Annotated in this window: 53 protein-coding genes and 1 tRNA gene (2 of these 54 running past the window's edge); 34 read left to right on the top strand and 20 right to left on the bottom strand. The window is 60.0% G+C overall.

Annotation, left to right across the window (positions count from 1 at the left end):
• Both lon and DFR37_RS07365 read right to left on the bottom strand, forming a co-directional pair.
• Positions 1-1,463, bottom strand: partial view of an endopeptidase La gene (lon, locus tag DFR37_RS07370; RefSeq protein WP_211317231.1) — the 5' portion only. It extends 874 nt beyond the left edge of the window; the window shows 1,463 of its 2,337 coding nt (coding positions 1-1,463); the start codon lies at positions 1,461-1,463; the stop codon falls past the left edge of the window.
• Positions 1,464-1,581: 118 nt separating this feature from the next.
• Positions 1,582-1,986, bottom strand: coding sequence for an Hsp20/alpha crystallin family protein (locus DFR37_RS07365; RefSeq protein WP_113932588.1), 405 nt, complete (start codon positions 1,984-1,986; stop codon positions 1,582-1,584).
• Between the two features lie 232 nt (positions 1,987-2,218).
• On the opposite strand from DFR37_RS07365, the gene DFR37_RS07360 reads away from it, so the two are divergent.
• Positions 2,219-2,869 (top strand): DsbA family oxidoreductase, encoded by a 651-nt coding sequence (locus tag DFR37_RS07360; protein ID WP_113932587.1) that lies wholly within the window; start codon positions 2,219-2,221, stop codon positions 2,867-2,869.
• A 31-nt stretch (positions 2,870-2,900) separates the two neighbouring features.
• Here DFR37_RS07360 and recJ read toward each other — a convergent pair whose 3' ends face one another.
• Together recJ and DFR37_RS07350 are read right to left on the bottom strand one after the other, a co-directional pair.
• Positions 2,901-4,613 carry a single-stranded-DNA-specific exonuclease RecJ gene (gene recJ / locus DFR37_RS07355; RefSeq protein WP_113932860.1) on the bottom strand — a complete coding sequence of 571 codons (1,713 nt, stop codon included), beginning with the start codon at positions 4,611-4,613 and terminating at the stop codon, positions 2,901-2,903.
• The gene (locus DFR37_RS07350; protein WP_113932586.1) at positions 4,595-5,542 is read right to left on the bottom strand and encodes a hypothetical protein; all 948 of its coding nucleotides are present in this window, start codon (positions 5,540-5,542) and stop codon (positions 4,595-4,597) included. Before DFR37_RS07350 ends, recJ begins: the two co-directional genes overlap by 19 nt.
• Positions 5,543-5,584: 42 nt before the next feature.
• Between DFR37_RS07350 and DFR37_RS07345 the strand changes: the two genes are divergently transcribed.
• From DFR37_RS07345 to DFR37_RS07335, 3 genes are read left to right on the top strand one after another with little or no spacing between them, the layout of a single operon-like run.
• Positions 5,585-6,856, top strand: coding sequence for a lipoprotein-releasing ABC transporter permease subunit (locus DFR37_RS07345; RefSeq protein WP_113932585.1), 1,272 nt, complete (start codon positions 5,585-5,587; stop codon positions 6,854-6,856).
• Positions 6,849-7,547: an ABC transporter ATP-binding protein gene (locus DFR37_RS07340; RefSeq protein WP_113932584.1), complete on the top strand. Its 699-nt coding sequence runs from the start codon at positions 6,849-6,851 to the stop codon at positions 7,545-7,547. Before DFR37_RS07345 ends, DFR37_RS07340 begins: the two co-directional genes overlap by 8 nt.
• A 9-nt stretch (positions 7,548-7,556) precedes the next feature.
• Entirely contained in the window at positions 7,557-8,378 is an 822-nt protein-coding gene (locus DFR37_RS07335) for a TatD family hydrolase (protein ID WP_113932583.1), read from the top strand.
• Here the strand turns inward: DFR37_RS07335 and DFR37_RS07330 are convergent.
• On the bottom strand, positions 8,371-9,615 hold the full coding sequence (locus DFR37_RS07330) for a flavin-dependent oxidoreductase (protein WP_113932582.1): 1,245 nt from the start codon (positions 9,613-9,615) through the stop codon (positions 8,371-8,373). The two genes, DFR37_RS07335 and DFR37_RS07330, sit on opposite strands and share 8 nt — an antisense overlap.
• A 161-nt stretch (positions 9,616-9,776) precedes the next feature.
• Here DFR37_RS07330 and DFR37_RS07325 point away from each other — a divergent pair, with 161 nt between their 5' ends.
• The 6 genes from DFR37_RS07325 to DFR37_RS07300 all read left to right on the top strand — a co-directional run bounded on the left by DFR37_RS07325 (position 9,777) and on the right by DFR37_RS07300 (position 17,828).
• Positions 9,777-12,272, top strand: coding sequence for a DNA internalization-related competence protein ComEC/Rec2 (locus DFR37_RS07325; RefSeq protein WP_113932581.1), 2,496 nt, complete (start codon positions 9,777-9,779; stop codon positions 12,270-12,272).
• Between the two features lie 105 nt (positions 12,273-12,377).
• Positions 12,378-13,610, top strand: coding sequence for a 3-methyl-2-oxobutanoate dehydrogenase (2-methylpropanoyl-transferring) subunit alpha (locus tag DFR37_RS07320; RefSeq protein WP_113932580.1), 1,233 nt, complete (start codon positions 12,378-12,380; stop codon positions 13,608-13,610).
• Positions 13,611-13,612: 2 nt separating this feature from the next.
• Positions 13,613-14,659, top strand: coding sequence for an alpha-ketoacid dehydrogenase subunit beta (locus DFR37_RS07315; RefSeq protein WP_113932579.1), 1,047 nt, complete (start codon positions 13,613-13,615; stop codon positions 14,657-14,659).
• Positions 14,659-15,903, top strand: a complete 1,245-nt coding sequence (locus DFR37_RS07310; RefSeq protein WP_113932578.1) for a dihydrolipoamide acetyltransferase family protein — start codon at positions 14,659-14,661, stop codon at positions 15,901-15,903. Before DFR37_RS07315 ends, DFR37_RS07310 begins: the two co-directional genes overlap by 1 nt.
• A 119-nt stretch (positions 15,904-16,022) precedes the next feature.
• Positions 16,023-16,946, top strand: a complete 924-nt coding sequence (locus DFR37_RS07305; protein ID WP_242341758.1) for an alpha/beta fold hydrolase — start codon at positions 16,023-16,025, stop codon at positions 16,944-16,946.
• 33 nt (positions 16,947-16,979) lie between these two features.
• A complete protein-coding gene (locus DFR37_RS07300; protein ID WP_113932577.1) occupies positions 16,980-17,828 on the top strand; it encodes a 3',5'-nucleoside bisphosphate phosphatase in 849 nt (282 codons plus the stop codon).
• 25 nt (positions 17,829-17,853) lie between these two features.
• Here DFR37_RS07300 and DFR37_RS07295 read toward each other — a convergent pair whose 3' ends face one another.
• A complete protein-coding gene (locus DFR37_RS07295) occupies positions 17,854-18,648 on the bottom strand; it encodes a BPSS1780 family membrane protein (protein ID WP_113932576.1) in 795 nt (264 codons plus the stop codon).
• A gap of 137 nt (positions 18,649-18,785) precedes the next feature.
• On the bottom strand, positions 18,786-19,754 hold the full coding sequence (locus DFR37_RS07290; RefSeq protein WP_113932575.1) for a homoserine kinase: 969 nt from the start codon (positions 19,752-19,754) through the stop codon (positions 18,786-18,788).
• 369 nt (positions 19,755-20,123) lie between these two features.
• Here DFR37_RS07290 and dusA point away from each other — a divergent pair, with 369 nt between their 5' ends.
• On the top strand, positions 20,124-21,137 hold the full coding sequence (gene dusA, locus DFR37_RS07285; RefSeq protein ID WP_276330271.1) for a tRNA dihydrouridine(20/20a) synthase DusA: 1,014 nt from the start codon (positions 20,124-20,126) through the stop codon (positions 21,135-21,137).
• Positions 21,138-21,251: 114 nt separating this feature from the next.
• Here dusA and DFR37_RS07280 read toward each other — a convergent pair whose 3' ends face one another.
• Together DFR37_RS07280 and DFR37_RS07275 are read right to left on the bottom strand one after the other, a co-directional pair.
• Positions 21,252-21,722, bottom strand: coding sequence for a CBS domain-containing protein (locus DFR37_RS07280; protein ID WP_113932574.1), 471 nt, complete (start codon positions 21,720-21,722; stop codon positions 21,252-21,254).
• A complete protein-coding gene (locus DFR37_RS07275) occupies positions 21,716-23,089 on the bottom strand; it encodes a YihY family inner membrane protein (protein WP_113932573.1) in 1,374 nt (457 codons plus the stop codon). Before DFR37_RS07275 ends, DFR37_RS07280 begins: the two co-directional genes overlap by 7 nt.
• An 84-nt stretch (positions 23,090-23,173) precedes the next feature.
• Between DFR37_RS07275 and DFR37_RS07270 the strand changes: the two genes are divergently transcribed.
• From DFR37_RS07270 to DFR37_RS07210, 13 genes are all read left to right on the top strand, one after another.
• Entirely contained in the window at positions 23,174-23,563 is a 390-nt protein-coding gene (locus DFR37_RS07270) for a DUF2069 domain-containing protein (protein WP_113932572.1), read from the top strand.
• Entirely contained in the window at positions 23,560-25,020 is a 1,461-nt protein-coding gene (locus DFR37_RS07265; RefSeq protein WP_113932571.1) for a protein adenylyltransferase SelO, read from the top strand. Before DFR37_RS07270 ends, DFR37_RS07265 begins: the two co-directional genes overlap by 4 nt.
• A 133-nt stretch (positions 25,021-25,153) precedes the next feature.
• Complete coding sequence (aroC, locus tag DFR37_RS07260; protein WP_113932570.1) at positions 25,154-26,218, top strand: chorismate synthase; 1,065 nt, start codon at positions 25,154-25,156, stop codon at positions 26,216-26,218.
• Between the two features lie 35 nt (positions 26,219-26,253).
• Positions 26,254-27,084 carry a M48 family metallopeptidase gene (locus DFR37_RS07255; protein ID WP_242341778.1) on the top strand — a complete coding sequence of 277 codons (831 nt, stop codon included), beginning with the start codon at positions 26,254-26,256 and terminating at the stop codon, positions 27,082-27,084.
• Positions 27,085-27,228: 144 nt separating this feature from the next.
• Positions 27,229-28,632 (top strand): 3-isopropylmalate dehydratase large subunit, encoded by a 1,404-nt coding sequence (gene leuC, locus DFR37_RS07250; protein ID WP_113932568.1) that lies wholly within the window; start codon positions 27,229-27,231, stop codon positions 28,630-28,632.
• Between the two features lie 9 nt (positions 28,633-28,641).
• On the top strand, positions 28,642-29,292 hold the full coding sequence (leuD, locus tag DFR37_RS07245) for a 3-isopropylmalate dehydratase small subunit (RefSeq protein WP_113932567.1): 651 nt from the start codon (positions 28,642-28,644) through the stop codon (positions 29,290-29,292).
• A 109-nt stretch (positions 29,293-29,401) separates the two neighbouring features.
• A complete protein-coding gene (gene leuB, locus DFR37_RS07240) occupies positions 29,402-30,478 on the top strand; it encodes a 3-isopropylmalate dehydrogenase (RefSeq protein ID WP_113932566.1) in 1,077 nt (358 codons plus the stop codon).
• Between the two features lie 43 nt (positions 30,479-30,521).
• Positions 30,522-31,652: an aspartate-semialdehyde dehydrogenase gene (gene asd / locus DFR37_RS07235; RefSeq protein WP_113932565.1), complete on the top strand. Its 1,131-nt coding sequence runs from the start codon at positions 30,522-30,524 to the stop codon at positions 31,650-31,652.
• A 56-nt stretch (positions 31,653-31,708) separates the two neighbouring features.
• On the top strand, positions 31,709-33,250 hold the full coding sequence (locus DFR37_RS07230) for a type IV pilus assembly protein FimV (protein WP_170139850.1): 1,542 nt from the start codon (positions 31,709-31,711) through the stop codon (positions 33,248-33,250).
• 6 nt (positions 33,251-33,256) lie between these two features.
• Positions 33,257-34,075 (top strand): tRNA pseudouridine(38-40) synthase TruA, encoded by an 819-nt coding sequence (gene truA / locus DFR37_RS07225; protein WP_113932563.1) that lies wholly within the window; start codon positions 33,257-33,259, stop codon positions 34,073-34,075.
• 94 nt (positions 34,076-34,169) lie between these two features.
• Entirely contained in the window at positions 34,170-34,796 is a 627-nt protein-coding gene (locus DFR37_RS07220; RefSeq protein WP_113932562.1) for a TRAP transporter small permease subunit, read from the top strand.
• A gap of 2 nt (positions 34,797-34,798) precedes the next feature.
• Positions 34,799-36,478: a TRAP transporter large permease gene (locus DFR37_RS07215; protein ID WP_113932561.1), complete on the top strand. Its 1,680-nt coding sequence runs from the start codon at positions 34,799-34,801 to the stop codon at positions 36,476-36,478.
• A gap of 7 nt (positions 36,479-36,485) precedes the next feature.
• Positions 36,486-37,139, top strand: a complete 654-nt coding sequence (locus tag DFR37_RS07210) for a phosphoribosylanthranilate isomerase (RefSeq protein WP_113932560.1) — start codon at positions 36,486-36,488, stop codon at positions 37,137-37,139.
• Positions 37,140-37,259: 120 nt separating this feature from the next.
• Here DFR37_RS07210 and DFR37_RS07205 read toward each other — a convergent pair whose 3' ends face one another.
• A complete protein-coding gene (locus DFR37_RS07205) occupies positions 37,260-39,158 on the bottom strand; it encodes a bifunctional metallophosphatase/5'-nucleotidase (RefSeq protein ID WP_113932559.1) in 1,899 nt (632 codons plus the stop codon).
• Between the two features lie 223 nt (positions 39,159-39,381).
• Between DFR37_RS07205 and DFR37_RS07200 the strand changes: the two genes are divergently transcribed.
• Both DFR37_RS07200 and DFR37_RS07195 read left to right on the top strand, forming a co-directional pair.
• Entirely contained in the window at positions 39,382-40,512 is a 1,131-nt protein-coding gene (locus DFR37_RS07200; protein ID WP_113932558.1) for a glycosyltransferase family 4 protein, read from the top strand.
• Between the two features lie 42 nt (positions 40,513-40,554).
• Positions 40,555-40,631: transfer RNA gene (locus DFR37_RS07195), tRNA-Val, on the top strand.
• A gap of 106 nt (positions 40,632-40,737) precedes the next feature.
• On the opposite strand, the gene DFR37_RS07190 is transcribed toward DFR37_RS07195, so the two are convergent.
• From DFR37_RS07190 to DFR37_RS07170, 5 genes are all read right to left on the bottom strand, one after another.
• Complete coding sequence (locus tag DFR37_RS07190) at positions 40,738-41,541, bottom strand: outer membrane protein (protein ID WP_113932557.1); 804 nt, start codon at positions 41,539-41,541, stop codon at positions 40,738-40,740.
• 120 nt (positions 41,542-41,661) lie between these two features.
• The gene (locus tag DFR37_RS07185) at positions 41,662-42,519 is read right to left on the bottom strand and encodes an ABC transporter permease (RefSeq protein ID WP_113932556.1); all 858 of its coding nucleotides are present in this window, start codon (positions 42,517-42,519) and stop codon (positions 41,662-41,664) included.
• Positions 42,520-42,524: 5 nt separating this feature from the next.
• Positions 42,525-43,769, bottom strand: coding sequence for an ABC transporter permease (locus DFR37_RS07180; RefSeq protein ID WP_113932555.1), 1,245 nt, complete (start codon positions 43,767-43,769; stop codon positions 42,525-42,527).
• Entirely contained in the window at positions 43,770-44,921 is a 1,152-nt protein-coding gene (locus tag DFR37_RS07175) for an ABC transporter substrate-binding protein (RefSeq protein ID WP_242341759.1), read from the bottom strand.
• On the bottom strand, positions 44,918-46,042 hold the full coding sequence (locus DFR37_RS07170) for an ABC transporter ATP-binding protein (RefSeq protein WP_113932553.1): 1,125 nt from the start codon (positions 46,040-46,042) through the stop codon (positions 44,918-44,920). The genes DFR37_RS07175 and DFR37_RS07170 overlap by 4 nt, the downstream gene beginning before the upstream one ends.
• A gap of 346 nt (positions 46,043-46,388) precedes the next feature.
• On the opposite strand from DFR37_RS07170, the gene thrS reads away from it, so the two are divergent.
• From thrS to ptsP, 6 genes are all read left to right on the top strand, one after another.
• A complete protein-coding gene (thrS, locus tag DFR37_RS07160) occupies positions 46,389-48,326 on the top strand; it encodes a threonine--tRNA ligase (RefSeq protein ID WP_113932551.1) in 1,938 nt (645 codons plus the stop codon).
• 17 nt (positions 48,327-48,343) lie between these two features.
• The gene (gene infC / locus DFR37_RS07155) at positions 48,344-48,913 is read left to right on the top strand and encodes a translation initiation factor IF-3 (RefSeq protein WP_242341780.1); all 570 of its coding nucleotides are present in this window, start codon (positions 48,344-48,346) and stop codon (positions 48,911-48,913) included.
• A gap of 77 nt (positions 48,914-48,990) precedes the next feature.
• Positions 48,991-49,950: a glutathione synthase gene (gene gshB / locus DFR37_RS07150; protein ID WP_113932549.1), complete on the top strand. Its 960-nt coding sequence runs from the start codon at positions 48,991-48,993 to the stop codon at positions 49,948-49,950.
• Complete coding sequence (locus tag DFR37_RS07145; protein ID WP_113932548.1) at positions 49,951-50,373, top strand: PTS sugar transporter subunit IIA; 423 nt, start codon at positions 49,951-49,953, stop codon at positions 50,371-50,373.
• A 38-nt stretch (positions 50,374-50,411) separates the two neighbouring features.
• The gene (locus tag DFR37_RS07140; protein WP_113932547.1) at positions 50,412-50,684 is read left to right on the top strand and encodes an HPr family phosphocarrier protein; all 273 of its coding nucleotides are present in this window, start codon (positions 50,412-50,414) and stop codon (positions 50,682-50,684) included.
• Positions 50,685-50,768: 84 nt separating this feature from the next.
• Positions 50,769-52,475, top strand: a complete 1,707-nt coding sequence (gene ptsP / locus DFR37_RS07135) for a phosphoenolpyruvate--protein phosphotransferase (protein ID WP_113932857.1) — start codon at positions 50,769-50,771, stop codon at positions 52,473-52,475.
• A 109-nt stretch (positions 52,476-52,584) separates the two neighbouring features.
• Here the strand turns inward: ptsP and DFR37_RS07130 are convergent, their stop codons facing one another.
• Positions 52,585-53,811, bottom strand: a complete 1,227-nt coding sequence (locus tag DFR37_RS07130) for an ammonium transporter (RefSeq protein WP_113932546.1) — start codon at positions 53,809-53,811, stop codon at positions 52,585-52,587.
• A gap of 17 nt (positions 53,812-53,828) precedes the next feature.
• The gene (locus tag DFR37_RS07125; protein ID WP_113932545.1) at positions 53,829-54,167 is read right to left on the bottom strand and encodes a P-II family nitrogen regulator; all 339 of its coding nucleotides are present in this window, start codon (positions 54,165-54,167) and stop codon (positions 53,829-53,831) included.
• A 510-nt stretch (positions 54,168-54,677) separates the two neighbouring features.
• On the opposite strand from DFR37_RS07125, the gene DFR37_RS07120 reads away from it, so the two are divergent.
• Positions 54,678-55,031 carry a hypothetical protein gene (locus DFR37_RS07120; protein ID WP_113932544.1) on the top strand — a complete coding sequence of 118 codons (354 nt, stop codon included), beginning with the start codon at positions 54,678-54,680 and terminating at the stop codon, positions 55,029-55,031.
• A 124-nt stretch (positions 55,032-55,155) separates the two neighbouring features.
• Positions 55,156-55,416: an accessory factor UbiK family protein gene (locus DFR37_RS07115; RefSeq protein ID WP_113932543.1), complete on the top strand. Its 261-nt coding sequence runs from the start codon at positions 55,156-55,158 to the stop codon at positions 55,414-55,416.
• Between the two features lie 26 nt (positions 55,417-55,442).
• Here DFR37_RS07115 and DFR37_RS07110 read toward each other — a convergent pair whose 3' ends face one another.
• The 3 genes in view from DFR37_RS07110 to DFR37_RS07100 are tightly spaced (at most 40 nt apart) and all read right to left on the bottom strand, a layout consistent with a single transcriptional unit that may run on beyond the window.
• Positions 55,443-55,787 (bottom strand): hypothetical protein, encoded by a 345-nt coding sequence (locus tag DFR37_RS07110; RefSeq protein ID WP_113932542.1) that lies wholly within the window; start codon positions 55,785-55,787, stop codon positions 55,443-55,445.
• Entirely contained in the window at positions 55,784-56,686 is a 903-nt protein-coding gene (locus tag DFR37_RS07105) for an IclR family transcriptional regulator (RefSeq protein WP_113932541.1), read from the bottom strand. Before DFR37_RS07105 ends, DFR37_RS07110 begins: the two co-directional genes overlap by 4 nt.
• A 40-nt stretch (positions 56,687-56,726) precedes the next feature.
• Positions 56,727-56,987 carry the final stretch of a fumarylacetoacetate hydrolase family protein gene (locus tag DFR37_RS07100; RefSeq protein ID WP_113932540.1) on the bottom strand. It continues 648 nt past the right edge of the window, so only the last 261 of its 909 coding nucleotides appear in the window; the start codon falls outside the window, past its right edge; its stop codon occupies positions 56,727-56,729.

Raw genomic sequence — 56,987 nt, 5'->3', positions numbered from 1 at the left:
TGGATGATTTCCATGCGGTCGCGCAAGGGGCTGGGAATCGTATCGAGTACGTTCGCGGTGGTAATGAAAAACACCTGCGACAAGTCGAAGGGCACGGCCAGGTAGTTGTCGCGGAAAGCGTGGTTTTGTTCGGGGTCGAGTACTTCAAGCAAGGCGGCGGAAGGGTCGCCCTGGATGCCGTTGCCCAGCTTGTCGACTTCGTCGAGCATCAGGACGCAGTTGTTTGAGCCGGCCTTGTGTATGGCCTGAATGATATTGCCGGGCAGGGCGCCGATATAGGTGCGCCGGTGGCCGCGGATCTCGGCTTCGTCGTGAACGCCGCCCAGCCCCAGCCGGCCGAACTTGCGACCGGTGGCTTTGGCAATGCTTTGGCCCAGGGATGTCTTGCCTACGCCCGGAGGGCCCACGAAGCACAGGATGGGGCTTTTCCCTTGGGGATTAAGCTTGCGCACGGCCAGGTACTCCAGGATGCGCCGTTTGATTTTCTGCAGACCATAGTGGTCTTTATCGAGGATCTCGCGCGCTTGCGCGATATCGATGCGGTCGTCGCTGTGCACCGACCAGGGCAGTTCGGTGAGCCAGTCCAGGTAGGTGCGCAGCATGGAGTATTCGCCCGATGCATCGGACATATGCTGGAGCCGCCGCAATTCTTTGCGGGCCGTGGCGGCGACTTCGTCGGGCATATTGGCCTTGGCGATGTTGTTTTCGATCTCCTCGATCTCGGCGGTGTTGCCTTCGGTTTCGCCCAGTTGCTTCTGTATGGTTTTCAGTTGCTCGCGCAGCAGGACTTCGCGTTGCCGGTCTTCGAAACGCTCTTTGGTTTCCTGGTCGATGTCGTGGCTGATGCGCAGGACCTCGATGAAATGCACCAGAAAGCCCAGCACTTTATCAAGGCGTTTAAGCAGATCGAAGGTTTCGAGGATGTCTTGTTTTTCGGTCGGCTTGATGTCCATGAAGCCGGCGACAAAGTCGGCAAGGATCGATGGCGAAGTGATGTTTTGCGCCGTGCCCGCCAGTTCGGCCGGGGCTTGCGGCAGCAGTTGCAGGATGTCGCCCGTGCGCGCCTTGAGCTGCAGCATGCGGGCGTCGATTTCGGGGCTTTCGGTTTGCGGCTCGTCGAACAGCTTTACGCGGGCAACTAGGTAGGGATAGTCCTTCAGGAATTCTTCAACGCGAAACCTCTGCTCGCCCTGGCACACGACATGGTGCGCGCCATCGGCGGTAGTGACGTAGCGCAGGATGCTGGCGGCTGTGCCGACCCTGTACAAAGCGTCGCCGTCGGGGTCTTCTTTGTCTGATTCGCGTTGCAGCAGCACGCCGATCCGGCGGCCCGCCCGGGCCGCTTCTTGCGCTGCGCGCACCGAATTTTCGCGCCCGATGCTGATCGGCACGACCAGTTGCGGAAACAGCACCAGGTTGCGCACCGGAATGATAATCAAAGCATCATCGGGAAGGTCGGGCATTGCAGGAGCCTGGGCCTCGTCATGTCCCGCTTTGGCCGGTACATTGGCCGGGGCTTTGAGTGTATCGGCAGATTCAGTTTCTTTGCTTTGCATGGCAGAACCTCGTGTTGGCCAAGTGTTATGCCAGTTTGAGCAAACTGAGCACCAGGCATCCGTGCGCGAGCGTGGATTCGCGGATCTGAAATTGTCCGGCGGGAAGCTCTATGCGCCGTTCGAATCGTCCGTAGGGGATTTCAATGCGCCGGATATGGGCCATGGCGGGCGCCGGCATGGGGCGTTCGCCCACGACGCCCAGGTAGCCGTTTTCGATGACGACCTTGACTTGGTCGGGCGCAACGCCAGGCAGTGCGACCAGCACGGTAAGCTGGCTGTCTGTTTCGAAGATATCGGCGGGGGGTTCCCAGGTGGGGCCGCGCGCGGGGCCTTGGGCCAGCCGGAAGAATTGCCGGTGCAGGCGGTCGGCTTGCTCGAGCATGGTGACTGCTTCGGCCCACATGGTGCTGGCCGGCTTGCGATATGTCATGGATTGCATCCTTGTCATTGGGCGCGAGCGCGGCGGCGCGGATTGGAGGTGCCGGTGCTGCAAAAGAATGGCGGTACCGCATGCATATTGCCCGCGTCGTTTCTCGCCTTACAGGATTAATATTAGAAGCAAAAGAGATCCGTTGCAATCGAGGCGCGGCATTCGTATACTTTGCCCCGTAGGTCTTCGCGGCACAGCTTTGTGCATTGCTCCGTCCTGTTAAAGGTGTTTCATGACCGCCCAGCTAAAAATCGATTTCGTATCCGACGTTTCTTGCCCATGGTGCGCTATCGGCTTTGGCTCGCTGGAAAGCGCATTGGATCGGCTCAAGGACGAAGTGCGGGTTGATTTGCACTTCCAGCCCTTCGAACTGAATCCGCAAATGCCCTCCGAAGGTCAGGAAATCATCGAGCATCTGGCCGAGAAATACGGCTCTACCCCAGACCAGATCGCGCAAACGCAAGCAGCCATTCGCGCGCGCGGCGAGGGCGTGGGATTTAAATTCGGCGCGCGCCATCGTATTTACAATACTTTCGACGCCCACCGCCTGTTGCACTGGGCCGAGCTCGAGGGCCGCCAGGTGGAATTAAAGCGCGCTTTGCTGCAGGCCTACCATGGCAATGGCGAAGACCCCAGCTCGCACCAGGTGCTGGTGCGTCTGGCCGTCGAAGCCGGCCTGGACGCCGCGCTGGCCCAGGAAATTCTCTCGTCCGGCGCCTACGCCACCGAGGTGCGCGAGCGCGAACAGTATTATCTGAATCACGGCATCAATTCGGTGCCGGCCATCATCATCAACGGCAAGCACCTTATACAGGGCGGCCAGCCGCCCGAAGTGTTCGAGCAGGCCTTGCGCCAAATTGCCGGGCAAGGCCCTGAAGAATAAGCCTCTTGGGGGGCTGCGCCAAGCCGCGTCTTTATTGTTCGGCCTGGCCCGCGTATTCGATAATAAGCTGGGCTGAAACCCGGCCGTTCCATACATTGCGATCCAGCCGGTAAGCCGCGTCGATATATTCAGGCAGCATCTGCGCATGGTTGAACCATATAGCGTCGAAGCGCTGGTGGCCCCGCTCCAGGCTAAGCTTCAGGTGCTTGTCCTTCAGCATGCGCTGCTGGCGAACGAAAAAGGTATCGCGAAAAATCGGCGCCGGAAAGCCGGCGCCCCACACTTGCTGTTGCAGCAGTTCGGCAACTTCGGCATTGGCGTAGCCGCTTTCAAGGCCGCCGTCGGTTTCGATGACAGGGTCGAAGCTGGACTGTCCGCTTAGCTCCTGGACCGCGGCGTCGAAGCTTTCGATGAACTGCGCGTAAGCGTCTTCCCTGAGGGTAAGGCCCGCCGCCATGGCGTGGCCGCCGAACTTGAGAATAATGCCGGGATTGCGTTTGGAAACCAGATCCAGCACATCGCGCAGATGCACGTCGGGAATGGAGCGGCCCGACCCGCGCAGTTCGCCGGTAGCCGAACGGGCAAAAGCCAGGGTTGGGCGCCAGTAGGTTTCTTTCAGGCGCGAGGCGACCAGGCCCACCACGCCCTGGTGCCAGTCGGGGTGGTAGACGCACACCGAGGCCTTGATGACGGGGTCGCTTTGGTCGATGGAGGCCAGGGCTTCCTCGCGCATGGTGGTTTCAATGCCTCGGCGCTGCTGATTCATCTCGTCCAACTGGCGGGCCAGTTGCAGCGCCAGGATATCGTCGTCGGTGATCAGGCAGTTGATGCCCAGGCTCATGTCGGCCAGGCGGCCGGCCGCATTGATGCGCGGGCCCAGGGCGAAACCCAGGTCGAAGGCGCTGGCCTCGCGCGGTTCGCGCGCGGCCACCGCAAACAAGGCGCGCAGGCCCGCTTGCATCCGGCCCGAGCGCATTTTTTGCAGGCCCTGGGTAACCAGCAGACGGTTGTTGGCATCCAGCTTGACGACGTCCGCCACGGTGCCCAGCGCCACCAGGTCGGCCAGGTTGTCCAGGCGAGGTCCGCCGTCGGGTGTAAAGACGCCGCGCCGGCGCAGTTCGGCGCGCAGCGCCAGCATCAGGTAAAAGATGACGCCGACGCCAGCCAGGTTCTTGGATGGAAATCCGCAGCCGGGCTGGTTGGGATTGACGATGGCCAGCGCGGCGGGCAGGGTGTCGCCCGGCAGGTGGTGGTCGGTAACCACGACCTGCATGCCGGCGTCCATGGCAGCCTGGACGCCGTCGACGCTGGCTATTCCGTTATCGACGGTAATCAGGATGTCGGGTTTGCCGGCGGCGTGCGCCGCAGCCAGCTTGACGACCTCGGGAGACAGCCCGTAGCCCGTTTCAAAGCGATTGGGCACCAGGAAGTCGACATCGGCGCCCATGGCCCGCAGCGCCCGTATGCCGACTGCACAGGCTGTTGCACCGTCGCAATCGTAATCGGCGATGATAAGCAGGCGCTTGCGTGCGCCGATGGCGTCGGCCAGTACGGCAGCCGCCTGTTCGCCCTGGGTAAGCTGGCCGGGGGGAATCAGCGCCGACCATTTAAGCTGGGTCTCGGTGGCCTGTTTGACGCCGCGCGCAGCCCAGAGTCGCGCCAATAGCGGGTGGATGCCCGCAACTTCCAGAGCGCGGGCGGCTTCAGGGTACGAGGGACGGGTACTTAGCTTTGGGACGACCACCAGGTTCTCCATGCTTGATTGCGTTGCGGCAAAAGCCGGCTTAACAGGCTTTTCGGACGAGGCGCGATTTCGGCTTTGCGGTCGCGCCCCAGAAGGACTATTTTGGGCGCGGGAGATGTCCCGGCCAAAGGCTTGAAAACGGTTTGCTCCAGTTCGGCAAGGGCGGCTATCCAGCCGCCCCAATCCTGCGCAAGACTGGGCGCCAGCAGGTGTTCATGAATTTGCGCCGGTGCGGCGGCCGCGCTGCCCAGCTGGTCGGGACTGGCGCCGCCGAACAGCCATAGACTGTTGACCGGCACCAGTCCGGCAGCATAGCGTTCGGCGTTAACCGGATGGTCGTACCACAGCATCTGCAATTCATTAAGCAGGCGGCGCCACGGACGGGATTGCAAGTCCTGGGGCCACCATTCGTTGACCGATGTGATGCTGACCAGCGCCGGGCTGGCGCAGCGCGGCGCAAAATCGGACGGCAAATAAATGCGCCAGCGTGCCGTACTGTCGGGTTGCAACGCAAAGCCGGTGCCTTCGAATAGCGCTTGTGCCGATTCAAACAGGGCGGCGTTGTGCTGTGGGCTTATATCCAGCTCTTTGGCGGGCAGCAATACCGCGCCATCGCGCGAGGGCGAGACATGTACGAGCTCGGCCAGCCAGACGGGCCGGTCACGTTGCGTAACGTTATTTGCGTTATTTGCCCATAAGGGGCCCAAACCTGCGCTAAGATTCTGTCCATCGCGTTTGGTGTAGTCTCTGGACTGCAACAGCCATTGCTCCAGTGGCGTGCATCCCGCGGCCGCGGGATCGGCGGCATGCACGGAGGCATGGCCTTGCTGTAGCCAGCGTGCCAGTGTTGGTGCCGTTTCCAGAACATGGGGAAGTAGCGCGGATGCTGCGTTTGGGTCGGGCAGCGCGCCGGGTAGTACGATTTGCATACTTTGATTGTAGTGTTAATGTGAAACGGTGGCTTAACAATAATGTCTTATGAATTCTGGATAGGGGCGCGCTATGCGGGCCTGGCGCGCGGCCGGGGCCTACGCTTACGCCGCGACCGCTTTGTGTCGTTCATTGCGGCGACCTCCATGGCCGGCATCGCCCTGGGCGTGGCCGCGCTTATCGTGGTGCTGTCGGTCATGAACGGTTTTCAGACTCAGGTGCGCGACCGCATGCTTTCGGTGCTGCCGCATATCGAACTCTATGTACCGCGCGCTGCCCCCGAGCAAGTCTTGCAGCATTGGCAGCAATTGGCCCAGGACGCCGAAAAGAACCCCGAGGTCAAGGGCGCGGCGCCCTTTGTGGCGGCGCAGGCCATGCTGGCGCGCGGCGACGCCCTCAGCGGAGCGCAAATCCGGGGCATCGATGCAAAGCTTGAACATGCGGTTTCGGACATCAACCAGCAAATGACGGAAGGCCGGCTCGATGCCTTGACGGCCGGCGGCTTCGGCATCGTGCTGGGTAATCAACTGGCCGGCACCCTGGGCGTGAGCGTGGGCGACACGCTGATGGTACTGGCTCCGCAAGGGTCGATTTCGCCCGCCGGATTCACGCCGCGGATGCGCCAGTTCACGGTTGTCGGCATTTTTTCCTCTGGCTATTACGAATACGACGCTTCCCTGGCTTTTGTGAATTACGAGGACGCGGCCAAAGTGTTTCGCGATGGCGGCACCAGCGGGGTGCGGCTGCGTATCGCCGACATGCAAAAAGCGCCCGTCGTTGCAAGCGAACTGAGGACCACCATGCCGCCGTATGTGCGTGCCAGCGACTGGACGCAAAGCAATCGAACATGGTTTGCCGCCGTCCAGACCGAAAAGCGCATGATGTTTCTCATTCTTGCCTTGATCGTCGCGGTGGCGGCCTTCAATCTTCTGTCGTCGTTGGTCATGGCGGTCAAGGACAAGCAGTCCGACATCGCCATCTTGCGCACGCTGGGCTCGACACCCGCAGAGATAGCACGCATCTTTCTGGTGCAAGGCTCGCTGATAGGCGTGGTGGGTACTCTGCTTGGGGTGGGCCTGGGCATGCTGCTGGCCTATAACATTGATGTCATTGTGCCGTTCATCGAGCGCATGCTGGGCGTACAGTTTTTGCCCCAGCAAATCTATTTCATCAGCGAACTGCCTTCCAACCCGCAGTCGTCCGACATCATCGCTATTGCGGTGACCTCTTTGGTGTTGTCCTTGCTGGCTACGCTTTACCCCAGTTGGCGGGCTTCCCGCCTTCAACCCGCACAGGTGCTGCGCCATGACTGAAGTCGAATCCAACCATGTATTGGCTGCCAGGAACCTGGTCAAGTCCTATGACGAAGGCGGCGCGCCGATTCACGTGCTGCGCGATGTCAGCCTGCATGTCGCGCGCGGCGAGATGGTGGCCATTGTGGGGGCCTCGGGTTCGGGTAAAAGCACTTTGCTGCATACCCTGGGCCTGCTCGATGAGCCCAGCTCGGGATCGGTCTATGTCGACGGCCAGTGCGCCGCCGGGCTTTCCGAAACCGAACGCAGCCGCATGCGCAACCGCAGCCTGGGCTTTGTCTATCAGTTCCACCACCTGCTGATGGAGTTTTCGGCCCTGGACAATGTGGCCATGCCCCTGATCGTGCGCGGCGATAATCGCAAGCAGGCGCGCGAGCAGGCACGGGACGTGCTGGCTCAGGTGGGGCTGGGCGCGCGCGAGCATCATTTTCCAGGGCAGTTGTCGGGCGGGGAACGCCAACGGGTGGCCTTGGCGCGTGCGCTGGTTACGCGTCCGGCTTGCGTGCTGGCCGACGAACCCACAGGCAACCTGGACCGTTACACTGCTGAAAGCATGTTCGAACTGCTGGTACGCGTCAATAAGGAATTCGGCACGGCGTTCGCCATCGTCACGCACGATCCCGCGCTGGCCATTCTGGCGCACCGGCAATTGTTCATGGACAAAGGATGCCTGGTCGATACGGAGGTGTAGCATCAACTTATGCTGATCGATACGCATTGCCATCTGGATGCGTCCGAGTTCAATGAGGACAGGACGCAGGTCATAGCCCGTGCGCAAAGCGCGGGCGTCAGAGCCGTTGTGATCCCTTCGGTGGAGCGTGCCAATTTCGACACGGTACGCAGCCTGGCGCATTCTTTTTCGGGCGGCTTTTATGCACTGGGCATACATCCCATCTTTGTGCCGCAGGCGGACGAGTCCGATCTGCTGGTTCTTGATGCGCAGATCAAGGCTTCGCTCGGCGATCCGCGCTTTGTCGCCATAGGCGAGATAGGGCTGGATTTTTTCATACCTGCCCTGGCCGAGCCGGCCATGCGCGCCAGGCAGGAAATGTACTACACCGCACAGCTGGATCTGGCTTTGCATTACGACTTGCCGGTGTTGCTGCATGTGCGCCGCTCGCAAGACGTGCTGCTCAAGCATTTGCGCCACCGGTCGCATATAGGCGGCCTGGCGCACGCGTTCAACGGCAGTTTTCAGCAGGCGGCGCAGTTCATTGATCAGGGTTTCGCACTGGGCTTGGGCGGGGCCATGACATTCGAGCGGTCGCTGCAAATACGGCGCCTGGCAACGCGCTTGCCGCTGGAGGCGCTGGTGCTGGAAACGGACGCGCCCGATATACCGCCCGCATGGCTGGGAACGAAGCAGACGCCGTCGCGGCGCAACGAGCCGGCGCAGGTGGCAGGTATCGCCGATGTGTTGTCCGAGTTGCGCGCGCTGCCGCGCGTGCAACTGGATGATGCGCTAGCGACCAATGCGCGCCGGGTGCTGCCGCGCCTGGCCGCAGGCTTGACGGCTACTTGAGCGCCTTGGGATCGAAGCCCGCCGCACGCTTGTAGCGCAGCGAAATTTCCTGGAGCTCGCTTTCAGGGACGACATCGTGGATATGCTTGAAGCCGCCCGGTGCGCGCTCGTGCGCCAGCTGCATGACCTGCTCGGGACCATTGAGGCGGTTTTTCAAGATGATGCCTGTCGTCGTGGGCAGGCGGTCGGCCTCGTATTCCTTGAGCGCCAGCTCGATGCTTTTCTGGCCCTTGGCCTGGACTTCCTGGAGTTTGTCGGCCATGTGGCGTGCGTCCAGGATAGCCTGGGCCGAGCCGTTGGAACCGATCGGATAGAGCGGATGGGCGGCATCGCCGATAAGCGAGGCGCTGCCATGCGACCAGCGCGGCAAGGGGTCTTTGTCGACCAGCGGGAATTCGTAAATGGTCTGGGCGCCGTCGATGAGGGCGGGAATATCTATCCAGTCCCATTTCCACGACTTGAAGGCATCCGCGAAAACCGATTTGTCGACCATGCGGTTCCAGTCGGTGGCCGGCAGGTCATGGGCGTCGACCTTGAGTTCGGCAATCCAGTTGATGGGCGCCTTGCCGCCGTCGGCAGCGCTTGACGCAAGCGGGTAGGCGACGAACTTCTGGTCTTGATAGCCGGCCATGAACATGGTTTTGCCATCCAGGTATGGGTCTGCCAGGGTAATTGCGCGCCACAGGATGCGGCCCGAAAAGCGGAACTTGTCGCCTTGCGGGTAGAACATTTTGCGCACGGCGGAATGGATGCCGTCGGCACCGATAAGCACATCGGCGCGAACCTGTTCGCGACGGTCGTTGTTGCGGTCATGGAAGGTGGCAACGATACCGGCATCGTTTTGCTCCATCGTTTCAAACGACATGCCGGTATGCAAATGCTGTTGGCCAAGGCGGTCTTGCACGGCCTTGGCCAACAGCATTTGCAATTCGCCCCGGTGTATGGACAGTTGCGGCACAGGATAGCCGGCAGCCAGTCCGCGCGGCTCTTGCCAAATTGTCTGGCCGTGCTTGTTGTAATAGTGCAGGGCTGAAGTAAGCACTGCCCTGGAACTTAGCGCGTCAAGCAGGCCCAGTTGGTTCATCTCGTTGGCGGCATGCGGCAGCAGGTTGATGCCTACGCCCAGCGGCTTGATCTCGCGCACGCTTTCGTAGACGTCGCATTCGATGCCGCGTTTGTGCAGCATAAGGGCCAAGGTCAGGCCGCCGATGCCTGCGCCTACGATAATGACTTTCACGTTGTTCTCCCGTTCATGAGGCTGGTCGCTCTTCCTGGTTAGCTTTTCCAGGGCAACAGATAATAACAAACTGAACGTACAAGCCGCTGTCGCGGATTTGTCGCGCAGGGCGGTCTGCACCCGGCGGGAAACCCTATGCTGTCCTTTTTTTGGAGGGCGTAGTGACAGGGCGCGTGAGCATACTGGCATTTTTGCTTGCCTCGGGTGCCGTGCAGGGCTTGCCTTGTCTGCCGCGCACGCAAACGCTTGGGTTCGCCATGGCTGTATTGGCCGCGCTTTCGCTGGCTTCGCTGGCGGCGCCTCCGGGTCGGCGTCGCATCTTGTCCTGGCGCTGGCTGGTTCCACTATGGGCGGCCTGGTTCGGCCTGGCCTATACGGTTGCCATGGCCCAGCAGAGGTTGGCCGACGAATTGACCGAAGACAATCAAAACAAGGTCGCGCGTGTGGTGTTGCAAGTGGCCGGCCTGGTCCGCCTGGACGCCGATAGCCGTATGTTCGAAGCCGACGTCATTTCGTCCCGCCCAACTGGCGTGCCGTCGCGCATCCAAGTGTCCTGGGGTGCGCCGGGCCATTCCGGCCCCTACGGGCGCTTCAATGCCCCGGCTTTCGATTTTCCCGAGCTTGCGCCGGGGCAGGTATGGCGTATGACCTTGACCTTGAAGCGTCCGCACGGCGCCCGCAATTTGCATGGCTTCGACTACGAGGGCTATCTTTTTGCGCAAGGCATCCGGGCGACGGGCAGTGTGCGGGGCACGCCGGTGTTGCTCGAAGACCGGCCCTGGGCCAGTCTGCCCATCGCCGCCCAGCGCATGCGACACCGGGTACGGACGGCGGCAAGCCCTTTTCTGGAGGGCATGCGTTATGGTCCGGTGCTGCTGGCATTGAGCATCGGCGACCAGGCGGCGATAGACGCCGCGGACTGGCAGGTATTCAACCGTGCCGGCTTAAGCCACCTGATTGCAATCAGCGGGGGCCATATCACGATGATAGCCGCGGTCGGCGGACTGACAGCATTCTGGTTGTGGCGCCGAGCACGGTGGAACCGGCGCATGCTGGCGGAATATATACCGGCTCAAATCGTGGCGGCGCTGGCCGCGCTGGGGGTTGCCTGGCTGTATTGCCTGCTGGCGGGCTGGGGCGTGCCGGCGCGGCGCACCTTCCTGATGCTTGCGGTGTTGGCGCTGGCGCATATTTTTCGGATGAGGCTTGCGGCGTCCCGGGTGTTGTGCCCGGCAGCGCTGGCAGTGGTGCTGCTGGACCCCTGGGCGATGCTGGCCAGCGGCTTCTGGCTGTCTTTCGGCGCGGTGTGGGTATTGATGGCCAGCGGCGCATGGTGGGGGCGGCAGATGCGTAAAGCAGGGCGCTCGCGGCTGCGGGCCGCCTGGCTTTTTATTGTTTCGGCAACGGCTTTGCAACTGGCGATAACCGTGGCGCTTTTGCCTTTGCTGGCTTTGCTGTTCAACGAGGTCTCCTTGGTCTCGCCCCTGGCCAATGCGTATGCCATTCCGTTGGTGACCTTGCTGGTTACGCCTTTGTCGCTGCTGCTGGCCCTGCTTGCCTTTATTCCGGGGCTGGAATTTGCCGCCGCGTGGGCGGCCTGGCTGGGCCATGCCGTGCTCGAGGCATTGATGCATCCTACGGTATGGCTGACCCGGCTTGAATTGGCCAGCGTCAACGTTGCGGCCGCGCCTGCCTGGATGAGCCTTGCCGCCGTGCTTGGCCTGTTGGCGGCCATCCTGCCTTACGGCTTGCCGATGCGCCACGCCGCTTGGCTGTTGATGCTGCCGGCTTTGTTCTGGCGCCCCGAGCGCCCGTCGGCAGGCGGCTGGAATCTGCATGCTTTGGATGTCGGTCAGGCCGCGTCGTTTGTCGTACAAACGGCCAATCACGTCCTGGTGTTCGACACCGGGCTGCGCAGCGGTCCACAATCCGACGCCGGCGCGCGCATCGTCTGGCCCTTCTTGCGGGCTCAAGGCGAAAACAATATCGATGTGCTGGTGGTCTCGCACGCAGATATCGACCATGCGGGCGGCGTCCGCAGCCTGTTGGCCGCCGCGCCCGTGAAGCAGTCGTACAGCTCGTTCGATTTGCAGGCCTACCTGAAGCGGGAGGCCGGTTTGCTTGGACTGCCAGGGCAGCTGCCGTCTTTGCCGCTGGCCATGACGGCGTGCGAGTATGGCGCGGCCTGGCAGGTTGACGGCGTGGCGTTCGAGTTCTTGTGGCCGTTGCGAACGGAGCCGAATAAAGCGCGCAAGGGCAAGTCGCGCAAGTCCAATGATCGCAGCTGTGTACTGCGCATACGCGGGCGGCATCACTCCATTTTGCTGACCGGCGACATTGCCGCGGCGCAAGAGCGCGCCTTGCTGGATCGCGGGCTTGCCGGTGTGGATGTGGTGGCGGTGGCCCATCATGGTTCGCTGGGCTCGTCCGCCGTGCAATTCGTGAACGGCGTGCAGGCAGGCCATGCCATCGCGCAGGCGGGCGCATGGAATCGGTACGGTCATCCCCATCCCAAGGTTCAGCGGCGGTGGGAGGATGCGGGCGTGCAATTCTGGCGTACCGACCGGGATGGCGCAGTACAGGTTCAGTCGCGTAGCCAGGGCCTGGTCGCGCAAAGCGTGCGCCATATGCGCAAGCGCTATTGGCAGGGCCGCTGACCGCAAAAGGCGTAAGCCTTGCATTGGTCCGGCCCATACGGCGTTAGAATAGCAAGTACAAAGGCAGCAAAGACCAGTGCAACTTCTTACCCGGAAGGAGCAGTCATGAGCTTACAACCTCCTTTGGCCCTGTATGTGCCCGAGCCCGCCGGGCGTCCGGGCCATCCCAGCGACTTCTCGTATTTGCGGCTGGCGCCCGCCGGCCAGGCGCGCCGGCCTCCTGTCAATTCATCCGCTGCCGAACTCACCGACCTGGCCTATACGTTGATCCGCGTGCTCGACGACGAAGGTTGCGCCGTGGGGCCATGGGTGCCCGACGTGGACACCGATGTTCTGAAAACCGGCATGCGCGCCATGATGAAGACGCGCATGTTCGATGCGCGCATGCTGATAGCCCAGCGCCAGAAGAAAATGTCGTTCTACATTCAGTGCCTGGGGGAGGAAGCCGTGGGCGTCGCGCAGGCGCTGGCGCTGAACCTGGACGATATGTGTTTTTGTTCGTACCGCCAGCAAAGCATCCTGATGGCGCGCAATGCGCCGCTGGTCGACATTATCTGCCAGCTGCTGTCCAACGAAAACGACAGGCTCAAGGGCAGGCAACTGCCGGTGCTGTACTCCATGCGCGATTTCGGTTTTTTTACGCTGTCAGGCAATCTGGCGACGCAGTTCATCCAGGCGGTGGGGTGGGCCATGGCGTCGGCCATCAAGGGCGACACCCGCATTGCCTCGGCGTGGATAGGCGACGGGGCAACGGCCGAGTCCGACTTTCATTCGGCCTTGATATTCGCCCACGTGTATCGTGCGCCTGTGATTTTGAATGTGGTCAACAACCAATGGGCTATTTCGACCTTCCAGGCCATAGCCGGCGGCGAAGACACCACGTTCGCAGCGCACGGCATAGGCAGCGGCATTGCTTCCCTGCGGGTCGACGGCAATGATTTCCTGGCAGTCTATTCCGCCTCGTGCTGGGCGGCGCAGCGGGCGCGCAACAATATCGGCCCGACCTTGATCGAATGGGTCACTTACCGGGGCGGCGCGCATTCCACTTCCGACGACCCCTCGCGCTACCGGCCCGAGAACGATTGGGAAAATTTTCCGCTGGGCGACCCGATTCCGCGCCTGAGAAAACACCTTGAGCGCCTGGGAGCCTGGTCGGAACAAGAACATCAGCGTGTTGCAAAGGAACTTGAAGCTGAAATCGCCGCGGCCCAGAAAGAGGCTGAAAGCCATGGTTCGCTGGCGGCGGGGCGCACGCCCGATGTGGCCTCCATGTTCGAGGACGTCTATAAAGACATGCCCGCGCATTTGCAGCGTCAGCGCGCGCAGCTTGGAGAATAGCCATGGCGGCCCAGACAGACGACCTGAAGCAAACTGCCGCCATGACCATGGTCCAGGCTTTGCGTTCGGCCATGGACATCATGCTGACGCGCGACGAGAACGTGGTGGTGTTCGGCGAGGACGTGGGGTTTTTCGGGGGTGTGTTTCGCTGCACCGAGGGGCTGCAGGAAAAGCACGGACGCACGCGGGTGTTTGATGCACCGATATCGGAAAGCGGTATTGTCGGTGCGGCCGTCGGCATGGCGGCTTACGGCTTGCGCCCGGTGGTCGAGATCCAGTTTGCCGACTACTACTATCCGGCCATGGACCAGATCGTTTCCGAAGCCGCGCGCTTGCGCTACCGCTCGGCCGGCGAGTTCACCTCGCCCATGACCATACGCATGCCTTGCGGCGGCGGGATATTCGGCGGCCAGACCCATAGCCAGAGCCCGGAAGTCCTGTTTACGCACGTCAGCGGGCTACGCACCGTCATGCCTTCCAATCCGTTTGACGCCAAAGGCTTGTTGATAGCGGCTATCGAAAGCGACGATCCGGTTATTTTTCTTGAACCGAAACGGCTGTATAACGGGCCGTTCGACGGCGATCACGACAAGCCCGTCGTGCCCTGGTCGGGTCATCCGCTGGCCGACGTACCCCTGGGATATTACTCGGTGCCGCTGGAGTCCGCCGCGGTGTTCCGCCCAGGCCGCGCCCTGACGGTGTTGACCTACGGCACCATGGTGTTCGTGGCGCAAGCCGCGTGCGAGCTATCTGGCATCGACGCTGAAATCATCGACCTGCGCAGCCTTTGGCCGCTCGACCTGGACACACTCGTGAAGTCGGTAAAGAAGACCGGCCGTTGCGTTGTCGTGCATGAGGCGACACGCAGCAGCGGCTTTGGCGCGGAACTGGCGGCCCTGGTTCAGGAGCACTGCTTTTATCATCTTGAAGCGCCGATAGAACGGGTGGCCGGCTGGGACACGCCGTATCCGCATGCGCAGGAGTGGGCCTATTTTCCCGGACCGGCCCGCCTGGCGGCGGCATTCAAGCGCAGCATGGAGGCCGCCTGATGTCGACACATATAATCAAGGTGCCTGATATCGGCGAAGGCGTGGCCGAGGTAGAAGTCATCAAGTGGCATGTCCGCGTGGGGGACGATGTCGTCGAAGACCAGGGCCTGGCCGACATCATGACCGACAAGGCCGCGGTGGAAATACCGTCGCCGGTGCGCGGCAAGGTGGAGCAGATCAACGCCAAGGAAGGCGAGGTCGTGGCGGTCGGCTCGGATCTGCTGCGGATCGCCATATTGGACGACGCCCCGGCCCCGGCGGATGAAACAGGCAAGAAGCAGGGCAACGGTATCGCGGACAAGCCCTTGGCTTCGCCTTCTGTACGGCGGCAGGCGCGCGAGGCCGGCATTGCACTTGGCGATGTGCAGGGCAGCGGGCCGGACGGGAGGGTGCTGCACGAGGACCTGGATGCCTGGGTTCGGACCGGGCCGGATAGCGGGCCAAGCGCTGAAGGCGGCAAGGAAGCGCGGCCAGGCAAGGTGCGTGTCATGGAAGCAACAACCGGCTTGCAAAAGCCCATGCCGGGCAATGACCAGGTCAAGCCGGATGAGGGCCTGGTTACGCCGGTGACAGGGCTGCGCCGAAAAATCGCCCAGAACATGCAGCGAGCCATGCAGCATATTCCGCACTTCAGCTATGTCGAAGAAGTCGACGTCACCGAACTCGAGGCTTTGCGTGTGCGCTTGAATGGCTCCTGGGAACAAGAGCGCGGCCATTTGACGCTGCTGCCTTTCGTGCTGCGCGCCATGGCGCTGGCCGTGCGCGAATATCCGCAAGTGAATGCGCGGTACGACGATGCGGCGCAGACGCTTACGCATTACGGCACGGTACATGCCGGCGTTGCAATGCAGACCGCGGAGGGTCTGGTGGTACCGGTGCTGCGCGGTGTCGAAGGGCATGGGCTTTGGTCTTGCGCCGCCGAGATCGCACGCATGGGCGAGCTGGCGCGTACGGGCAAGATCACGCGCCAGGATCTGGGCGAAGCCACAATCAGCCTGACCAGCCTGGGCGCGCTGGGTGGCATCGTATCGACGCCCATCGTCAATTACCCTGAAGTGGCAATTGTCGGCCTGAATAAGATCGTCCAGCGCCCCATGGTTGTTTCAGGCCGTATCGCAGTGCGCAAGATCATGAATATCTCGTCTTCGTTCGATCATCGCATCATCGACGGGGCATACGCCGCGGGGTTCATCCAGGCGGTGCGCGGCTATCTGGAATGCCCGGCGACGCTGTTCCTGGAGTAAGCCGGTGCGGCCAGCTTTGGAAACGCAACAGGCCGCTACCCCTTGGCAATCTCCTCGCCGGTAGGCACGATGGGCTTAATCGGTTTACCATCGATTCTTTGCTCCCGCCAGGAATTGCCATGTCCGAACCACGTCTCAAGTATGTAATGTGCGCAAGCCCCGCCGGCACGCATCGCATGGCTTATTGGGAATGGGGCGATCCGGCCAATGGCGACGTGCTGTTGTGCGTGCATGGGCTTACCCGTACCGGCCGGGACTTCGACGACATAGCCCGGACCCTGTGCGACAGGTTCCGGGTGGTTTGCCCCGATGTGGTCGGTCGGGGCAAGTCCGATTGGCTGGTCAATCCGTCCGGCTACTCCGTGCCCCAGTATGTTTCCGACATGCTTACCCTTATCGCGCGCCTGGAGCCTTCACGGCTGGATTGGCTGGGAACCTCGATGGGTGGCTTGATCGCACTGGGACTTGCCGGCGCCTTGGCCATGTCGGCCGCCCAGCGCCCGGATCGCGGCGCGTTCGGCCTGGCGCCCGAACAGACAGTGCGTTTGAACAAGCTGATTCTGAACGATGTGGGCCCGCAACTGAGTATCGACGGCTTGAGCAGAATCGTCGAGTACGTCGGCAAAAGCCCTCAGTTCGATAGTTTTGCGCAGGCCGTGGAGTATGTGCGTTCGGTTTCCGCCGGCTTTGGCCAGCATACGCCGCAGCAATGGGAGCAACTGACCCGCCATGTGTTCAATCGCCAGGGCGACCACTGGATCAAGCACTATGATGTGCGCATGGCCGAGCCCATGGCTTTACAAAGCCCTGCCAGCATCGAGGCGGCCGAACTCGTGTTATGGGCGGCATACCAAAGCATTGCCGCGCCTATACTTATCATCCGGGGCGAACAATCCGATTTGCTCTCGCCCGGGGCCGCACAGGAAATGCTGGAGCGCAATTCAAATGCGCGCCTGGTGCAGTTTCCCGATGTGGGACATGCGCCTACCCTTCAATCACAAAGCCAGATACAGCCCATCGTGCAGTTTTTGCTGGACGACTGAACCGGCAGGAATGGCCTCGGTTACGATACGTATATGAGTCAAACAAACCAAATCAACGCAGACCTGCATTGCCACTCCCGTATTTCGGACGGTGTGCTCGAGCCCGCCGTGCTTGCGCAGCGTGCTCGCGATAACGGTGTCCAAATGTGGTCGCTTACCGACCACGACGAGCTGTCAGGCCTGGCCGAAGCGGGCAGCGCGGCTCGAGCCCTGGGGATGACATTCATTCCCGGGGTCGAGGTTTCTGCAACGTGGGCCAAACAGACGGTGCATGTGGTGGGCCTGAACATAGACCCCGACCATCCGGTTTTGAACCAGGGGCTGAACGGTATCCGGGCCGGCCGCATTGAACGGGCCCGCGAGATGGCGCAGCGCCTGGAGGCATTGGGCATCGAAAACAGCTATGAAGGAGCCCTGCGCTATGCCGGCAACCCGGGTTTACTCAGCCGCACGCATTTCGCCCGCTATCTGGTCGAGCAAGGCGCTTGCAAAACGATGCAGGATGTCTTCAATCGCTATCTGGGCGATGGCAAGCCGGGCTATGTGCGGGTGCACTGGTCCAGTCTGGCCGATGCGGTTTCGTGGATAATCCAGGCCGGCGGGCGCGCAGTTTTGGCTCATCCGGGACGTTATTTATATACGCCCGTACAGTTTGGCGCTTTGTTCGACGAGTTCAAGCAATTGGGGGGCGAGGGCATTGAAGTCGTCACCGGCAGCCATAGTCCGGATCAGTACCGCGAATACGCAGGCATCGCCAAGCGTTATGGTTTTTTGGCCTCGCGCGGTTCGGATTTCCATGCGCCGGCTGAAAGCCGCATCGACCTGGGAAGCATGCCTCCGTTGGCGGTGGACCTGAAGCCGGTATGGCACGACTGGGTATGATGGGCCAGCCGTCACCGCTTTCTTTTCAAGCGAAAGGTGTTTCGGTCGGATCCTGGGTGGGGTAGTTGACGCCGAACACGCTCATGTAGGTGGGATAAAAACTGCAGTACAGGATGGCCGCCAGAACCAGGTTGACCGGGGTCAGGATAAGCTGGACGACGCCCGTGCCAAGCCCCAGGCCGACCAGCATATTGGCCAGAAGCTGTGCAGCCAGGAAAATGGCACCCCAGCTGACGCCGTACAGCAAGAACGGCCATTTATTGCGCCAGCAGGCAACCATGGAATAAAACAAGGCCTGGATCAGCTTGATGCGATGCCAGCCTATAAGCGCCGGCGCATGCCAGAACAGGGCGGAGATCAACAAATACAGTACGCCGAAAGTAATGAACGGGCTCCGTATGGCTTGCAGCAGCGCCGTTTCGTCGATACTGCCGTCGGTGCGCACGGCGGCCACCAGTTCGTTCATGAAGGGCAAGGTGGCCAGGAAGCCGCCCAGCAGGCAGCAGATCAGATAGGCCATTCCCAGGCGCATCAGGCTGCGCCTGGCTTCGCGGTCGCGCAGCGGGGCCAGCCACATGCCGGGCATCATCTGCTTGCCCGCGATAATGTTGCGGCTGGAATTGAGGGTGATGAACGTCAGAATGGGCATGGCGGCGATCAATGCCATTTGCCCGAATAGCGGGATAAGATACGCCACGGTAATAATCAGGCCCGTCATCAGGCTCCAGAAGAGCATGGCCAGGGGCTGGCGCTTGAAGATATCAAGCCCGTCCTGTATCCATCGCCAACCGCTTGAAAACGGGAGTGTTGCTGCTTGCATACTTGATCTCTATTCCTATTTATAAGTGCCCCCACGCTTCACCGCTACGCGGTTCGCTGCCCCCTAGGGGGCGCATTTTGCCTTGGGGCGGCCCGGCGGCAAAATAAGTGCCCCCACGCTGCGCTGCTGCGCAATCGTTATGGTAATGCATGGGCCGCGTCTTGGCGGCGTTCGCGCAGGACGCGCTCGAAATGGCGGGGATCGTGCGGCTTGAGGGTTTGGGCCGGGCGGGGCAGGTGGTAGTCGAATAGCCTGGATACCCAGAAACGCAGGGCTGCCGCTTGCAGTATGGTGGGCCATGCCAGCTTTTCTTCGGCGGTAAAAGGCCGTACCGCGCTGTAGGATTGCAGCCAGGCGCGCAGTTTAGCCAGCTCGAAGGCGCCGGTGTTGCGGTCGATGCACCAGTCGTTCACGGCAACGGCGACATCGAACAACCACGTGTCCCATCCGGCAAAATAAAAATCGATGAAGCCGCCCATCTTGGGCATTTCGAACGTGCCATCGAACAGCACATTGTCTCGAAACAAGTCGCAGTGAGCCGGCCCGAAGGGCAAGGCCTTGTATATATCGCTGTCGGCGAAGCGCGTTTGTTCGTCGAGTACGGTCTGGATCAGTTCGGCCTGTTGCGCGCCCAGGAATGGCAGCACCTGGGGAATGGTTTGCTGCCACCAGCTCAAGCCGCGCAGGTTGGGCTGACGGATGCCGAATGTCCGTGCAGCCAAGTGGGCGCGGGCCAGAGTCTCGCCCGCCAGCGCGCAATGCGCAGGCCCCGGCTCGGGCTCATAGCCGCCCGATAAGCGGCTGACGATGGCGCAGGGCTTGTCGTGCAAGGTAGTCAGGCGCTTGCCGTTGACTTGTGTTTGGGGTTGCGGCACAGGAATGCCCTGATCGGCCAGATGGTGCATGAGCTCGATGTAGAACGGCAGTTGCTCGGCGGTCAGGACCTCGAACAGGGTCAGTACGTATTCGCCCTGGGTCGTCGTCAGAAAATAGTTGGTATTTTCGATGCCGGCGGTAATCCCGCGCAATGCCACCAATTCGCCCAGCGTATAGCGAGTGAGTAACTCGCGGGCATCGTCGTCGCTGACGGTAGTAAAAACGGCCATAGGCTGCAAGCTCGGTAAAATTAAATAAAGGCCCGTTGACGAGGGCCGGTTCGTTCTGCGCGAAAACCAGGCGCAGTCCGCAGGGTAAGGCGGATCCGTCCTGTGCGGGCCATCGATTTTAGACCAGGATGGGCAGGCGCGTATGCATCATAAGCCATGCGGCATCCCGTCTGCCGGGTTGCCCGGACCTATCCGGTGCTGTTTGCTCGCACAGACGTTAAAATCCGCATTGCTGCGTCATAAGTCTGCCCTGTCTTCCGGCTGTTCGGGGCGGCGGACGGTACGCCAGGCCATCCCCTGGACGGTACACCACGCTATTCTTTTATCGGTTTTTTTGTGAATATTCCTGCAACTCCCGACCTTCCGCTTATTGCGGCAAACCAGTCCGGCCCCGAACATCTTTCCGGGGCAGAACAGGACTGGCGCGTCTGCGTGGCGCCCATGATAGACGTCACGGACAAGCACTGCCGCTACTTTCATCGCCTGCTGGCGCCGAAGGCGCGCCTTTATACCGAGATGATCACGACCGGCGCCTTGCTACGCGGCAAGGTGGACCGGCATCTGTATTTCGACGAGGCGGAGCAGCCTGTAGCCCTGCAACTGGGCGGCAGCGAACCGCAAGCGCTGGCCGACTGCGCCAGACTTGGAGAGCAGTGGGGCTACGATGAAGTCAACCTTAATTGCGGCTGCCCCTCAGAACGGGTTCAAAAGGGAGCTTTTGGCGCCTGCCTGATGGCCGAGCCGGCATTGGTCGCCGACTGCATCAAGGCCATGCAGGACGCCGTGTCGGTGCCGGTTACGGTCAAGCACCGGCTGGGGCTGGACTACGACGATTCCTACGATTTTGCGCGCGACTTTGTCGGTGCACTGTATACGGTGGGGTGTCGCGTTTTTATCGTGCATGCGCGCAATGCCGTCTTGAAGGGCTTAAGCCCCAAGGACAACCGCGAGATTCCGCCTTTGCGCTACGACATGGCGGCCAGGCTCAAGGCCGACTTTCCAGATTGCCGCTTCGTGCTCAATGGCGGCATTGCGCAGCCTGCGCAGGCCTACGGCCTGCTGGAAGAATTCGACGGGGTAATGCTTGGGCGCGCCGCCTGGCACAATCCCGGCGTCCTGTCGGAGCTGTCGCGGCTATGCGACCCGGATGTCGTCATACCGGAACCTGGGCAGATCGTGCATGCCATGGCGCGGTATGCCGACAGCGAAGTCAAGAAAGGCGTGCCTTTGCGGGTTGTCGTGCGGCCCATGCTGGGCTGGATGAACGGGCGCGCAGGCTCGCGCCATTGGCGCAGAACGCTGTCCGATTCGACGCAATTGGCTGCCAACGATGGGCAATTGATAGAACGGGCCTGGGCGGCCCTGGTCATGCAATCTGAATAGAGGGGAGCCCCCACGCTGCGCTGCTGCGCAGCTTGCTGCTCCCCGAGGGGGCGCATTTTGCCTTGGGGCGGCCCGGCGGCAAAATGGGGACCCCCACGCTGCGCCGCTACAGGGCTAGCTGTGTTCGCGGGCTTCGCTGTCGGTGTGGTCGCCGGGCCAGTCGCGGATATAGGCCTTGAGCATGGTGTTTTCGAATTGCTGTGCGGCCACGATGGCTTGGGCCATGTCGTAGAAGGAGATGACTCCTTGAAGGACGGGGCCATCCATGACGGGCATATAGCGCGCGTGCTTGTCGAGCATGAGGCGCTGCACTTCGTCGGCGCCGGTGTTGGGCGTAACGCTGACGGGAGCGTCGTCCATGATGCTGCGCACGGTGTTGGGGCCGGTTACACCATGATTGTCGTGCAGGTGGCGGATGATTTCGCGAAAGGTAAGCATGCCGACCAGTTCGCCGTGTTCCATGATGACAAGGGAACCAATGTCCTGTTCGCTCATGGTTTCGAGCGCTTGGAGAATTGACGTGTCAGGGGTGGCGGTGTACAGGGTATGTCCCTTGACCCGCAGTATTTCGCTAACTTTCAACATGACTGGCCTCCTGATTCGTGTCGTGTGTTTCCTTTTGATCTATTTTGCCTCATAACGCTGCTTTGGGGTAGCGTTTCGTGGGACGGGCCGGTTTTCTTGTGTTCAGTCTCGTCGAGAATGTCGGCCAGCGCAACCGGAGGCGATTGCGCCAACGAGGCGGAGACGGCGTCGAGCAAACTCGGGTCTTCCAGCAGTCCTATCTGGCTGCGGTCGATAAGCAGCGCATCGATGATGCGTCCCAGGTCGGTTTCGCGCACATCGCAAGTCAAGGCCCACAATTCGCTGCCCTTTTCATGGGTCGGCACCACATACCCCAGCTTTTTCAGGGTTCGCAGCACCAGCAGCAATTCTTCGACCGGCAGGCGCAGGTGCGCGCTAAGAAAGCGCAGGCTGCGTCCCGGCAGCGGCGTGCTTTGCGCATTGCGCAATACGCGCATGACATTGACCGCGTCGACGAAGGCGGCGCCGGGCTGGCGGCTTTCTTCCCATCGGCGCAGGCGCAGCGAGGGCAGGGTGGCGGCCACCGTTGCACCGAACAGCACCGACAACCACGAAAGATAAATCCACAGCAGGAAAATCGGCAGCGTGGCAAAAGCGCCGTAAATAATGGTGTAGGACGGGAAGTTGGTAATGTAAAGCGAGAAGCCGGCTTTCATGACCTCCAGCACGATGGCGGTGCCGAAGCCTCCGGCCAGGGCGTCGCGCCAGTAGACCTGCCTGTTGGGCACGCAGACGAACAAGGCCGCAAAACCCAGGCCGGTAATAAGCAGCGGAATTATCGACAGAGCAAAACTGATGGCAGGGGCGATTTCCTGCACGCGTCCCAGCGACTCGCGGGCCAAGTACGAGGTGGTCCAAAGGCTGGCGCCAGCCAGAATGGGCCCCAGGGTAATGATGGCCCAGTAGACCAGCATGCGCTGGCGCATCGGGCGCTGCTGCTCGACATGCCAGATATCGTTGAAGGCTGTGTCGATGGTCATGATCAGCATAATGGACACGACGAGCAGGAATGCCGCGCCGATGGTGGTCAGGCCCGAGGCCTTGGCGGCGAATTGATTCAGGTAGTTCATGACCGTGTCCGACACGGTGGGGGGCATCAGGCTGCTGCTGAGAAAGCCTTCCAGTGCAACCTTGAAGTCAGAAAACAGCGGAAAAGCGGTGAACAGCGAAAGAACCACCGCCAGTATGGGCACGATGGCCAGCACGGTGGTGAAAGTAAGGCTGGATGCGACCTGCGTCAGTTTCTTTTCGCCGGCTCTTTGTGCGGCATAGCGCAAGACCTTGTTGGCGTCGATCAGCCAGGTCCGTGCCCGCTGGGCCAGCGTCAGGGTTTCGGGCGGGGCATCGGAGTGGTCTGTGGCGTTCATGGATCGACTTCGGTGTGACAGGCTTTGTGCATGCCCTGGTGCCGGCCGCGTGCCGCGACTCTGGATTCGAGTAATAATACCAGTATGAATACCCAACTTAATCCTGCGCTGCGTTACGGCGCGTCTTTCAGTCTTGTCGCTCTAATTGCCCTGTGCCTGGTGTGGGAGCTTGGCGTCGCGCCCTTGAAGCCCGGCGGTTCGCTTTTGGTGTTGAAGGCCCTGCCCTTGCTGCTGCCTTTGCGCGGAGTGCTCAAAGGCAGCCTCTATACGCTGCAATGGTCGTCAATGCTTATCCTGCTGTATTTCATGGAAGGTGTGGTGCGTGCCTATTCCGACCCGGCGGCGGCGTCGGTTGCCATGGCGTGGCTGGAAATTATTTTGTCGCTGACTTTTTATTTGTGTGCCGTTTTGTATCTTTATCCCGCAAAAAAGGCAGCCAAGGCAAGGCAGCAATCGTTAAAAGAGTTGCCATGAGCGCAGACAGCCTCCGCGAGTTGACGGTTTTCAATTCGTTCGCTCAGTTGCCTTCGGCCTTCTATACCAAGTTGCCGACCCAACCCTTGCAGCGGCCCAGGCTATTGCACGCCAATGCCGAAGTTGCCGCCATGCTGGGCTTGTCCAGCGCCGCGCTGTCCACGCAAGAGTTTCTTGATGTCTGCGCGGGCACGGCGCCTTTGCCCGGCGGAGTAACCCTGTCCGCCGTTTATAGCGGCCATCAGTTCGGCGTCTGGGCGGGGCAGTTGGGTGATGGGCGGGCCCACTTGCTTGGCGAGGTCCAGGCGCCCGGGGGCAGCCTGGAAATTCAGCTCAAGGGCTCGGGGCGGACCCCATATTCGCGCATGGGCGATGGGCGCGCGGTAATTCGGTCGTCGGTGCGCGAATACCTGGCCAGCGAAGCCATGGCGGGCCTGGGCATTGCCACGACACGTGCGTTGGCGCTGGTGGTCGGCGACGATCCCGTTTACCGCGAAACAGTGGAGCGCGCCGCGGTGGTTACGCGCATCTCGCCAAGCTTCATTCGTTTTGGCTCGTTCGAGCACTGGGGCTCCACCCCCGAAAACCTGCAAGTCCTGCTTGATTATGTGGTCGACAAGTTCTATCCCGAATGCCGGCAGGGCGACAATAACGAGACCGCCTTGCGCTTTTTGCGCGAAGTCATCGCCAGGTCGGCCAAAATGGTGGCCGATTGGCAAACCGTGGGGTTTTGCCACGGGGTCATGAATACCGACAATATGTCCATTCTTGGGCTGACCATGGATTACGGCCCTTACGGGTTCATGGATGGATTCCAGATCGACCACGTTTGCAACCATACCGATACCCAGGGACGCTATGCCTGGAATGCCCAGCCTTCGGTCGTGCACTGGAATCTATACCGCTTGGCCAGCAGTTTGACGGGCCTGGGCGTGGAAGCCGATGCTTTGCGCGCCGAACTGCAAGGCTATGAAGCCCGATTCATAGAGGCCTATCAAGCTAATCTGGTGCGCAAATTCGGCTGGCTGCGGTGGCTTGACGGCGACGACAAGCTGGTTGACGAATGGTGGCGCCTGCTGCATTCGCAGCGCGCCGACTTTACACTTGCATTTCGGCGCCTGGCTCACGCCTTGAGCGACCCCCAGTCGTTTCTGGAGCTGTTTTCCGAGCCGGCGGCGGCGCAGGCCTGGCTGGCTTTGTACGCGCAGCGCCTGGAACGCGAAGAGCGCCCGCTAGACGAGCGCATTGCCTCCATGCTGGCCGCCAACCCGCTGTATGTGCTCAGGAATCATTTGGCCGAACAGGCGATCCAGGCGGCGCAGGCCGACGACGCAGGCGAGATCGAAACCCTGATCAAGCTGTTGCGCACTCCCTTTACCGAGCAGCCGGGCTACGACGCCTATGCCCAGGTTGCGCCCGAGTGGGCCTGCCATCTGGAGGTCAGTTGTTCGTCCTGATGTCATAATTGAGGCTGTTTTCGTATCGGTTTTTCTTGGCGCACCGCCTTTTTCCGCCAACCGGCCGGCTTTCAAGGGCTAGCGGCTTTTCTCCACGCTTGATGGCTTTGTTCTCTCTTCTTGTATAAAAACTATGTCTGGCAATACCCTCGGTAAACTTTTCTGTGTCACCAACTTCGGCGAATCTCATGGCCCGGCCATAGGCGCGGTGGTCGACGGCTGCCCTGCGGGCCTGCCTTTGTCGGAAGCCGACATTCAGCTCGAACTGGACAGGCGCAGGCCAGGCACGTCGCGCCACGTGACTCAGCGCCAGGAAGCCGACCAAGTGGAAATCCTGTCGGGCGTATACGAAGGCGTGACTACGGGCACGCCCATCGGCCTGCTTATCCGCAACACGGACGCCCGCAGCAAGGACTACAGCAATATTGCCGATACTTTCCGGCCCGGCCATGCCGACTACACCTACTGGCGCAAGTTCGGCGAGCGCGATCCGCGCGGCGGGGGGCGTTCTTCGGCCCGCCTGACAGCTCCTTCGGTGGCCGCCGGCGCCATTGCCAAGAAATGGCTGGCTCAAACCTATGGCACAGTGGTGCGCGGCTACATGAGCCAATTGGGACCTATCGCCATTCCATTCGAGTCCTGGGACGAAGTCCCGCGCAATCCTTTTTACGCGCCTTGCGCTTCGATAGTGCCTCAGCTCGAGGCCTTCATGGATCAATTGCGCAAAGACGGAGACTCCATCGGCGCGCGCATTGAAGCCGTGGCCGAAAATCTGCCCGCGGGCTGGGGCGAACCCTTGTACGACAGGCTCGACGCCGACATTGCCCACGTGATGATGGGCTTGAACGCAGTCAAGGGCGTATCGATAGGTGCCGGCTTCGCCAGTATCGAGCAGCGCGGCTCGGAGCACGGCGACGAGATCACTCCGACGGGTTTCTTAAGCAACAATGCCGGCGGGATACTCGGAGGCATTTCATCCGGCCAGCCCATTACGGTGTCGCTGGCCATCAAGCCGACCTCCAGCATCCGGATCGAACGCCAGTCGGTGAATCGCGCCGGGGAGTCCGTCGCAGTCCAGACTTTGGGGCGTCACGATCCATGCGTCGGGATAAGGGCAACGCCTATTGTCGAGGCATTGCTGGCCATCGTGCTGATGGACCATGCTTTGCGCAACAGGGCGCAGTGCGGTGCAAGCTGAGTGTGTCCGCTTTTTTAAAAGGGAACTCCATGAAAATACTCGCAATCTTACGTCCTCGCGCCCAATTGGCCGCAGTGTGCGGCGCGGCGGTGCTGGCAGCGGGCTGCGCCGCCGTGCAGACGACGCAGTCGGGTGCGGTAGGCGTCGAGCGCAAGCAATACATGTCCAGCCTGGTTTCCGAAGCTGCGCTCGACCAGGAAGCGGCCCAGCAGTACAGCGCGCTGATGACGCAGGCCCGGGGGCAAAATGCATTGGATGTGAACAGCGCGCAGGCGGCGCGGGTCAAAGGCATCGCCCAGCGTTTGATCGCGCAGGCGGGCGTGTTTCGTCCCGACGCCTCGGGCTGGCAGTGGGAAACCCACGTCTTGAAGTCGGACGAGATCAACGCCTGGTGCATGCCGGGCGGCAAGATTGCGGTGTACAGTGGGCTGATAGACACCCTCAAGCCTACGGACGCTGAATTGGCCGCGGTGATTGGCCACGAAATAGCCCACGCCTTGCGCGAACACGCGCGCGAGCAGGTTTCGCAGCAAATGGCTGCGAATGTCGGTTTGTCGGTATTGTCGGCCATTACGGGCAGCCAGGCTTCGGCCGATCTGGGCAGTTCGTTGACCAAAGTCATGTTTACCTTGCCCAATAGCCGAACCCACGAAACCGAGGCCGACCGGATTGGCGTGGAGCTGGCGGCGCGGGCCGGGTTCGACCCTGCCGCCGCGGTGACTTTGTGGCAAAAAATGGACGCTGCCAGCAGCGGGGGCGGCCAACCGGAATTCCTTTCGACCCACCCGTCGGCGCAGACGCGGATTGCAGATTTGCAGGCCATAGCCCAGCAAATGATGCCGTTGTACCAGCAAGCCCGCAAATAGCGGTAATGCCGGTCGGCAGGCCGCAGAATAGTACTGGTAGTACTAGTATATACAGTCTTCTTGTACTAGGTTGAAAGACTGGCATAATAAGTGCGTCGGCTGCGAAAACAGCCCCATTCATCCAGATATTTCAAGAGCATAGCTATGGCCCAGACCCTGTACGATAAATTATGGAATGCGCATGTCGTGGATCAAGAGTCCGACGGCACCTGCCTGATCTACATCGACCGGCATCTTTTGCACGAAGTGACCAGTCCCCAGGCATTCGAAGGCCTGGCTCTGGCCGACCGCAAGCCCTGGCGCATCAGCGCCAACCTGGCGGTTGCCGACCACAACGTGCCCACGACAGCGCGCAGCGAAGGCATCAAAGATCCCATTTCGCGCCTGCAGGTCGATACCCTGGACGAAAACTGCGAAACCTTCGGCATTACCGAATTTCGCATGAATGATTTGCGCCAGGGCATTGTGCACGTCATCGGACCCGAGCAGGGCGCAACCTTGCCGGGCATGACGGTGGTTTGCGGCGATTCGCACACCAGCACGCATGGCGCTTTCGGCGCCCTGGCTTTCGGTATTGGTACCTCCGAGGTCGAGCATGTGCTGGCTACCCAGACCCTGCTCATGAAGAAAAATAAAAGCATGCTGGTCCGGGTCGAAGGCGACTTGCCTTTCGGCTGTACGGCCAAGGACCTGGTTTTGTATATCATCGGCCAGATCGGTACGGCCGGCGGCACGGGCTACGCCATCGAGTTCGGCGGCAAGGCGGTGCAGTCGCTGTCGGTTGAAGGCCGCATGACGGTCTGCAATATGGCCATCGAAGCCGGGGCGCGGTCGGGCATGGTGGCCGTCGACGACAAAACCATAGAATATTTCCGCGGCCGCCCTTATGCGCCCACGGGAGCAGCCTGGGACCAGGCCGTGCAATACTGGAACACCTTGCACAGCGACGAAGGCGCGCAGTTCGACCGCGTGGTCGAGATCGATGCCAGCCGGATACAGCCCCAGGTCAGTTGGGGAACATCGCCCGAAATGGTGCTGGCGGTCGACGCCAGTGTGCCGGACCCGGCACAGGAAAAGGACGAAGTGCGCCGCGGCGGCATGGAAAGAGCCTTGCAATATATGGGCCTGAAACCAAACACGCCGTTGGTCGACATTGCTATCGACCGTGTGTTCATCGGCTCTTGCACCAACTCACGCATCGAAGACTTGCGTGCGGCCGCCGCCGTGGCGCGCGGCAAGCATGTGGCCAAGAACGTGAAGCAGGCCATGGTTGTGCCGGGCTCCGGCTTGGTAAAGCAACAGGCCGAGCAAGAAGGGCTGGACAAGATATTCCTGGACGCAGGCTTTGAATGGCGCGAGCCTGGTTGTTCGATGTGCCTGGCCATGAATGCCGACCGCCTCGAACCCGGCGAGCGTTGCGCCTCGACCTCCAACCGCAATTTCGAAGGCCGCCAGGGCCAGGGCGGGCGCACGCACCTGGTCAGCCCGGCCATGGCGGCGGCCGCGGCCATAGCCGGCCACTTCGTCGATGTCAGAACTTTTCAATAGGAAGCCATAATGCAAGCGTTTACTACCCATGACGGCCTGGTGGCTCCGTTGGACCGCGAAAACGTCGACACCGACCTCATTATTCCCAAGCAATTTCTCAAGTCCATCAAGCGTACGGGTTTTGGGCCGAATCTGTTCGACGAGCTGCGCTATCTGGACCACGGCGAACCGGGCATGGACAACAGCAAACGTCCGCTCAATCCGGACTTTGTGCTGAACAAGCCGCGCTATGCGGGTGCTTCGGTGTTGCTGGCGCGCCAGAACTTCGGTTGCGGCTCCAGCCGCGAACACGCACCGTGGGCCTTGATGCAGTTCGGCTTTCGCGCGGTGATTGCGCCTTCGTATGCCGATATCTTCTTTAACAACAGCTTCAAGAACGGCTTTTTGCCTATCGTGCTGCCCGAGGCCGAAGTCGCCCGCCTGTTCGACGAAGTGCAGTCGCAAGAAGGCTATCGTTTGCGCATCGACCTGGGGCGCCAAGTGGTAATTACGCCTGAAGGCCGCGAACTGGCATTCGACGTCGAGCCGTTTCGCAAGCATTGCCTGCTGAATGGCCTGGACGACATTGCCCAGACCTTGAAAAAAAGCGACAAGATTCGGGCCTTCGAGGCCGACCGCCTGGCACGCAGTCCTTGGCTGGTAGGCAGCGCCGGTAAATAAACGGGCAGCTTGCCGAGTAGTTCTAAACAATTTATATAAACAGGGCCGGCCGGATAAGAGTTAGACAACTCGATCCGGCCTTTGAATGCCCAAGATCAATGGAAAACAAATGGCACACAAGATAGCCGTATTACCCGGTGATGGCATCGGCCCGGAAATTACCGAACAAGCCGTACGCGTATTGGGCGCGCTAGGCCTGGACCTGGAACTGCATACCGAACCCGTGGGCGGCGCCGCCTACGATGTCCATGGCCATCCCTTGCCCGCATCCACGTTGAACCTGGCCAAGGAGTCGGCCGCCATCCTGTTTGGCGCCGTGGGCGACTGGAAGTACGACTCCCTGGCCCGCGAGCTGCGTCCGGAGCAAGCCATTCTGGGCTTGCGCAAGGCGCTGGGCCTGTTTGCCAATTTGCGCCCCGCCATCCTGTACCCGCAGTTGGCCAATGCTTCTTCGCTCAAGCCTGAAGTGGTGTCCGGCCTGGACATTCTTATTGTCCGCGAGCTGACCGGCGATATCTACTTTGGCCAGCCGCGCGGCGTGCGCGAAGTCGCCGACGGCCCCTTCAAGGGAGAGCGCCAGGGCTTCGATACCATGCACTATGCCGAATCCGAAGTGCGCCGCATTGCGCATGTCGCGTTCCAGGCCGCGCAAAAGCGCAGCAAGAAGCTGTGCAGCGTCGACAAGGCCAATGTGCTGGAAACTTCGCAGTTCTGGCGCGACACCGTCATTGAGGTGGCACGCGAATACCCCGATGTGGCGCTTTCCCACATGTATGTGGACAACGCCGCCATGCAACTGGTGCGCGCTCCTAAAGAGTTCGACGTGGTCGTTACCGGCAATCTGTTCGGCGACATTCTTTCCGATGAAGCGGCCATGCTTACAGGTTCCATCGGCATGCTGCCTTCGGCTTCGCTCAACGCTTCGAACCAGGGGCTGTACGAACCCAGCCACGGCTCGGCGCCGGACATCGCGGGCAAGAATATAGCGAACCCGCTGGCCACGATTCTGTCGGCGGCCATGCTGCTGCGCTATTCCCTGAACGAGGCGGGACGAGCCGACAAAATCGAAGAAGCTGTGCAGGCCGTTTTGCAGCAAGGCTTGCGTACCGCCGACATCTTCGAGCCGGGTACAACCCGCGTTTCTACCTCGGAAATGGGCGATGCCGTGCTGAAGGCGTTAAAATAAAACAATTAATGCCTGAATTTTTATCTTTTTAAGTGACAGCAACATGAGCCAAGCAGTAGGTTTGGTCGGCTGGCGCGGCATGGTGGGCTCGGTCCTCATGCAGCGCATGCGCGACGAAAATGATTTCTCTCTATTCGAACCCGTGTTCTTTTCCACCAGCAACGCTGGCGGCAAAGCGCCGGCCTGGGCCGAAGGCGCCGCGCCTTTGCAAGACGCCTACGATATTCAGGCTCTTAAAAAGCTGCCTATCATCCTGACCGCCCAGGGCGGCGACTACACCACCCAGGTCTATCCCAAGCTGCGCGATGCCGGCTGGGACGGTATCTGGATCGATGCGGCCAGCACCTTGCGCATGGCCGACGATGCCATCATTGTGCTCGACCCGGTAAACCGCCCGGTCATCGATGCGGCCCTGGGCCGCGGCGTCAAGAATTTCGTCGGCGGCAACTGCACGGTCAGCTGCATGCTTATGGGGTTGTCGGGCCTGTTCAATAATGATCTGGTTGAATGGATGACCAGCATGACATATCAGGCGGCGTCCGGCGGCGGCGCCCAGCACATGCGCGAACTTCTGACGCAGTTCGGCTTGCTGAATGTGTCGGTCAAGCCTTTGCTTGACGATCCGGCGTCGGCCATTTTGGAAATCGACCGTGGTGTGTTGGCCACCCAACGCCTGGAAGACATGCCGCGCGACCATTTCGGCGTTCCCCTGGCGGGCAGCCTGATTCCCTGGATCGACAAAGACCTGGGCAATGGCGTGTCGCGCGAAGAATGGAAGGCCGAAGCCGAGACCAACAAGATCCTGGGCCGCGGCGAAGCCTTCGGTACAGCGCCCACACCCATCGACGGCTTGTGTGTACGCATCGGCGCCATGCGCTGCCATAGCCAGGCCCTGACCATCAAGCTCAAGCGCGACGTGCCGCTCGATGAAATCAACGACATGCTGCGCGAAGGCTCCAAATGGGCCAAAATCATTCCCAACGAACGCGATGCAACCATGAACGCATTGACGCCCGTGGCTGTGACCGGTACGCTGGACATCCCTGTGGGCCGCTTGCGCAAAATGTCCATGGGTCCGGAATACCTCAGCGCCTTCACTGTAGGCGATCAATTGCTGTGGGGCGCCGCCGAGCCGCTTCGCCGCATGCTGCGTATAACTTTGGGTGAACTCTAACAATGCAGAAGACACGTTGCGTAGTCGCGAATACATTCTTGTCTCGAACCGCTCCAATGGTTCTGGTCTTGTCCGCTGCGGCGGCCATGTGTTCAACGGCATACGCGGCGCAACTGGGCCATGCCCGCATTGTTTCCCAGCAAAATCAGCCGCTGCGGGTGGCCGTGCCGGTTACCCAGCTTACGCGGCAAGACATACAGTCTTTCGCGGTCAGCGCAGCGCCGCTGGCCGACTGGAAGCAGGCGGGGCTGGTTCCTCCGGTCGATCCTGCCACGCTGCAGTTTCAATTGGTCGATGGCGCCCGGGCCAGCGCCAAGACTATACAGGTCAGCTCCAGCCAGCCGTTCAACGGGCCGGTGGCCGATCTGCTGCTCAATGTCCAAACCGCCTCCGGGCGCCAGCAGTATCAGGTAAGCATCCTGGCACCGGTGCAGACGGGCGCCGCCGCGCAGGCGCCGGGGTCGTCTTCAAGCCAGGGTCCGGGCCAGGCCGCCGGTTCGGCAGTTGCATCGCCAGGCGCGCAGGTGCAAACCATTCGTGTGCGCCGCGGCGATACGTTGTTTTCCATAGCGCGCCGCCATGCGGTGCCGCAGGCAAGCGTTTATCAAATGATGATTGCCCTGCAACGCGCCAATCCCCAGGCGTTCATCAACGGCAATGTCAATCTGGTCAAAGCCGGCGCAACGCTGCAAATGCCCGGCATGGCTGAACTCACGGCGGTTTCCGATCGCGAGGCGCGCCGTATTTTTCAGCGCCACGCCCAAGAGTTCGAGCAATACCGCCAAGGCGTGGCGGGGCGCCAAGGGCAGGCGGTAACGGGCGGGGCGGCGACAAAAGGCGGGGTCTCCGAAGCTGGCGCCGGAAGCGCTGCGGACCAAAACTCCGCCCGGGCACAAGACAAGCTTGTCCTGTCCAGCGGATCGTCGCCGGACAAAACCGACGACGAACGCACAGCCGCGGGCAAGAATCTTGCCGAATCGCAAGAACGGGTTTCGCAGCTTGAGCAAAACGTTAAAAATTTGAATCAGGCATTGCAAGCCCAGGGACAAGCGGCCAAAGACGCGGTGGTGGACGGCGCAACTGGTCTTGGGCAGACTCTTACCGATGCGGCCAGCAGCCTGACCGATAATTCGGGTACAACCGCAGGTACGGCAGCCGCGGATACCGCCGCAGCCGCGACGGGTCCCGCGGCCGCAGGCTCCTCGCCTGCGTCTTCGTCCGCTTCCGGTTCTTCCGCACCGCCTGCGGCGGCTCAGCCGGGGCAAGCAGGGGGTCCTACGGCATCCGGCGCCGCATCGCCGTCGCAAGCCGGCGGCAATGGCGCCGCCGGGGCATCGGACTCTTCCACTAACAATACCGTTAATAACGCATCGAACAAGGCAGGTCAGTCCGTGTCGTGGTTTCAAGAACATTTATTGGGCGTCGTTACGGCCCTGTTGGCACTTGCCGTATTGATTATTGCCTGGGTCTTGCGCCGGGCCAACGCCGCGCGCGACGACGATGATCCCGCGTCGCCCGTTACCGAGGCCATGGTTCAAGAGCAGCTCGATAAAATCAATCTGGACCTGCGCGAGCCGCCTGTAACCGAGACCAAGTAGCTCCTCATGCCCCGTATGGCCCTAGGGCTTGCTTACGATGGCTCTGCCTGGCAGGGATGGCAAACTCAGCCCAACGGCCGTACCGTGCAAGACACACTCGAGGCCGCGCTGCGCCGGTTTGCCGCGGCGCCGGCCGTTCCCACAATTTGCGCCGGCCGCACCGATACCGGCGTGCATGCCTTGGCGCAAGTCGTTCATATAGACACTGCCGCGCTGCGGCGTACCGAATCCTGGGTACGTGGCTTGAATGCCTTGCTGCCCGATACGGTTGCGGTGCAATGGGCGCAGCCGGTATCCGACGAATTCCATGCGCGCTTTTCGGCCATGTCGCGTACTTATGTTTACGCGGTGCGCAACAGCCGTGTACGAACGCCGCTGCTCGATAGGCGTGTGGGCTGGGTTTATCATCCGCTGGAGCTGGCGCCCATGCGCATGGCGGCGGCCATGCTTGTGGGCGAGCACGATTTCAGTTGTTTCCGCTCGTCGCAGTGCCAGGCGGCCAGCCCTGTGCGTACCGTGCAAACGCTCGATATCCGCCAGCACGGCGAATATTTCATATTCACGTTCACGGCCAATGCCTTTTTGCATCACATGGTGCGCAATCTTATGGGGGCCTTGCTGTATATCGGCCAGGGCAGGCAGGAGCCAGGCTGGATAGAGGCCTTGCTGGCCCAGCGCGATCGGCGCCTGGCCGCGCCCACATTCGCGCCTGACGGCTTGTACCTGGCAGATGTAGAATACCCTGCTGAATTTGGTCTGCCGCGGCTTGATGCAGGTCTGGCATGTATGACACATTTGGGCTGGTCTTTCGTCCAAGAGGCATAAGCACGCCCGGATGCAGGTTCCTGGGATTTACAAACATGGCGCTATCGCGCAGCTCGTATCCTCTGCCCATTTTGGGGTTGAGCGAAGGCACTTTATGAAATTTCTTCTGACATTGTCCCGCGGCATCGACGCCTTGAACACACGCGTCGGCAAGGCAGTGACGTGGCTGACGCTGATTGTCGTGTTCATCAGTGCCGGCAATGCCGTGGTGCGCAAACTCTTCAGCGTCAGCTCCAACGCCTGGCTGGAGCTGCAATGGTATATGTTCGGGGCGATCTTTCTGTTGGCGGCGGGATATACGTTTTTACGCAACGAGCATGTTCGTGTCGACGTCCTTGCCCACCGCTTTTCCAAGCGCACGCAAATCAAGATCGAGATTTTCGGCGTGCTGTTTTTTCTGTTGCCCGCCTGCCTGTTGATCTTCTGGCTGTCCATTCCCGTTTTTTATGGGTCCTTTGTTCAGCACGAGCTTTCTTCCAATGCCGGGGGCTTGATACGCTGGCCCGCCAAGCTGCTTATTCCCGTGGGCTTTTTCCTGTTGATTCTTGCCGGAATTTCGCACCTGATCAAATGCATTGCGTTTCTTAAGGGGCAGGGCTCCGACCCTACCAATGTCACGCAAGGCAAGAGCGCCGAAGAGGCGTTGGCCGAGGATATTTTGCGCCAGGCCCAGGAAAAGCTGCCAGGCCAGGCTGACGACGTGCGTGGCAAGGGGTACTGAATATGGAGCTTCTTGTCGACAACCTGGCTCCGATCATGTTCATCAATCTGATCATTTTTTTGCTGATCGGATTTCCTGTTGCGTTTTCCTTGGCCGCCACCGGCGTTTTATACGGCTTGGTGGCGGTTGAGCTGGGCTTTATCCAGCCGGCCATTTTCCAGGCCTTGCCCCAGCGCGTATTTGCCATTGTGTCCAACGATACATTGCTGGCCGTGCCTTTTTTCACGCTGATGGGGCTGGTGCTTGAGCGATCGGGCATGGCCGAGGACCTGCTTGAAACCGTAGGCCAATTGTTCGGGTCGATACGGGGCGGCCTGGCCATTGCGGTTGTGCTTGTAGGAGCCATGCTGGCGGCCACTACGGGGGTAGTGTCGGCGTCGGTCATCTCCATGGGCCTGATCTCTTTGCCCATCATGCTGCGCTACGGCTACGACCGGCGGCTTGCCACAGGGGTCATTGCCGCTTCCGGGACGCTCTCGCAAATTATCCCGCCGTCGCTGGTGCTCATTATCCTGGCCGACCAGCTTGGACGCTCCATCGGCGACATGTATCGCGGCGCAATGCTTCCGGGCTTGCTGCTGGCGGGGGCTTATATGGCCTATGTTGTGATCGTCGCCATATTGCGGCCGGCCGCCGCGCCGGCGTTGCCGGCCGAGGCCAGGGAACATATTGAGGCCAATGGCGCACGCGGCATGCGGTCGCTTGGGGTTCTGGTGGTCGTCGCCACGGTTGTGTCATACCTGGCCGGCGAATACTATTTCAGCGGCCGTCCTGCGGCACCGCTCGACGAGCATGTGGTGGTGTCGTTGATGGCCTGGGGCATTACGGCATGGATCATCGCTACGCTGAACAAGGTGCTGGGCCTTGGCCTGCTGTCGCGCCTGGCCGAGCGCGTAACCTTCGTAATGATTCCACCGCTATTCCTTATATTCCTTGTGCTGGGCACGATTTTTATCGGTGTGGCAACGCCTACCGAGGGCGGAGCCATGGGTGCGGTGGGAGCCATTCTTATGGCCGGACTGCGTGGCCGGCTGTCATGGACCTTGCTCAAGCAAGCCATGGACACGACCACCAAACTGACCTGTTTCGTCGTGTTCATTCTGGTGGGTTCCACAGTTTTCAGCCTTAGTTTTCGCGGCATCAACGGCGACCTGTGGGTCGAGCACCTGCTCAATGGCCTGCCCGGCGGTCAGTGGGGTTTTCTTATCGTTGTCAGTCTGCTGACTTTTGTATTGGCATTTTTCCTGGATTTTTTCGAACTGGCCTTCATTATTGTGCCGTTGCTGGGTCCGGTTGCCGATAAAATGGGCATAGACTTGATCTGGTTCGGTGTACTGCTGGCGGTCAATATGCAGACCTCATTTGTACATCCGCCGTTTGGCTTTGCCTTGTTCTATTTGCGGTCGGTCGCTCCCAAAGAGGATTACCGGGACAGGATCACCGGCAAGCTCATACCCAAGGTCACGACCGAGCAAATCTATTGGGGGTCCATCCCTTTCATCATTATCCAATTGCTGATGGTGGCGGCCGTAATGCTGTTTCCGCGCATGGTTACGCACTACAAAGACGGCGCGCACAAGGTCGATGCGTCGGTCATCCACCTGGAAACAGAAAGCGCCTATGGCTCCGGCACGTACAGTTCGGGCCAGGATGAAGCCGATCCGGGCGCGGCATTCAAATAGAGGACATATGACGCAAGCACGTACTCGAGTGAAAATTTGCGGACTGACGCGTGTTGAAGATGTCCAATGCGCGGTACAGGCCGGCGCCGATGCGATCGGGCTGGTGTTTTATCCTGAAAGTTCGCGTTTTGTCTCGCTGCAGCAGGCGCGCCAGCTGCGCGAGGCGGCCTCCACGCTGGTCAATGTCGTGGCACTGTTCGTCAACGCCCAGGCCGACGACGTGCGTGCCGTCGTCGAACACGTACGGCCCGATATCCTGCAGTTTCACGGCGACGAAAGCCCCGAATACTGCGAGCAGTTCGGACAGCATTATTGGCGTGCTTTCCGGGTAGGCGGGCCAGGCCTGGAAACTCCCGAGGCGGTGCTGGCCGCGTGCCAGGCCTTTCGTGGGGCCGCAGGATGGCTGTTCGACAGCTATAGCACCGGCTACGGCGGCAGCGGCCTGAAGCTGGATCCCTCGTTGCTGAGGGCGGTGCAGGACGCGCCGGACAGCCGCCCGTTGATTCTTGCGGGGGGGTTGACGCCGCAGTGGGTGGCGGAGTCTATTTCCCGGGTAAGGCCTTATGCGGTGGATGTCAGCAGCGGAGTGGAAGTTTCGGGCGGCATCAAGTCGCCCGAAAAAATCCGGGCTTTCATGGCTGCGCTGAAAAATACGGCCTGATGGCTTTCGAAGTGGGTATCGATACCCGCCTTTTGATCTTCGGCCCCAGGCACGTGCAAGCAACGATATTTTTCGCCCGGCGTCTGCAGCAATAGGCTTACGCCGCCCGAAGCCAGCTTTCTATTCTATCAACCTGTGCGTGCTGTAGAAGCTGGTTGGCGGCTTGCGCAGGACTTTCCGGTCGCCGGGCAAAGCGGCAATATAGTCCAGCAGGGTCTGGGCGTAATCAAGTCCCACATCGATGCGCCGCGCTCCGGTAATGTCTTTGAATGCGCCGTAGTGATCCTGCCCGTCGGCTAGAAACGAAATAGTGGCGACATTCCAGGTCCTGTCCAGATCGAACGGCCTGTATTGGCCGTTCTGGCCACGTATCTCCATAGTCGACAGCCTCGAGCCCTTGGGCTGGCGAGCGTCTATTGTCCATCGCAGTCCCGCCGAGTACGGATAGGCGCCGGCGCTGGGCCGGGTTGCCAGCGCCGCATCGACGGCTTCTTCCAGGGCGGCCTTGATTTCGGCTCCCGTGGCTTTCAATTGAACCAGGGTATTCTTGAACGGCAGAACAGTGTAGACGTCCTTGACGGTAACGGGGCCGCGGCTTAGATCCATGCGTACGCCGCCGCCGTTCAGAATGGACAGCTCGGCGTTGAAGTATTTTTTGCCTTGCTGCAAGAACGCTTCGGCGACGAGTTGCTGGATATCGCCGCCGTGCGCCTGGACGTGCGGATCAAGGTCGCAGGCCGCGCCCAGGGTCGAGTGCCGTCGCGCGGCGTTCGTGCCTGGCACACGCCTCAGGCACAAGTCGTTTTGCGCAGTGGCGATGACAGCGGCCCCGAAGGCCTCCTTTTGCATCTTGTAGGGTGCCAGAAGCTCCAGTGCGGCGGCATCGGGCGTGCTGGGCAGCAGCAGCCCGCTGGAATCGCCTATGTCTTTCCGGATGGTGGCGGCTTCATCGGGCGTGAATGGCGTGCGCGACTTGTCGGCCCTGGCGTAACGGTCGCCGACCAGTACATGCGGTGTGCCGATGCAGCCCAGCACGTTTCCTTGCTTGTCGAAGTCCACGCGCAGCTCGCCCACCACATAGGCGTACTGGCCCGCCTGAACCACGCAGACGCGCTTGCCGTCCAGCCCGGAGGCCATGGTGGGGTAGGGGCCTTGCGGCGAAAGGCCAAAGCGTTTCAGGGAGTCGGGTCCAAGCAAGGTATGCGAGTCGCCGCCCACGATGACATCCACGCCGTGTAGCCTGCGCGCCAGTTTCTTGTCGGCCTTATAGCCGTAGTGCGTCTGAAGCACGATGTATTGAACGCCTTGCGCAGTCAAGCGGTCTATTTCGGCCTGGGCGGTAGCGGCCTCGTCGGTAAACAAAGTGTCTCTGTCGGGGCGGGACGAGTTTTTGGTTTTGTCGGCGGTGGTAATGCCGATAAAGCCTATTTTGCGCCCGTCGCGCTCGATAATGGTGGAAGGCTGCACCCAATGGGGCGCCTTGGCCGGGTTAAGCGCGGAGCCCGGCCCGAAATGAACATTGGCGCTCAATACCTTGGTTTTGCAGTTTCCTTGGCGCAGATAGTCCAGAAATACTTTCAGCCCGGCATCGCCATTGTCGAATTCGTGATTGCCCAGGGTAAAGGTATCGAAGCAAACAAGATTCATCAGTGCGGCATCGGCCCGCCCTTGGGTCAGGTTGTAAAACAGATCGCCCGTTATGGCGTCGCCGGCATGGATTTTGACGACATTGGGCCGCGCGGCTTCAAGGTTTTTCATGGCGCTGGCCACGCGCGCGAAGCCGCCCACCGGCAAATTGACGCGCTCGCGTATGCCTGCTGCGGTTTCCAATTGCAAAGGAAGAATGTCTTCATCCAGATGCGAATGGTGATCATTAATATGTAAAAGAGTAATGCTCAGGTCGACAGCCTGGCTACGGGCTTCTGGCGCTGCGGCCTGCTGACCGCCAGGTCCGGTGCAGGCGCCGAGCAGGGCTGCCAGAACAAGCGCGGACAGCCAAGGACGTAACGATTTTCTCATGTTTGGGACGTATTCAGGGTTGCTGGTATTGCCCGTAGTCTAAGTGCTTTCTTGTAACCCGTCACGCTGGGCCCGCTTTGCTTAAGCCCCGCGGGCTATCAGGCTCGCGTCAGCTTGAGACGCATTTTCTGGGATGTTGTTTCACCGAGTTTCATTCCAACGCATTTGGGGTGACGCGATGATTATTATGAGGACTGGTCAAAATTTTGAAGGGGTGACGATCATGGATTTTGCCGATCGGCCTTTGCGCATTATTCACTCCGAAGCCGCCGGCACATTCGGCGGGCAAGAGCACAGGGTATTCAAGGAAATGATGGCAATGCGCGAGCGTGGTCATTTCCTTGAAGCCATCTGCCAGCCCGGTTCGATGCTGGGCGAAAGGTTGATGCGCGAAGGTTTTCGTGTGCATCTGCTGAAAATGGATGGCATTGCCAATTATTTGAAAGGCATCTATAAAGTTGCGTGCATTTTGCGGGCGGGGCGCTTCGACGTGTTGAACACGCATAGTCGGCGCGATACCGTTATCGCGGCCGCGGCCGGACGGCTTGCGGGCACTCCCTTGATAGTCCGCACCCGCCATCTGGCAAAGCCGCCAGGCTCGCTTTGGACCTATACCGGTTTGCCGCACAAGGTCGTTGCTGTAAGCGACTGCGTGCGCGAGCAACTGATCAAGCGCCAAGTGGAACCCGCCGATGTCGCCACCGTGCACACCGCAATAGCCGCAATGCATAGGCTGGAGCATTCCAGCCTGCGATTGGAACTGTCCATACCGGAGAGCGATATTGTGGTTTGTTGTGTCGGACACTTGCGCGTTCAGAAAGGACAGCGGCAATTGATGGACGCCATGGCGCAAATTATGCAGGTACGGAACAACGTTCGCCTGGTTTTTGTCGGCTCCGGATCACAATGGGAGCCTTTGCAGCAGCACGCGCTTGAATTGGGCCATGCCGCAAGAATGCATTTTCTTGGGCGGCGCGACGATATTGCCAATATCTTGTCGGGCAGCAATATATTCGCTTTGGCAACGCAGTTCGAGGCCCTGGGTACAGCTTTTCTCGAGGCGGAATTCTGCGGCCTTCCTGTCGTGGGCACTCGAGTCGGCGGGGTGCCGGAGGCCGTGGTCGATGGCATAACAGGTTTTTTGGTGCCATGCGGCGATGAGCCGGCGTTGATCCATGCCTTGACTCGCCTGGTAGACGATCCGGACCTGCGCAAATCCATGGGCCAGGCCGGCGCAAGCATCCTGGGACACAGCGCGCGCTTTACCGTTCAGCGCATGGCGAAGCACATGGAACGCAGTTATCTGAAATGGCTGGCCGGCGCTCCCGCTGCCCAAAAAGAGCCCGCGTTTTGACAAGTTCAAAGTTAATAGGTTAGAATTGCGTTCTTTCAAAGCAGGCGGTTAGCTCAGTTGGTTAGAGCGCTACGTTGACATCGTAGAGGTCGCTGGTTCGAATCCAGTACTGCCTACCAAGACACTTTCAATCAGTACCCAGCATTGCCCAATTGGCCGCGCCCTTCATAGGGATAGCGGCTTTTTTGTTGCCTGCAATTTCCGATTGGTACGGGTGGTATGCGGTCAGAATTTATATTGCAGGCCGGCTACGAACAGATTGTAGTTCTGGCGGCCCAGGTTTACATGCCAGCGCTTTGTGGGAAAGTGCACCCCGGGATAGTCGGTCGATCCGAAGTTATAGCTTGTTGAATAAATGGAAAGATATCTGTATTCAGCAAACAGCGACAGATTTTTGGCTATTTCTCCTTTGATCCCGGCCTTGAACTGCAGGGCAAGGGCGGAGTCCGATGCATTGGGATCCGAATTGAAGTGGTTGATGCCGGGCTCTGAAGGATTTGCCGAGTCCGAATCTTTTATCGACACGACAGCCACCCCCGCGCCGGCGCCAATATAAGGAAAAACTTTGCTGGAATATGGCGTTTGCAAGCTGAAGACCGCGTTTGCCAGAAAAACACCGGCCGTCATGGGAATGGTCACGTACTGCGTGCCCAGGGCGCGGGGAATGACCGGCATCGTGCCCTGGGGCGAGTGCTTGCCAAGGTAAATGCCTTCAAGTTCCAAAGCGGGCTTCAGGGCCCATTTGGAATCTCCCAGGTCCAGGGCGCTCCATTCATAGCCGGCCTGGATACCTGCCAATGAAACATGAGTGCTGCCACCGGTGTTGCCGCTGGCGTTGATCGGCAGTGGTGGAAGAGGGGAAGGAAGAAGCACCGCGCCTTTTTGCTGCAAACTTGTCGAACTGGCGGCGCCATGGCCCCCGAACAAGCCAATATAGGCGCTTGGTTCGCTAAAAGCCGCAGGCCAGTAACACAAGCTTGCGGCTGACAACAACGATAGTGCAAATACAAGACCCGGCCTTTTCTTCATGCGTTGAACCCTTTCTTTTGGCAAGTAATGGTTACCGGGCATGCTAGCCGCTTCAGCGGATATATGCTATGTGGTTAACCCCAGCGCGAACCCGCTGGTGCCAACCAATAAGGAAACGCTTCAAGCGCCGTTGCCCTGCGCGCGGACTTTTTCGCCGCGGCGTTGCAGCAGCTCCAGCGTGCCCAGCAAGGCTATCGACATAAGGATCAGCAGGCTGGCGATGGCCAGGATGCTGGGGTTGATTTGCTCGCGCAGGCCCGAATACATCTGGCGGGGGATGGTGACTTGCTCGGGCCCGGCCAGGAACAGGACCAGCACGATCTCGTCGAACGATGTGGCAAAGGCGAAGAGGGCGCCCGAGATGACGCCGGGGCGGATCACCGGGACGACAACGCTGCTGAATACTTTCAGCGGCGAGGCGCCAAGGCTTAGCCCCGCTTGGTAAAGCGAGCGGTCGAAGCCCGACAAGGTTGCCGTAACGGTGATGATGACGAAAGGTATGCCCAGGGCCGCGTGCGCAATGATGATGCCCGTGAAAGAGCCGACCAGGTCGAAGCGGGCATAGAAAAAGAACATTCCCGCCGCCACAATGATAAGCGGCACGATCATGGGCGCCAGCAATAGGGCGGTAATGGCGCGCCGAAAAGGCATGTTGGCATTGGCCAGGCCCACTGCCGCAAGCGTGCCCAAGGTGGTGGCAATAAGTGTGGCGCACAGGCCTATGAAAAAGCTGTTGCGGATTGCCAGCAGCCATTTTGGACTGTCCAGGATGGACCTGTACCATTCAAGGGAGTAGGCATTGGGGTCCAGCTGCATCATGCCGCGCGTGAAGCTGAAAAAGGGCTCAGCATTGAACGACAGCGGGATCACGATCAGGACGGGCAGGATAAGGAAAAACAACACAGCCCAGGCCGCCAGCTTCAGCGCATATACGCCGGCCTTGTGCCGCCATGAGTAATAAGATGGACGTGTCTTCATGCCGCTTAGCCCAGTTTGATGTTGCTGGCGCCGACCAGTCGGTCGTACACCCAGTACAGCGTCAGGATGAGCACCAGCAGCAATGTGCCAAGAGCGGCCGCCAGGCCCCAGTTGTTCGAGTGCTGCATATGGAAGGCGATGATGTTGGCTATCATCTGCCCGTCGGTGCCGCCCAGCAGGGCCGGGGTAATGTAGTAGCCCACCGAAATAATGAAGACCAGCAAGCTGCCCGCGCTTAGCCCGGGCAGGCTCAGCGGCAGGAAAACCCACAGGAACGCGCGCCAGGGCCGGCTTCCCAGCGAGACGGCTGCGCGTACGTAGCCAGGGTCGATGCCGCGCATGACGCTGTACAGCGGCAGGATCATGAAGGGCAGCAGGATGTGCGTCATGGATATGACGGTGGCAAAGCGCGTGTACATCATTTCCAGCGGTGCATCGATCAGGCCCAGCGCTTCGAGTATGGAATTGAATACGCCGTTGGTTTGCAGCAGCGCGATCCACGAAGTGGTGCGCACCAGGAACGAGGTCCAGAAGGGCAGCAGCACCAGGATCATCAGGGCGCTGGCCACGCGCCGCGGTGCCTGGGACAGATAGTAGGCCAGGGGGTAGCCCAGTACTATGCACAGCAGGGTAATGGTTATGGCAATGCCCAGGGTCTTGCTATAAAGCTGCACGTAGATCCGGACGGAGTCGCGCCATTGGATCTGGCCTTGCGCGTTGCGCTCGAGATCAAGCGCGGTCAGGTAGTTGTTGTCGGTATAAGCGCGTCCCGCCTGCCGGATCGACCGCCACAGTTCGGGCTCGTTCCAGCGCGGATCGGACTGGCGCAAAGCCGCCGCTCCCTCGGCGGCCAATTGCGCTTCGGTCAGGCGGTTCATCTTGCGCGCCGTGGCATTGATCAGGCTGGAGGAACCGGGATAGCTGCGGTTCACTGCCGCGGCCAAAATACCAGCCTGGCGGCTTTCGGCCAACTGCCTGAGCTCTTGCGCCATAACGGTAAACGTGGCGGGCTGCGGCAATTCGGTGTTTTTCCATTCGGCCAGCCCGCTTATGGTACGTGGGATCAGCTCGACAACCGTAGGGTTGTACACGCTGCGGTACAACATGCTGGCAATGGGCGCAACGAATGCAAAAACTATGAACGCCAGCAAGGGTACGACCAGCAACAAAGCCGTACGCTTGCGCCGGCGCAGTTCGCGCCGTTCCGCGCGTACTTCGCCGGCGGTCAGCTCTGCCGTGATCGTCGACATTTACTTAAGCAGCCACTCGTTGAATTTTTCGCCCAGCGATTCGCCGTAGTCGGCCCAGAAAACACTGTCGACGCGTGTGCCTTCATCCAGATGCGAAGTAGGCAAAGCCTGGACGATGGCTTTGTCGACCTGGGCCATGGATGACTTGCGCGGAGGGCCGTAGGCCACGTCCTGGAATCCCGTAAGCGCCTTGGTGCTGGTGGCGAAGGCGACGAACTCCAGCGCCTGTTTCAGCTTGGGTGTGCCCTTGACGATGCTCCAGGCGCCCAGGTCGTACATATTGTTGTTCCAGACGATGGTGAAAGGCTTGCCTTCGTGCTGGATGGCGTTGAAGATGCGGCCGTTGGCCGATTGCACCATGATGGCGCCGCCGTCGTTAAGCAATTGGGGCGCCTGTGACCAACTGTCGAACCAGACCACGTCTTTCTTGATTGTGTCCAGCTTGGCGAAAGCCCTGGCTTGGCCTTCGGGCGTTGCCAGGGTCTTGTATAGCTCGGCCGGTTTCACGCCGTCGGCCAACAGGGCCCACTCCATGTTGAACTGGGCTCGCTTGCGCAAGGCGCGTTTGCCCGGAAATTTTTTAAGGTCGAACAAATCGTTCAGGGTGGTCGGCTTTTTGTCGCCTATGGTTTTGTCGTTGTAGGCGTAGATAGTGCTATAGATGATTTCGCCTACGCCGCATTCGTTTTCAAGCGCGGCCGGAAAGAAGTCTTTTTCCGCGGGGGTGCCGTCATCGCCGGGCAGCAGGATGTTGCGCGGAATGGCTTCCAGCAGCCCCTCGGAGCATGCGCGTTCGAGGTCGATGGTTTCCACGTCGACCACATCCCACTGGATTTTGCCCGAGCCCACTTGTGCCTTCAGTTCGGCGACGCCGCCGGCATAGTTCTCAAAGAGAACTTTCTTGCCAGTCTTGGCAACATAAGGATCGATTTGATGCAGCTTCTGGGTGGCGCCGTAGGCGCCGCCAAAAGAAACGACCGTCAGTTCGTCCTTGGCATGCGCCGTGGCGCCCAGGGCCAGCCCTAGAACCAGGGCAAACCCCGCAAGCTTGCCCGATCCGCCAAGCCTGGGCTTCGTGTCCGGCATCCGCCGGCCACGGGATGAACGAGTCTTGTCCTGCCTGCCCGTGTGGGGATTTTCTAGCTTCCTCATCGTTGCTTTCCTTGTGGTGTATAGGTACTGGTTTTAAATGCAAAGCAGTCTTTCGCCATCCAGCCCAGGACTGTGGACTGTCCTTCGGTAAAGTCGGGCGCCTTGGTATCGTTGAGCGTCTTGACGGCAAGATGGCTGCCGCCGGACAAGGCGAAGTAATAACGGATGAAGTCGCCCACATAGTGGCGGGCTATGAACGTGGCGAAGACCTGGTTGTCGTAGGCATGGCCTTGCGCGGCTATGGCCAGCTTTTCAGGACGGACGGATATGACGCATTCTGTGTCGGTGGAATCGCAGTCGCCGTTGCGCGCTGTAACGGCCGCGCCGCATTCAAGGCTGGCTGTAAGCCGCTCAGCGGCCAAGGCGGGCGACGATGCGGGGATCAAGTTGTTTTCGCCGATGAAGCTGGCCACAAAGGCGTTCGCCGGGCGCTCGTACAAGTCGTCGGGCGTTGCATATTGCTGCACGACGCCCTTGTTGAAGACCGCGATGCGGCTGGACATGGTCAGGGCTTCAGCCTGGTCGTGCGTTACGTAAATAACGGTGAATCCCAGTTGCTTATGCAGCCGTGTGATTTCAAACTGCATTTGCTCGCGCAGTTTTTTATCCAGGGCTCCCAGGGGTTCGTCCATGAGAACCAGGGTCGGTTCGAAAATAAGGGCGCGTGCAAGGGCAACCCGTTGCCGCTGGCCGCCCGAGAGCTGGGCGGGATACCGGTTGCCGAACTGTTCCAGCTCGATCAGTTCCAGGTATCGATCGACGCGTTGCTTGACTTGCGCCTTGGGCATGCGTCGGACCTTGAGCGGATAAGCCAGGTTTTGCGCAACCGTCATGTGCGGGAAAAGAGCATAGTGCTGGAAGACCACGCCGATATTGCGTTTGTATGGCGCTGTCTGGGTAATAGAGCGGCCTTCGACGGTAATGCTGCCGCTGGTCACGTTCTCGAAGCCCGCCAGCATCATGAGGACTGTGGTTTTGCCCGAACCCGAAGGGCCCAGCAAGGTTACGAACTCGCCCTGCTTTACATGCAGGCTGAAGTCTTTGACTACCAGGGTTTTTTGATCGTAGGTTTTCTTGACGTTGGCGAATTTAAGAAATTCGCCTGCGTTTGAGTCGTGCATCGGCGATCCTGTTGCGTCTTGAGAATATGGCAGCGTGGCCTTGGTAGGATTGTGCAGGCTAACTCAAAACCAAAGCGCAAGAATAACATTTGGAAAACTATTTGAAATTTGGGGTTAGCCCGTAGCGGCCGCTGCCGATGGCCGTCATTGCCGCGGCCGATTTGCGGCTTTCCAACTTGTTCGGGGCATGGGGCGGTGCTACACTAACAAACTGTTTATATTGCTTGCATGGTATGAAATTTATTTTTGCGCAGGCCGGAACAGTCTGAAAAGCAGCCCGGAAAGCAGGCAGGAAATTCCAAGAACGCGGCAGATGCCGCGTTTTTTCGTTTACGTAAGGTTTTGTATGGTTCAAATTACTCTGCCCGATGGTTCGAAGCGCGAGTTTCCGGGCCCGGTATCCATCAACGATATTGCGCACTCGATAGGCACGGGGCTGGGTCGCGCCGCGCTGGCCGGACGCGTCAGCACGCAGGGCAGCGAACCCAAGCTGGTCGACACCAGCTTCGTCATCGAGCAAGATGCGCACCTGGCCATAATCACGGCCAAGGATCCCGAAGGGCTGGACTTGATCCGCCATTCAACCGCGCACCTGCTGGCCTATGCGGTCAAGTCACTGTTTCCCGAGGCGCAGGTCACTATCGGTCCGGTAATCGACAACGGGTTCTACTACGACTTCGCCTACAAAAGGCCGTTCACGCCTGAAGATCTGGCCGCCATCGAAAAGAAAATGGCGGAACTGGCCAAGAAAGACGAAACCGTTACCCGCGAAGAATGGCTGCGGGACGATGCAGTCGAGTTCTTCAAGGGCATAGGCGAGACCTATAAAGCCGAGATCATCGCCTCTATCCCGTCCAACGAGGCCATCAGCCTCTATCGCGAAGGCGACTTCATCGATTTGTGCCGGGGGCCTCACGTACCGTCCACCGGCAAGCTCAAGGTATTCAAGCTGATGAAAGTGGCCGGCGCTTATTGGCGCGGCGACAGCAAGAACGAGATGCTGCAGCGTATCTACGGCACGGCCTGGGCCAGCAAAGAAGAGCAGGCGGCATACTTGACGATGCTTGAAGAGGCCGAAAAACGCGACCACCGCAAACTGGGCCGCGAACTGGACCTGTTCCATTTCCAGGACGAGGCGCCCGGGCTTATTTTCTGGCACCCGAAAGGCTGGACTTTATGGCAGCAGGTCGAGCAATACATGCGTGCCGTGTATGTCGATAACGGCTACCAAGAGGTCAAGGCGCCGCAGATTCTCGACCTGTCCCTCTGGAAGAAAACCGGGCACTGGGACAACTACGCCGAAAACATGTTCACGACCGAATCCGAGAATCGCGTTTATGGCCTCAAACCCATGAACTGTCCCGGCCATGTGCAGATCTTCAATGCCAACCTGCATTCATATCGCGAATTGCCCATTCGCTATGGCGAGTTCGGCCAGTGCCATCGCAATGAACCTTCGGGCTCGTTGCACGGCATGATGCGCGTGCGCGGTTTTACCCAGGACGATGGCCATATATTCTGTACCGAAGACCAGTTGCAGGACGAATGCTCGGCCTTCACCGCGCTATTGCAAAAGGTATATGCCGACTTCGGCTTCACCGAAATTCTGTACAAAGTGGCCACGCGGCCTGAAAAACGCATCGGGGCCGACGAAGTCTGGGACAAGGCCGAGAAAGCCCTGATGGAAAGCTTGGACCGCACCGGCTGCAAATACGAAGTCTCGCCGGGCGAAGGCGCCTTCTATGGCCCCAAAATCGAATACACCCTGAAGGATGCCATTGGGCGCCATTGGCAGTGCGGCACCATCCAGGTCGACTTCTCCATGCCGGCAAGGCTGGGTGCCGAGTATGTCGATGCCAGCGACCAGCGTAAAACCCCGGTTATGCTGCATCGGGCCATTCTGGGTTCTTTCGAGCGCTTCATTGGCATGCTCATCGAAAACCACGCCGGCGCCATGCCGCCTTGGCTCTCGCCGCAGCATGCCGTGGTCTGCTGCATCTCCGAGAACTTTGCCGCTTATGCAACGGAAATATCGCAAACTCTTGCCAAACAGGGCTTTCGGGTCAGCGCCGATTTGCGCGGGGAAAAAATCACCCGTAAAATCAGAGAGCACAGTATGCAAAAAGTGCCGTATATTCTTGTGGTTGGCGAAAAAGAGCGCGAAACCGCAACAGTGGCGGTACGCAGCCGTGGCGGCATCGACCTTGGGGTTATGCCCATAGGCCAATTCGCCGCACGCCTGCAACACGAAATCGATGCCCGCCTTGAAGTCGGGCAAGCCTGACCGGGCATTTTTTATCAATTCTAGGAGTCTTAGACATCGCAACCGAAAAAGCTCATCGCATCAATGGTGAAATCCGTGTCCCAGAGGTGCGCCTTATAGGAGTGGATGGCGAGCAACTGGGTGTTGTCAAAACCTCAGATGCCATCAATTTATCAGAAGAACACGAAGTAGACCTGGTCGAGATCGCGCCCAATGCCGAGCCGCCGGTCTGCCGCCTCATGGACTATGGGAAGTTCAAGTACCAAGAACAAAAGCGTCAGGCCGAAGCCCGCTCCAAACAAAAAGTCATCCAGGTAAAAGAAGTCAAATTCCGTCCGGGCACCGACGAGGGCGACTACCAGGTCAAGCTGCGCAACCTGAAACGCTTTATCGAAGAAGGCGACAAGGCCAAGGTGACCTTGCGTTTCCGCGGCCGCGAAATGGCGCACCAAGAGCTGGGCATGCGCGTGCTTGAACGCGTGCGCGATGATCTGCTCGACCTGTGCCAGGTCGAAGCCATGCCCAAGCTTGAAGGGCGGCAAATGGTCATGGTGCTGGCGCCGCGCAAAAAGGCGGTGTCCGGCAAATCGGGCGAATCCGCCTCATAAAATTCGCCTCTTAACTTAAGCAGGCGCTGCGCCATCCGGGCCTGAACAGCCCGATGGCTTGCGTTCGCAGGTGTCTCATGCACGTATTATTTGTTATTGACCCTTTACCCTCGCTAAAGGCGTATAAAGACTCTTCGGTAGCGATGATGCGTGCGCTCAGCAGCCGCGGTCATGCATTAAGCGTAGTGCTGCAGGGCGACCTGTATGTCGACGAGGGGGTCGTCAAGGCGGCCAGCACCGCCGTCGAACTGATCGAGGGCGCCGACCTGCACGGCCACGAGTGGTGGCGCGAGCGCGGATCTCGCACAGATACCGTTTTGACGGCTTTCGATGCCGTCATCATGCGTAAAGACCCTCCGTTCGACATGGAATACGTTTATTCGACGCATTTGCTCGAGCGTGCCGAAGCGCAGGGCGCACGGGTGTTCAATTCCGGGGCGGCAATCCGCAATCATCCCGAAAAGCTGGCGATTACCGAGTTCGCGCAATTTACCGCGCCGACGCTGGTTTCGCGCGACATGAAACGCCTGAGGGCCTTTCATGATTTGCATGGCGATGTCATCGTCAAGCCGCTGGACGGCATGGGTGGGACAGGAATCTTCAGGCTGCAAAAGACCGAGCCCAACCTTGGCGCCATACTTGAAACCCTGACCGACAACGGCGCTCGCACCATTATGGCGCAGCGGTATATCCCGGAAATCGTCAACGGCGACAAGCGCATTCTTATCATTGGCGGCCAGCCCGTGCCATATGCGCTGGCGCGTATTCCCTTGGCCGGTGAAACTCGCGGTAATTTGGCTGCCGGCGGCAGGGGCGTTGCGCGCAAATTGTCCGAGCGCGACCTTGAAATCGCCAATGCCATAGGGCCGCGCCTGGCGCAGCGTGGGCTGCTGCTGATAGGCCTGGACGTCATTGGCGACTACGTCACCGAGATCAACGTAACCAGTCCCACCTGTTTCGTCGAAATCACCGAGCAGACCGATTTCAATGTGGCGGAGTTTTTTGCCGTCGCGCTAGAAAAAGCAGTAGGTGCCTGAATGGTACGCATTGTTCTCGTCATGCACGCGCCGCTGGGCCAGGCGTTTGCGGCGTGTGCCGAGCATATCCTGGGCGCCAAGCCCTTATTGACCGTGTTCGACGTCGCGCCCGACGATCCCATCGAAGAACGGGTCCAGCAGTTGTCCGCGTTGCTGGCCGAGCCAGACGGCAAGGGCGGCGCAGACGACGGCATCCTGATCTTGTGCGATATATTCGGAGCTACACCGTTTAATATTGCCAATCGGGCTTTGAAAATTGCGCTTGAAAGCAAGGTGGCCGGACACCTGATTACAGGCACGAATCTGTGCATGGTCCTGAAGGCCTTGACAGAACAACAGGAAGCGCCCGACGAGCTTAGCGAGAAAGTTCGCCTGGGGGCACTCAAGGGCATCGTGAATGCCGATTGCAGGCAACTTTCCTGAGTTGTTTTGATTACTGAATGAATGAAAACAAGAGTCCTATGCCTACAGTAGATATCGTCATCAGCAATAAATTGGGCTTGCATGCGCGGGCAGCGGCCAAGCTCACGCAACTGGCCGGCCGCTTCGCCGGCTGCGAAATCTTCATTGCGCGCGGCGCACAGCGGGTGAATGCCAAAAGCATCATGGGCGTCATGATGCTGGCCGCCGGCCTTGGCGTTACCGTCAAGATCGATGCCAACGGCCCCGACGCCGAAGCGGCCCTGGGCGAAATACAAGCGTTATTCCATAGCAAGTTCGGCGAACAAGAGTAGGATAGCGGTGTTATCGGCACGATCCGCACCATGAATCCGGCTCCTCATCATCCGCCACCGAATACCCTGAACTCCATGCTGTGCATGCGCGGGCAGGGCGTGGTCAAAGGCTATGCCATTGGCCGCGCGGTCGTCATGGGCGCGGCCACGCTGGAAGTTGCGCATTACCGCATTCAGCCCGAGGCGGTCCAGGCTGAATGCCAGCGGCTTAAATCGGCGCTGGCGCTGGCGCGCGACGAATTGCAAGGCATGGTCGCCAACTTGCCCGACGACGCTCCGCGCGAAATGGGGGCTTTGCTGACCGTGCACAGCATGCTATTGGACGACCCGATGCTGGCCCAGCAGACATGCGAGCTCATCATCGAGCGGCATTACAACGCCGAATGGGCTCTGACCACGCAGGGGCAAATACTGGGCGAGCAGTTCGCCATCATGGAAGACGCCTATTTGCGCGAACGGGGCGCCGATATCCGCCAGGTCATCGAGCGTGTGCTGCGGGTCTTGTCGGGGTCCACGGTACTTCTGCCCCGGCTTAGCGAGGCGCCTGCCGACGAAGCCCTTATCGTTGTGGCTCGAGACATCTCGCCAGCCGACATGCTCAAACTGCGCGGCGGCCGGTTTGCGGCGTTCCTGACCGACCTGGGCGGCCCCACCTCGCACACGGCCATCGTTGCCCGCAGCATGAACGTACTGGCGGTGGTCGGCATCGGCAATGTGCGCTCTCTGGTGCGCGACGGCGATGTGCTGGTGGTCGATGGCGCAACCGGCGCTGTTCTCGTCAACCCGCCCCAGTTCGCCCTCAACGAATACCTGCGCCGCCAGGCCGCATACGCTGACGACCGGGCCGAACTAAGCCTGCTGCGCGACGCCGAAGCCATTACGCTGGACGGGGTGCGGGTCAAGCTTGAAGCCAATATCGAACTACCGGAAGAGGCTGCCATGGCGCTTGAAGCCGGCGCCGACGGCATAGGCCTGTTCCGTAGCGAATTTCTGTTCATGGGCCGCAGTGACTTGCCTGGCGAACAAGAACAATACGAAGCCTACGCCTCGGTCGTGCAGACCATGGCCGGGCGGCCGGTGACCATACGCACGCTGGATATTGGCGCGGATAAAACCCTGGATGGCGATATTGCCGTGGCTGCAAACCCGGCCCTGGGGCTGCGCGCCATACGTTATTGCCTGGCCAATCCGGAAATCTTCGGAACGCAGCTGCGCGCCTTGCTGCGCGCCTCGCTGCACGGCAAAATCCGTATCCTGATCCCCATGATTTCGCATATGCACGAAGTGCATGCTGTGCGCCAGGCGATTGCGGTGGCGGGCGCCGAGCTCGAAGCGCGGCGCATACCTTACGCCAGCAATTACGAACTTGGCGCCATGGTGGAAATCCCGGCCATTGCCATCGCCATCGAACCGTTCATCGACAGCCTGGACTTTTTGTCTATAGGTACCAACGATTTGATTCAGTACACGCTGGCAATCGACCGCGGAGACAACGACGTCGCCGAACTGTACGACCCCATGCACCCAGCGGTGCTGCGCCTGATCGCCCACACTATCAACGCCGGCGAAAGAGCCGGCAAGCCGGTTGCCGTATGCGGCGAAATGGCGGGGGATGCCAGCGTAACGCGCATGTTGCTGGGCCTGGGCCTGAAGGAATTTTCCATGCATCCGCAGCAATTGCTGGATGTTAAAAAAGAAGTGCGCCTGGCGCATTCCAACGCCCTGCGCATTAAAGTGGCATCGGCGCTGAATCGCGCCGAACGGATCGACCTGGCCTCGCTGGCCGGCTGATTTCATTCTTGAATCACGCGTGCCTTACTGGCGCGCCAGCCCATATAAAGCAATATCTGGGCTGGCTTTCGCGCTGACGTTCCGAAACAGAGTCAAGCCGGCAAGTGCTTTAGCGCTGGTACGCCGACTCACCATGCGAAGCCGTATCCAGGCCTTCGCGCTCGATTTCCTTGTTTACACGCAGGCCGCACAGCTTGTCGGCAATATAGTATGCAGCCAGGGCTACCACGCCCGACCATGCCAGGGTAATCAGTATGCCTTCCAACTGAACCCAGAGTTGGTGTGGAACGAGGCTTAGCGAATCCAGGCCGGGTCCGCCCAAGGCCTTGGCGTTGAATAGGCCGGTAAGCAGGGCGCCGGCCATGCCGCCCAGGCCATGGATGCCGAACACATCCAGTGTGTCGTCCGCGCGCAGCATGCGTTTCAGCCCATTCACGCCCCAGACGCACAGGGCGCCAACGAGTATGCCGATAAGCAGCGCACCGCCCGGGCCGACCAGCCCCGCGCCGGGGGTGATGCCGACCAGGCCGGCCACCGCGCCGGATACCGCGCCCAGCATGGAAGGCTTGCCCTTGACTGCCCATTCCACGCCCATCCAGGCCAGGATGGCGCCGGCCGTGGCAATCAGCGTATTGAAGAACGCCAGCGCGGCGATTTCATTGGCGCCCAAGGCCGAGCCCGCATTGAAGCCGAACCAGCCCACCCACAGCAGCGAGCCGCCTATCATGGTCATGGGCAAATTATGAGGCGCCATGGCTTCGCGGCCGTGGCCCAGGCGCGGTCCAATATAGTAGGCGCCCACCAGGCCGGCTATGCCGGCGTTGATGTGCACGACGGTGCCCCCCGCGAAGTCCAGCGCGCCTTGCTTGAACAGCCAGCCGTCCGGCGCCCAGACCATATGGGCTATGGGAAGATAGGCGAATGTAAGCCAGATCAGGGTAAAAACAAGGACGGCCTGGAACTTGGCGCGCTCGGCGAAGCTGCCCACAATAAGCGCGCAGGTAATGCCGGCGAAAGTAGCCTGGAACGCGGCGAACGCCAGTTCAGGCAGCGTGCCGGCCAGCGCGTATTTGCCCGTGCCGAAATCGACGATCCCCCCAAGCAGTATGCGCGAGACGCCGCCGATGAAGGCGTTGCCTTCGGTAAAGGCCAGCGAGTAGCCATAGACGAACCAAATGACGATGGCCAGCGCAAAGGTTGCAAGTACCTGGGCCAGCATCGACAAGACATTCTTGGAACGGACCAGTCCGGCATAGAACAACGCCAGTCCGGGCACAACCATAAGCAAGACCAGCAAGGTGGAAATGCCTACCCAGACGAAATCTGCCTTATCCATAGTGTTATCTCCTGAGGTTAAAGGGCGGCGTCGCCGCATTCGCCGGTGCGGATGCGGATGGCTTGTTCAACTTCCGTGACGAATATCTTGCCGTCGCCGATCTTGCCTGTATGGGCAGAGGCGCACAGATGTTCGAGCGCAAGTTCCAGCATCTGGTCGGATATGACGATCTCGATGCGCAGTTTGGGCAGGAAGTCGACGGTGTATTCAGCCCCGCGGTACAGTTCTGTATGGCCTTTTTGTCGGCCGAATCCTTTGACTTCGCTGACAGTCATGCCTTGTACGCCGACTTCGGCAAGGGCTTCACGCACTTCGTCCAGCTTGAAGGGCTTGATGATGGCGGTAATGAGTTTCACGGGCGCTCTCCTAGGTAATTACTTTCGAATTACCTAAAGCAAAGTTCATGCCAATTTTTCGCGCATGAAAGCGCAATAGGCAGCTTTGCCTGGCCGCAATTTGCTGCCAATGCGCACTCGAATCGTTCGGCAGCACCGGTTTGGTGCGCTGGGCATCCAAGCCGCACCGGCGTGGACGGCAACTGGGGTGAGGGGAAACTACGTGCGGATCTGTGGTTTTCGAGCCTGAATGTGTGACGAAAGGTTGTTCTGGCCGGTCATTTGTCACTGTATGTAGGGTAGCGTTCAGCTTCCTGATAGCCACAAGCTGTTATCCCGCAAGGGCTTTCGTGAAAAAAACGAACAGGACAATTTTTTCGTTGTCATCAGGATTTACACTAGGTTCGCATCTTCCTTCAGCGGCATGGCTAGAATTGTAACTAAGCCAGTTGTAACAAGCTCGCTGCTGAACCGTTAGTCGCACCGGGCTCAGTCTTCATCAATCGCGACTTTGGACAAGTGAGGATCATTATGCAAATCAAACGTACACAAATTGCTGTTATCGCTATGGCGGCTTCGCTAAGCCTGTTGGCGGCATGCTCCAAAGAAAACGATACGACGGCCCCCCCGGCTGATTCGACTCCTCCGGCCACATCGCCGGCCCCCTCGACGTCGCCGGCTCCGGCTCCAGCGCCCAGCAGTTCGTCCAGCTCTACGGGCGACACACTGTCTGACAAGGCCAGTGCCGCCAAAGACGGTGCGGTCGACATGGCAAACCGGGCCCGCGAATCCGTAAAAGACGGCGCGGCCAGTGCCGACAAGGCGATTCAGGACAAGCTGGGCAATGGCACCGGGACAGCCCCCGCGGCCGACGGCGCAAAATAACTTGCGCCGTTCGCAGTAACGACACCCTGGATGCCGGCATGTGCTTGCGGCCTCCAGGGTGTCGAGCCTTTTACCGGGCGTTTTTTATTACACTAGCGATATTGCTAATTAACAAGGAACGGCCATGGCTACCCGCACAGAGTGGTTCGAAGACTTTCAGAAAAACATATCAGAACTCATCGCCAAAAGCCCCGCTGCCGATATCGAGCGCAACGTCAAGGCTGTCATGGCGCAAACATTCACCAAGCTCGACCTCATTTCCCGCGACGAGTTCGACACACAAGCCGAACTTCTGGAGCGTGCGCTTGCGCGTATTGCGGTCCTTGAAGTCAAGGTTCGCGAGCTTGAAACGGCCGTCAATACTGGCCGGGCATCGGCCGAGTAATCAAACCGTCTGTCCAGTGCCTGGGTTTACCCCTGAAGGCTTTCAAGCATATTCGCAATATCGCATTTAAGCTGCTTCATGGCGGCGGCTGGTATGGCGCCGTCCGCATCCAGTGCCTGCAACCAGGCCGGTAACGCGGGCACGGGGTTGTTCTTGCGTTGTGCAATGGCGTTGCATAGCGGCTCCAGCCCTTCAGACTGATACTTGTCGGCCAGATAATCCAGCATATCGGCTTCCACCACTTTGGCATTCATAGAGAACATGCCGCCGCCGCAACAGCGGCACGACATGGCGTGCCACACGCCCGTGTTCATGGTGCTCCACCGCCTTTGGATAAGAAGGTCGACGTTGTCGGTATCGCAGTCGGTCATGGTTCCGCTTCCTGGCGTTTCAGATGGGCGGTGATCTGGTCCAATCGCTTTTGCAATTCGCGTGTCTTGCGGTCGGAGTCCGGCGTTGGGACTGCGGCGTCGAAGCCGCATTCCTTTTGCAGCACGTCGCGCGCCGCCATCAACTGCAGGCCTGTACGCTGTTGCTGGGCCTCGCTTGCGCGTCCCAGGGGAAGAATGGCAATGATCACGCACAGGGGGTCCTGGGGCTTTCTAAGGACCGGGATGACGCCGACACTGGCCGTGATGATCGCATCGCGGGTCCAGTAGATTTCGTGCTGGCGGATATCGTTGCTTATGTCGTTCAGCTCTTGTTGCGTCGGAAAGGGCACGCCGTCCGACTTGGCGGCGGCGCGCTCTTTGCGAACCAGGTGTTCGGTTTTCGAGCTGGGCATATGGGCCAGGAACACCCGGCCGGTAGCGGAGTGGACCAAGGGCAGGGCAGTGCCTATGCGCAGTATTGCGGGTGGCGGAGTCCCCAGCTCCATGCGCACAAGCGTTGGCCCCATTTCGGTCCAGACATATAGGGCCACGGTGGTTTTGGTGTTGGCGGCCAGGGCGCTGATCAGTTCCTGGGCGGTTGAAATGGCGTCGTGCCGGCTAAGGGCGGCCAGCCCGATGCGCAGGGCGGCCGAACCCAGGTCGTAGAGGCCTGTCATGGGCGATTGCTTGAGCATGTCGTGGCGTATCAGAGTGACCAGATAACGGTGCAGTTTGCTTGGTATTAGCCCCGTGCGGCGTGAAAGCTCGCTCAAGCCGATAGGAGCCCCTTCCTGGGTAATGATTTCCAGTACTTTGAGCGCGGTATCCACGGTTTGGATACCAATGGATTGTTCGCTTTTGCTTTTTGGCCGTCCGCGGGCAACTGCAGAGGTGATCATGTCTGATATATCCAGGATTGCGAACCTACTAGCTTACGGTTTATCCGACCGTATTGACAAGCTCGCCCAAGCCTCCGATCCGGATGCGCACCGTGTCTCCGCGTTTCAGGAATTCTCCCGACTCGGCGCCGGTGCCTGCCGGCGTGCCGGTCAGGATGACGTCGCCCGGATGTAGCGTCAAACGGCTGGACAGCTGCGCAATTTGTTCTGCGGCGGTGAAAATCATATTGGCGGTCGTGGAGTTTTGTTTCAGAACATCGTTGACCCATAGCGATATGGGTAGCGACTGGATGTCGTCGAC

The sequence above is a fragment of the Eoetvoesiella caeni genome, assembly GCF_003315175.1.
In the GTDB taxonomy this organism is placed as follows: domain Bacteria; phylum Pseudomonadota; class Gammaproteobacteria; order Burkholderiales; family Burkholderiaceae_B; genus Eoetvoesia; species Eoetvoesia caeni.
This window is presented reverse-complemented; position numbering and strand designations above follow the sequence as displayed.

Coding starts and splice junctions, on each gene's coding strand:
- DFR37_RS07365 (WP_113932588.1), bottom strand. CDS start 1,986: ATGACATATCGCAAGCCGGCCAGCACCATGTGGGCCGAAGCAGTCACC.
- DFR37_RS07360 (WP_113932587.1), top strand. CDS start 2,219: ATGACCGCCCAGCTAAAAATCGATTTCGTATCCGACGTTTCTTGCCCA.
- DFR37_RS07350 (WP_113932586.1), bottom strand. CDS start 5,542: ATGCAAATCGTACTACCCGGCGCGCTGCCCGACCCAAACGCAGCATCC.
- DFR37_RS07345 (WP_113932585.1), top strand. CDS start 5,585: ATGTCTTATGAATTCTGGATAGGGGCGCGCTATGCGGGCCTGGCGCGC.
- DFR37_RS07340 (WP_113932584.1), top strand. CDS start 6,849: ATGACTGAAGTCGAATCCAACCATGTATTGGCTGCCAGGAACCTGGTC.
- DFR37_RS07335 (WP_113932583.1), top strand. CDS start 7,557: ATGCTGATCGATACGCATTGCCATCTGGATGCGTCCGAGTTCAATGAG.
- DFR37_RS07320 (WP_113932580.1), top strand. CDS start 12,378: ATGAGCTTACAACCTCCTTTGGCCCTGTATGTGCCCGAGCCCGCCGGG.
- DFR37_RS07315 (WP_113932579.1), top strand. CDS start 13,613: ATGGCGGCCCAGACAGACGACCTGAAGCAAACTGCCGCCATGACCATG.
- DFR37_RS07310 (WP_113932578.1), top strand. CDS start 14,659: ATGTCGACACATATAATCAAGGTGCCTGATATCGGCGAAGGCGTGGCC.
- DFR37_RS07305 (WP_242341758.1), top strand. CDS start 16,023: ATGTCCGAACCACGTCTCAAGTATGTAATGTGCGCAAGCCCCGCCGGC.
- DFR37_RS07300 (WP_113932577.1), top strand. CDS start 16,980: ATGAGTCAAACAAACCAAATCAACGCAGACCTGCATTGCCACTCCCGT.
- DFR37_RS07295 (WP_113932576.1), bottom strand. CDS start 18,648: ATGCAAGCAGCAACACTCCCGTTTTCAAGCGGTTGGCGATGGATACAG.
- DFR37_RS07290 (WP_113932575.1), bottom strand. CDS start 19,754: ATGGCCGTTTTTACTACCGTCAGCGACGACGATGCCCGCGAGTTACTC.
- DFR37_RS07280 (WP_113932574.1), bottom strand. CDS start 21,722: ATGTTGAAAGTTAGCGAAATACTGCGGGTCAAGGGACATACCCTGTAC.
- DFR37_RS07275 (WP_113932573.1), bottom strand. CDS start 23,089: ATGAACGCCACAGACCACTCCGATGCCCCGCCCGAAACCCTGACGCTG.
- DFR37_RS07270 (WP_113932572.1), top strand. CDS start 23,174: ATGAATACCCAACTTAATCCTGCGCTGCGTTACGGCGCGTCTTTCAGT.
- DFR37_RS07265 (WP_113932571.1), top strand. CDS start 23,560: ATGAGCGCAGACAGCCTCCGCGAGTTGACGGTTTTCAATTCGTTCGCT.
- aroC (WP_113932570.1), top strand. CDS start 25,154: ATGTCTGGCAATACCCTCGGTAAACTTTTCTGTGTCACCAACTTCGGC.
- leuC (WP_113932568.1), top strand. CDS start 27,229: ATGGCCCAGACCCTGTACGATAAATTATGGAATGCGCATGTCGTGGAT.
- leuD (WP_113932567.1), top strand. CDS start 28,642: ATGCAAGCGTTTACTACCCATGACGGCCTGGTGGCTCCGTTGGACCGC.
- leuB (WP_113932566.1), top strand. CDS start 29,402: ATGGCACACAAGATAGCCGTATTACCCGGTGATGGCATCGGCCCGGAA.
- asd (WP_113932565.1), top strand. CDS start 30,522: ATGAGCCAAGCAGTAGGTTTGGTCGGCTGGCGCGGCATGGTGGGCTCG.
- DFR37_RS07230 (WP_170139850.1), top strand. CDS start 31,709: ATGGTTCTGGTCTTGTCCGCTGCGGCGGCCATGTGTTCAACGGCATAC.
- truA (WP_113932563.1), top strand. CDS start 33,257: ATGCCCCGTATGGCCCTAGGGCTTGCTTACGATGGCTCTGCCTGGCAG.
- DFR37_RS07220 (WP_113932562.1), top strand. CDS start 34,170: ATGAAATTTCTTCTGACATTGTCCCGCGGCATCGACGCCTTGAACACA.
- DFR37_RS07215 (WP_113932561.1), top strand. CDS start 34,799: ATGGAGCTTCTTGTCGACAACCTGGCTCCGATCATGTTCATCAATCTG.
- DFR37_RS07210 (WP_113932560.1), top strand. CDS start 36,486: ATGACGCAAGCACGTACTCGAGTGAAAATTTGCGGACTGACGCGTGTT.
- DFR37_RS07205 (WP_113932559.1), bottom strand. CDS start 39,158: ATGAGAAAATCGTTACGTCCTTGGCTGTCCGCGCTTGTTCTGGCAGCC.
- DFR37_RS07200 (WP_113932558.1), top strand. CDS start 39,382: ATGGATTTTGCCGATCGGCCTTTGCGCATTATTCACTCCGAAGCCGCC.
- DFR37_RS07190 (WP_113932557.1), bottom strand. CDS start 41,541: ATGAAGAAAAGGCCGGGTCTTGTATTTGCACTATCGTTGTTGTCAGCC.
- DFR37_RS07185 (WP_113932556.1), bottom strand. CDS start 42,519: ATGAAGACACGTCCATCTTATTACTCATGGCGGCACAAGGCCGGCGTA.
- DFR37_RS07180 (WP_113932555.1), bottom strand. CDS start 43,769: ATGTCGACGATCACGGCAGAGCTGACCGCCGGCGAAGTACGCGCGGAA.
- DFR37_RS07175 (WP_242341759.1), bottom strand. CDS start 44,921: ATGAGGAAGCTAGAAAATCCCCACACGGGCAGGCAGGACAAGACTCGT.
- DFR37_RS07170 (WP_113932553.1), bottom strand. CDS start 46,042: ATGCACGACTCAAACGCAGGCGAATTTCTTAAATTCGCCAACGTCAAG.
- thrS (WP_113932551.1), top strand. CDS start 46,389: ATGGTTCAAATTACTCTGCCCGATGGTTCGAAGCGCGAGTTTCCGGGC.
- gshB (WP_113932549.1), top strand. CDS start 48,991: ATGCACGTATTATTTGTTATTGACCCTTTACCCTCGCTAAAGGCGTAT.
- DFR37_RS07145 (WP_113932548.1), top strand. CDS start 49,951: ATGGTACGCATTGTTCTCGTCATGCACGCGCCGCTGGGCCAGGCGTTT.
- DFR37_RS07140 (WP_113932547.1), top strand. CDS start 50,412: ATGCCTACAGTAGATATCGTCATCAGCAATAAATTGGGCTTGCATGCG.
- ptsP (WP_113932857.1), top strand. CDS start 50,769: ATGCGCGGGCAGGGCGTGGTCAAAGGCTATGCCATTGGCCGCGCGGTC.
- DFR37_RS07130 (WP_113932546.1), bottom strand. CDS start 53,811: ATGGATAAGGCAGATTTCGTCTGGGTAGGCATTTCCACCTTGCTGGTC.
- DFR37_RS07120 (WP_113932544.1), top strand. CDS start 54,678: ATGCAAATCAAACGTACACAAATTGCTGTTATCGCTATGGCGGCTTCG.
- DFR37_RS07115 (WP_113932543.1), top strand. CDS start 55,156: ATGGCTACCCGCACAGAGTGGTTCGAAGACTTTCAGAAAAACATATCA.
- DFR37_RS07110 (WP_113932542.1), bottom strand. CDS start 55,787: ATGACCGACTGCGATACCGACAACGTCGACCTTCTTATCCAAAGGCGG.
- DFR37_RS07105 (WP_113932541.1), bottom strand. CDS start 56,686: ATGATCACCTCTGCAGTTGCCCGCGGACGGCCAAAAAGCAAAAGCGAA.